This is a genomic window from Brachyspira pilosicoli (assembly GCF_036997485.1).
Taxonomy (GTDB): domain Bacteria; phylum Spirochaetota; class Brachyspiria; order Brachyspirales; family Brachyspiraceae; genus Brachyspira; species Brachyspira pilosicoli_C.
In genome coordinates this window covers 519,044-576,714 of sequence record NZ_JAWLPU010000002.1, presented here as the reverse complement: position 1 = coordinate 576,714, position 57,671 = coordinate 519,044, and the positions used below count along the sequence as shown (strand labels likewise).

Sequence of the window (57,671 nt, the reverse complement as noted above, 5' to 3'; positions counted from 1 at the left end):
ATGTATTTTTTATTTTTAATACAATAGTTATAAAAATTATAATAATAGTAGGATAAATAAAGCTTATTTTCCTACTATTATTTATTATTAATCAACGTTGTCTGCAACAGAGTCTATACAATTTTCAAGATTTGTTGTTTCATCTTTACTAAATTCTTTTCCTTCTGATTTTTCTTTTATTAGTAAAGCTGAAAGTATGTATACAAAACAAGCACATAAACCAGCATATATAGGGGCCTCTACCCAACCAACATTTAATTTTAATATAAATATTGTACTTGTAATTAAACCTGTAAGCATAGAAAGTAAGCAAGCAGTAATATTAGCCTGTATGAAAGGCTTCATCATAATAGGACCAACAAACATAGCAATAAGTCCGCCTGTTCCAATATAAGCTATTTGGTTAAGCATTCCTTGAGGAGCGATATAAGTTAATACAAGTCCCCAAACACCAGTAAATATTACGCCTATTCTGTTTATTATAGTGCTGCTTTTTTCTGCTTTATCAGTAAATGCTACAAATAAATCATGTGAAAGTGAAGAAGCTAATGCTTGCAATACAGAACTTATTGTAGAGAGCATAGCAAACAATATGAATAATATAATCATTCCTCCAATGGCAGGCGGAAGATATGAAGTTAAAAATACTGGCATAGCACTGTCAGGATTAGGAAGATTAGGATTTTTATAAAACATATAAAGTCCAACTATTGGCACTAAACTTAGTATTATACCCATAGGTGCCATTATTAAAGCCATAGCTGGAATATTAATTTTATCTTTGAATGATAAAAATCTCACAGACATATAAGGCAATGTTGTAGTAAATAAAAATGCATAAATGAATACTAAAAATACTTTATATTTGCCTTCACCATAAGGATTGGATGTTGTAGGGTTAATAAACTCAGGCTTAATAGCTCCTACAGTATTAATAAGTTCTGTCATAGAAACATCTTTTATTATTGTGAGATAAACTATTATAGAAGCTACAAGCATACCAATACACATTATAGTATCAGTGATAGCAACAGCGAGTAAGCCTCCCTGAACAGTAAATATTATAATAACAACCATAAGTATTATAGAAGCTAAATGTTCAGATACTCCAAGCCACTGTGAAGCAACTAGCCCTATAGCTCTTATTTGTCCTATTATATATACAGATAAAAATACAAAAGTAGCAATTCCTCCAAGACCATGAACTATTCTCTTTTGATTTTTATCTCCATTATGAGTTTTAGCAATATATTCTGGTACAGTAAAACCGCCAGCTTCCTGAGCTTTTTTCTTCATAAATCCAGCAAAAAATAATGTACCAAAAGTAATAGCAGGAGCAAAGAAAAAGTTAGCAAATATCTCTATAGCACCATAAGCATAAGTAGTGCCAGGCGAACCAATAAAACCCCAACCGCTATAGCCAGTAGCCATCAATGTACCAGCTCCAACGAAAGCCCCTATTGATTTTGCTCCGAGTAAGAAACCTTCAGAGTTTCCTTTTTTTATTTTTAATTGAGTCCAAAAACCAATTGAAATCAAAATTAAAGATGCTAATATTAATATAATCCAATTTCCAAGTATCATTTTTTATCTCCTTTGCTATTATTTTTCTCATTTACAGTTTTATATAAGAATGCTGCTAATGGCACTATAATCAAAACCACACAGCCGTACAAAAAATAGTCTATAACCCATGAACCTGTCATAGTATACTCCTTTAAAAAATTTAAAATACTAATAATATTTGATTAATAGAGTGTTGGATATATAGTACTATTAACGCCTGAATTTTATAGATTTTTTTGATTTTGTAGATTTATGATTTGGAGAAAAGAGGTAAAGCATTTGGGAATGCTTAATTTTATTGAATGATGCATAAAGCATAAATAATAGTCTCCAAAAATTCTATGTTTCATATGTTAATATATAATGATATTTTTGTCAAGTATTTTTTTTGATTTTTTTACTTTTTTATATATAGTAATAACTTTATTAAAAAGTGTTTTAGAATATTAATTAAATTCAAATATAAATTATATTTTTAATTATAAATTTCTTTTAATTTTGTTTCATCATAAAAAGAAAGTCTATATGAATATAGTTTTATAGTTTTATCTAAACTATTTAAATCAGGTTTTACATATAATGATACGCTTGATAAATCTGAATACCACCATATAGTGTATTCTTCAAATGGCTTGTTATAGTATGAATAATATTTTATATCTGTGGAAGATGAATTACCGTATTTGAATGTTATTTTTTCTTTTATGTTTTCTATATCAGTTGCCTGAGAAGGGTAGTAGAAGTCATTATCGTTATAGCTGTATCCTATATGATTGCATACTTCTATTCTGTAAAGATAATCATTATAAAAATACAAATAATATGCTAACTTGTCATCAGAGTTTTTATATATGTTTAAAACTGTTTTTTCATTTAATTGAGTTTCTTGATGAAAGTTAGCATATAGCTCTGTATTATAATTTGTAATTTTGTTATTAACTTCTTCCATATTCATGCCAAATTTAAGGGTTTTATATCCGTCCAAATTAAAAAACTCTGGAATCCCTTTTAATTGTGCAAATAGAAAATTGCTGAAAATAAAAATAATTACAAAAACTTTATACATAATTTTATTTATTTTTTATTATAAAAATTATTAATTATACTAAGCACTTCTTTAGGGTCATCAGTATGATGCATAAGATTTAAATCATCTTTGTCTATATACTTTTCATTAATCATATCTTTTTCTATCCAATTCATAAGCCCCGTATAAAATTTTTTGTCAACTACTATTATTGGTATTTTGTTTAATACTTTAGTTTGTACTAATGTAAGTGTTTCAAACATTTCATCCATAGTGCCAAATCCGCCAGGAAATACTACTAAAGCCTTAGCATATTTTACAAACATAACTTTCCTAGCAAAGAAATATCTAAACTTAATTTCTTCTTTTACATAGGGATTAGTTTTTTGTTCAAAAGGTAATTCTATGCATAAACCAATAGAGTTTCCATTAGCATCAAAAGCCCCTTTGTTGCCTGCTTCCATTATTCCAGGACCGCCTCCTGTGATGATATCATATTTATTTTCTGCTAATAATTTTGCAGTCTCATAAGCTAATTTATAATGCGGATGGTCAGGCTTTGTTCTTGCACTTCCAAACATTGTAACGGCATTGTTGTATATAGACATAGTTTCAAAGCCATCAACAAACTCTCCCATTATTCTAAATATACGCCATGCCTCTTCATTCATATCTAAATCTTCAAATTCTGTGCTTTGTCTTCTCATTTAAAATCCTTTTTTTTTATTTTTTTAATTAAGTTTTTATTTTAATATAATAGCTGTGCCGTAAGCAACAACCTCTGTAGTGCCTTGCAATACTGAAGAAGTGCTGTAATTTACTCCTATTATTGCATTAGCTCCAAGTTTTTTAGCTTCTTCTATCATTCTGTTTGTAGCTATGTCTCTTGCTTCGTTTATCATTTCTGTGTAGCTTGTTACTTCGCCGCCAACTAATGTATTTAGAGAAGCTAATATATCTTTTCCTATATGTTTTGATTGTACTATATTGCCTTTTACTAAACCTAAGAGTTCATAATTGTTTGTAGGTAAATAGTCTACGCTAAAAATTTGCATATTTGTTTTATCCTTTTTTATGTTTTTTATATTTCTATATTGTATTATGTTAATTAGTCGGAAATTGATTGCTTAACTTGATTATTTTTAAGTTTGTATAATTTGAATTTAATTAAAAATATTATTATAATAAATAAAAAAATAATATTAGGTGTTTTATTATGAAAGCTAATACTATAAAAAATGTCTTTACAATGGCTAGCTTATATTTTTTAAAGAATCTTTTAAATATTTCTTGCAAACTTTTACCTATGCTTATAATAGCATTAAGTTTATTAAACTTGAGTAAGACTATTACTTTTAATTGGAGAGATATTGTACTGTTATTAATTTTGGAAGTAATTTTAATTGTTGGTACTACCATTTTTTATTCATTATTTTTTAAGAAAGAAAAAAATGATAATACAGAGAATAAAGAAAATACTGAAATCCCTTCCGAAGATAATTCAAAAACAAATGAAGTAAGCGTACAAACAAAAAATAAATTACCTATTCTAAATATATCAGTTGCTTTTTTAACGTTTTTAACTTTTATATTTATAATACTAAAGCTTTTTAATGCTGTTACATGGAGTTGGGTTTGGGTATTATTTCCATTATGGTTTTCTACGGCTTTAATAATAGCAATACTTATAATATTTATAATTTATTTAATAATATCTCTTATAGCTAAAAAAAATAATAAGAATGAAAAAACTAATAATATAGAATCTGATAATAATACAGAAAATAATAATGATTCAGAATTAAACAATTAAAGGATATTTTGATATATGACAAATATTTTATTATATATAGTTTTTACAGTTGCGGGTATACTTCTTTTATATCTTGGCGGTACATATATAGTTGATGGGAGTGTAATGATTGCGAATAAATTAAAAATTCCTCCTATAGTGATAGGGCTTACTGTTGTTGCAATGGGCACATCTATGCCTGAGCTTTTTGTTAGTTTATTTGGTGCTGTGAGGGGAGAGAGTGCTATTGCGGTTGGTAATGTTATTGGGAGCAATATATTTAATATAGTATTTGTGCTTGGGGTATCTGCTTTGTTTATGGATATGGCTGCAGGAAAAAAATCTTATCATGTATCTATGCTTTCTATGTTTATAATGTATGCTGTATTACTTATTACTTTATTTAATTTTAATACTAAGAGTTTAATTGGTGATAAGATATCTGTTGTAGAGGGCGTGATACTTTTAGTTTTGCTATGTGTATATGTTTATTATTTGTATACTGTTGTCTCTAAAGACAAAGATGAGCTTGCTATATTTGAAAAAGAGGTATCATCATCTACAAAGACATATAGTATTTCTAGGGCTATATTTAAAATTGTGTTGTCAATATTTGCTCTTGCTGTGGGTTCTGATATATTTTTGAAAGGTGTTACTGGTATATTTAGAAATTTTATAAGCGAGCATATTATTGGTTTTATAGTTGTTGCTGTTGGTACAAGCATACCTGAACTCGTTACAAGTGTGATAGCCGCTTCAAAGAAAGAGGCTGATATATCTATAGGAAACATTGTTGGAAGCAATATTTTTAATGTTGGTGCTGTGCTTGGCATATCTTCTATAGCTTCATTTAAGTTTGGAGGAATAGTTTTACCTGCTGCACAAAATTATTTAATAGACTATTCTATTATGGTTTTAAGCGGTTTAATATTGTTATTATTTACTTTAAGAGGAAGAAGTTTAAACAAGGTAAAGGGGATTATATTTTTAGTAGTTTATATATTTTATGTATTATACTTATTAAAAACTACTTCTGTGTAAGCATAGCTTTAATATATACTAAAAAATTTTAAGTTTGTAAAAATATTTTTTATTTATGGTGGCTTTGCCCTGCCCCCACTTCTTTTACGACTGAAAGGAGTCCTTCAGGGCGACCGTAGGAAGTGCCTTCGGTATTGGTATAAAAGAGGTAAAAGAACTGCATTTTTTTAACTAAGAATATTATATTCCTTTATATTTATATATTCCTTAGATATAAAGCTAAAATATTTGCACTTTCGCGAAGCGTACCCGTAGGGTAAAAACTTTGACGAAGTCCGCACAGCGAAGGCGGGAAAAAGTTGAATAAAAAACTTATTATATATTTGAAAACTTTTAAGTTCATCAATTTTTGTTTTTATATTTTGGGGACTAGTCCCCAACCCCCTGCTTCTTTTTGCGACCGAAGGAAGTACCTTTAGGTATGCCCCAAAGAAGCAAAAGGGCTGCATTTTTTAGCTTGAAATTTTGGTATTATCTTATTATATATTCCTAATATATTAGCTATAATACTTGCACTTTCGCGAAGCGTGCCCGAAGAGCGAAAACTTTGGCGAAGCCCGCAAAGCGACCGAAGGAAGTGCCTGCGACTGTAGGGAGTACCTTTAGGTATTGGTGCGAAGGCGGGAAAAAGTTGATAACACATTTTTAAAAATACAATTTTTGACAAAGTTAAAAAATTTCAGTATAATTAAATCATCAATTAAATTACTTTTAATTTTTTGGAGTTTTCTTTTGAGATTAGAATTAATGTTAGGTGTGAGATACCTAAAAGCTAAAAAGAAGTTTTCATTTGTTTCTATAATTACAGTGATATGTATACTCGGCATACTTGTGGGCGATATGGTTATGATTACTGTATTATCTGTTATGAATGGCTTTCAAGATGATATAAGAGATAAAATACTTGGAATGAGGGCTCATATAAATATTAGTGCTTATGGGGATCAGCCTCTTCTAAACTATGAGTATGTTGTAGATAATATTAAAGACAATAAAGAGATAACAAGTATTTACCCTTATATAGTTCTTCCTTCAATAATGCGTACATATACTTTTACAACACTTATTACAGTTCGTTCTTTTGAAGATGATATATTTACAAAAGATAGGGATTTTATTAAGTATTTTAAGTTTATTGAAGGGGACAATAAAAATTTAGGAACTAATGATGCTTTGATAGGCTCTGAGATGGCGGACGATTATGCTTTATCTGTGGGAGACACTATAGATATAGTTTCTGCTTCTGGAAGTTTTGAAAAAGGCTTTAGACCTCAAAAGACAACTTTTACAATAAAGGGTATATATAAAACAGGCTACTATGAATATGACAGTAAAATGGTGATAGTACCTCTAAAAACAGGGCAGGCAATGCTTGGATATGAAGGCGGGGTTACAGGTGTAGCTGTAAAAATAAAAAATTTCTTTGATGCTGATAAGGTTGCTAAAAATATAGATTTATCATTAAAGCAGTTTTATAATGTTATGCCTTGGATGCTTTTTGACAGAAACTTTTTTCAAGCACTTCATACAGAAAAACTTATGCTTGGTTTAATATTATCTTTTATTATATTGATAGCCGCTTTAAACATAGCATCAAGTCAGATAATATTCGTTAAAGACAAAAGAAGAGATATTGCTATAATAAAGACCCTTGGATTAAGACCTTCGAATGTAGCTAAAGTATTCTTTTTGGAAGGAGCTATAATAGGAGGCGTTGGCACTATATTAGGAGTGATATTTGGAATACTTCTTGCAAGTTATGTAAATGAAACTTTAGAGTTTATAAGGGCATTTTTACAGTCTATAGTAAGCATTATATGGTTTATACCAGCACATATAAGCCCTTCTATAACTGTGCCTATAGTGCCTGATTTCTTCCCTCCTGATATTTATTATGTAAGCAATGGGCTTCCTTCAATAATACGTTTTTCACAAGTTTTTATGGTTGCTTCTATATCGTTTTTACTTTCTGTTTTATTTGCCATAATACCTGCATATATAGCAAGCAAATATAAACCTGCCGAGGTGTTGAGATATGAATAATAATATGAATAGTAATGTTACTAATAGAGAAGTTTTAATAAGTATAGATAAATTAGTAAAAACTTATGTTGGACCTCCAAAGGTTGAAGTATTAAAATCTATAAGTTTAGATATTTATAAAAATGAGATATTAGCTATTACTGGGGAGTCTGGAAGCGGCAAGACCACACTTTTAAACCTTATAGGTGGTATAGATGATATTACATCTGGAAGCATCAATATAAACGGCAATAATATAGGCAAGATGAATGAGGGGCAGTTAGCTAAGTTTAGAAATAAATCTTTGGGTTATGTGTTTCAATTTCATAATTTGCTTGGGGAGTTTAGTGCTATAGAAAATGTGATGATACCTGCTTTAATGTTAAAATATGATAAAAAAAATGCCCGTTTAAAGGCAGAAGAATTACTTGAGACTGTGGGGCTTAAAGATAGAATGCATCATAGGATAGGGGAACTTTCTGGAGGAGAGGCACAGAGAGTTGCCATTGCGAGAGCTTTAATTAATAGTCCTATGGTTGTGTTGGCTGATGAGCCTACAGGAAATTTAGACAAAAAAAATGCTGAGATTATTAGAGAAATTTTATGGGATATGACTAAAAAAACTTCATCTACTTTAATAATTGTAACACATTCATTGTCTATTGCGAGCATGGCTGATAGGAAATTAAGATTAGAATATGGAGAAAAAATAGTAGAATACTGATATTTTAATATAGGCATAATTAATTTTTAGATTTTACTTCCGATAATAGAGTGTATATTTTATAAGGTTCAAATGATTATGCAATTTAATATAAGGCTCAGAGCAGAAATTTTTTATAGTATAGTAGTACTCGGTTTAATGTTGATGATTTTTTTATTTGTATTTAGTTCTAAAGGGTTTGTTAATATAGATAAGCAAAAACAGGCTGTAGAAAAAAAGAAAGCAAGAATAGAGGAACTTGATAGAAAAAAGAAAAAAATATTGAATAATATAGATAGACTTACAAATGACAGAGAATATATACTTTCGTATGCTAAAACATTCGGTTATTTAGATAGCTCTAAAAATGAAAAAATAGTGAAAATATTACGTGATAATGATAAAGACTCTTATAGTGTTTATAGTTCTGAAGAATATATAGAAAATGACAGTGAAATGGCAGTTATTAATTCTAAAGGCGTTATTATTTTAGCTATATTTTTAGCAATTAGCTTTGTTATTTATGTGTTATTTGTTAATAGGCATATTTTTATTAAGAAACATAGCAGCAGTAATGTAGTTAATTATAAGAGTAGTTAAATGTAAACATTATTCCAGCATCTTTTTGAAATGGTTCATAATACGGTACAAAATTAAAGCTTAATCCATCTTTTTTCTTACCATATATTCTTTGATAACTATCATAAGCAACTGTAGCTCCAAATATAACCGCAGCTGTAATTTCAAATATTGTAGCTGATATCCATAGGGATCTATATCTTGACCTTCCGCTTGTTGATGGCTGAACAAATGAGTTTTCTATAGCATCTAATCCAAATACTATAAGCGAAGCGTAACTATATGACAAAAAACCAGCAAGTATAAAAGTTACTTCTGTATATCTAAAAGGGTGACTTCTATATGGTTCTTCTGGTATTACAGATGAACTTATAACCCCATTTTGATTTATAATATTTGTTCCTTTCATTTCAAATATAGATTTAACACTATTAGTATCTATGCTGTATTCAGAACTTAGTATTTCATTCTTTTCTATGATAGGTGTATTATTTTGTATACTGTTAGTACTTGGTATATTTGTAGAAGGCGCAAAATAAAAAGCTCCAAAAGATATTTTAGCAAACAATAAAAATAGTATTATATTTTTAAAAAAGTCCATATACTCCTACCATAAACTCTAATCCTGTAAGATTAACTGTTTGTATTTCTTCAGGCATACTAAAGCTATTATCTTCATAATATGTTCCAGCATTAATCGGCTTTGTATAAAATCTATATCCAGCAGATACGTTTATACCTAATGTATCAGTTATATTATACTGTATATTTGCTAAAAATCCAATACCTAACATAATGTCTGTTGATTTTATTTTAGTTCCGTTTGGTATTAGTAGGTTTCCATTTTGATAATCTCCGCCATATACTTCGCCTATATCAGTAAAAGTTACGCCAAGTCCTACATAAGGAGTTAATACAAACCTTACTATTTCCTGATATATTTTTATGTTTATATCAAAATTAAACCTTGTATCAATTCCATAGCTAGTTTTAAAGAAATCACCGAATAATAACCCCATGCTCATATTAGGAGAAAATAGCTGAAAGTCATATCCGAATTTAAGATGCATCCCTAAAGCATAGTCATTTTTGTTTAGATTTACTTTTAATTTGCCTGCCGAATTTGTGCCTTGAAACTCTTTTATTAAGGGATTAATTTTGTATGAAGCATAGTTTATATTAAACCCAAAAATAAAATTTCCTATATATGTTTCTCTTACAATATCTCCCACTTGTATATTTCTTCCTCTTGATATTGTTGCTACAGAATATTCACTTCCCATATCTTTTATTCTTAAAGTACCTTTTTCTTTATATGTTCCTTCTATGACGTTTCCGGACGGTAAAACTATATCTTCAGATTTTGAATATACTTTAAATCTTGTATTTTTATTAAGCCCCTGATCATATCCTGCTAAAAGTATGATATTTCCATCTGTAATATCAGATATTTTTAAAGTTATTTTAAAAATGTTTCTCATTTTGTTGGCTACTTTATAAACTAAATCATTACAAGCCTCATCAATGGCAGCATCTCTAAAAGCTTGTGAAGGATATCTATCTATAGAATAAAAGCTAGAGCCGCTTATTTTTGAAGAGTATAATATTTTTGTTGTAGAAACATCAACTATCTGCAAAACTAAATCTACATTAGCATATATTGTTCCCGTTCCATCATAGCTGTCATAATCGTATGTAGTACTTGAATGGGTTATTTTACCTGTAATTGCCTTACTATATCCATATATTTTTCCCATTTCTATAACTTGCTTATCTGTGATGCCTGTTAATTGAAGTTCCATTTCTTTTAAGTATTTATCTAAATTTTTTCTATCTACTATATTAAATCTTTTCATTCTAGTGAGGGCATTTTCTATTAATGTTGTAACTTTATTTCCTAAATCTTTGCTATAGCCTGTAGACACATCTTGTATTTCAAATACAGCTATATTTTCTTTTATATACTTTTCGGTTATTTCATTTTTTGTAATTTGCGAAAATAGATTTGTGCAAGATAATGTTATAAAAATAAAATAAAATAATCTTCTAATCATATATTTATTTAATAATTAAAATTTTTTATTATGTTATAATATTAAATAAAAAAGTCAAATATATTTTACTTTTTCTATTTGCTTACTTTATAATAATAAAATAATTTTTTCTACTTTATTATATTTACATTATATGTTATTATTAAGTTTAAATAAAGAATATTTTTAGTTGTTTATTTGTTTATAATGTTTAAGCAATCTTGATTTAATAAAGGAGATTTACCTATAATGGGAGCGATGGATTTAGTATTTAAATTAATATTTGGCTCTAAAGAACAAAATGACGCCAAAATATTAAAACCTATAGCAGAGAAGACATTAACATTTGAAGAAGAAATAAAGAAATTAACTAATGAAGAGTTAACTAATAAAACAAAAGAGTTCAGACAAAGAGTAGAGGATTATATAGGCTGTAAGACAGAGGAATTAGATTTATCAAAAGAAGAGAATAAAAAGAAACTTCAAGATATATTAGATGAATTACTTCCAGAGGCATTTGCTGTTGTACGCGAAGCAAGTTTAAGAACTACAGGTATGAGGCATTTTGATGTGCAGATAATGGGAGGAGCTGTGCTTCATCAAGGAAGAATTGCGGAGATGAAAACGGGTGAAGGTAAAACGCTTGTTGCTACTTTGGCAGTTTATCTTAATGCTTTAACAGGGCTTGGTGTGCATGTAGTTACAGTAAACGATTATCTTGCTAAAAGGGACGCTGAATGGATGATGCCTATATACTCTATGCTTGGAATTAGCGTTGGTATACTTGATAATACTAAGCCGCATTCACCAGAGAGAAGAGCTGTTTATAATTGCGATGTTGTTTATGGTACTAATAACGAGTTTGGTTTCGACTATTTAAGAGATAATATGGTTGTGAGAAAAGAGGATAAAGTGCAGAGAAAGTTTTATCATGCCATAGTAGACGAGGTTGACAGTATATTGATAGACGAAGCTAGAACGCCTCTTATAATATCAGGGCCTGCAGAAAAAAATATTAAAATGTATTATGAGATAGACAGAATTATACCTATGCTTAAGCAGGCAGAAACTGATGAGAGAATGAGAGAGGTGGCAGGCACTGGTGATTATGTATTGATAGAAAAAGATAAAAACGTATACCTTACAGAAGAGGGTGTAAAGAAAGTAGAAAAACTTCTTAATATAGAAAACCTTTATGGAGCTCAAAGCAGTACAATAGTTCACCATGTTAATCAGGCATTAAAGGCTCATAAAGTATTTAAAAGAGATGTTGATTATATGGTTACAGACGGAGAGGTTTTGATTGTAGATGAGTTTACAGGACGTGTTCTTGAAGGAAGACGATATAGTGATGGGCTTCACCAAGCAATAGAGGCTAAAGAAAAAGTTGCTATACAAAATGAATCTCAAACTTATGCAACAATTACTTTCCAAAACTATTTTAGAATGTACCCAAAACTTTCCGGTATGACAGGTACTGCAGAAACAGAGGCAGAAGAGTTTTATAAAATATATAAGCTTGATGTTGCAGTTATTCCTACAAATAAGCCTATAGCAAGACAGGATTTATCAGATAGAATATATAGAACAAGAAAGGCAAAATTTGAGGCATTAGCAAAATATATTAAAGAGCTTCAAGATGCAGGAAAACCTGTGTTAGTTGGTACAGTGTCTGTTGAGATGAACGAAGAATTATCTAAAGTGTTTAAAAGACATAAAATTACTCACGAAGTACTTAATGCTAAAAACCACTCAAGAGAAGCTCAGATAATCGCACAAGCAGGAGAGCCGGGTGCAGTTACACTTGCTACAAACATGGCAGGTCGTGGTACGGATATTGTGCTTGGAGGTAACCCTATTGCTAAGGGTGTTTCTGAGATAGAGCAAATACTTACAATAATGAGAGATAGGGCATTTAAAGAGAGAGACCCTTACAAAAAAGAAGAGTTAAATCAAAAAATAAAATCTATAGACCTTTATAAAGAGGCTTTTGTAAGGTTTGTTATTGCAGGTAAGCTTGATGAGGCTAGAGAGTTGGCTGAAAAAAACAATGCTTTAGAGATGCTTGAAAAGTTAGATAGAATCACACAAATAAATGAAAAGTCTAAAATAGATAAAGAAAAAGTACTTGCTGCTGGCGGTTTGCATGTTATAGGAAGTGAAAGGCATGAGGCTAGACGTATTGACAATCAGCTTCGCGGTAGGAGCGGAAGACAGGGAGACCCTGGTTTAAGTGTATTTTTCTTATCGCTTGAAGATGACTTGATGAGGCTCTTTGGCGGTGAGAGAGTTTCCAGCATGATGCTTGCTATGGGTATGGGTGAGGAAGAAGAGCTTGGACACAAGTGGCTTAATAAATCTATTGAAAATGCTCAGAGAAAAGTTGAAGGCAGAAACTTTGATATAAGAAAACATTTGCTTGAGTATGATGATGTTATGAATCAGCAGCGTATGGCAGTTTATGCTGAGAGGGATTATATACTTTATTCTGATGATATTTCTCCAAGAATAGAAGAGATTATTTCTGATGTAACTGATTCTACTGTGAGAGAGATAGCAGACGGTAAAAAAACTGTTGATCCTATGGAGATAACAAAATGGCTTAATAGTTATTTGATTGGTATAGATGAAGATGCAGCAAACAAAACTGTTGAAGGCGGAGTTGAAAATGCAATAAAAAATCTCACAAAAATATTATTAGAAGCATATAGAAAAAAGTCTTTAGAGGTAGATGAAAAGATATTTAGAGAAGTAGAGAAAAACATATTCCTTTCAATTATAGATAATAGATGGAAAGACCATTTATTTGCTATGGACAGTTTAAGAGAGGGTATTGGTTTAAGGGGATATGCAGAGAAAAACCCCCTTACAGAATATAAACTCGAAGGCTATAAAATGTTTGTAGCTACAATGGACGTTATTCACAATGAGCTTATTAATCTTTTAATGAGAGTAAGAATAATGCCTAATGCTTTTAATAACACTGAAAGAGAAAGTGCTTTTGATGGCGGTATTGAAGAGAAGAGCAATGCTAGTGCAATGGATAGTAACAATCAAAATGCTAAGCCAAAAATAGCACAGGCTCAAGTAAAAATGACAAACAAAATAGGCAGAAATGACCCTTGCCCTTGCGGAAGCGGTAAGAAATATAAGCATTGTCATGGTAAAGACAGTAAAGATAATTAATTTAATTAAAGAAAATTAAGAATAAAAGCGTATAAAAGAAATAATCTTTTATACGCTTTATATTTATATTATTGTTTTTTTATTTTGAACAGAATGTTATTCTTTGATTTAAATATTTTTTATTCTGTATTTCATCAACAAAAGCTATAGCATAATCAGCATAACTAATACAGCTTTCACCTTTAGAATTAACTAATAATTCATCATGACCTATATTGTATTCTCCTGTTTTATCTCCCTCCGCTTGGAAATCTGCAGAAGGTGATATATAAGTCCATAAAACATCTTTTTTGCTTTTTAATATATCAAATGCTTTAATAGAACTCACAGCCACCCCCATAAAAATATCTGGGAAATTAGGAGTATCTTTTAATATCATAGTATGTTCTTTATTAACATATAAACTTGCTGCTCCTCCTATCACCATTAATCTAATATTTGTATTTGCAAGTATTTTGCATAGATGTTCCATAACTAATGAATGTTTATCAAGTTCTTTTTCGTCCCATATTCCAAATGCACTTACTACAGTGTCAAATTCTTTTAAATCATCTTTTGTTAAATTAAATAAATCTTTTTCTATAACTTTTACTTTTGAATTATTGATTTTTGTTTTATCTCTCACTATAGCTGTAACATCTAATCCTCTTTTTAATGCCTCATTCATAATTAATTTTCCGGCTCTTCCATTTGCTGCTATTATTGCAATTTTCATTTTTTATTCTCCTTTTTTATATAAAATATTTTTCTTTAATTAAAGAGTTGTAATAATTATTATTACAATGATAATAACATATTTTAGTTGTAATGTCAAGTGTTACAACTAAAATTATTTGTTTTTTATATATTTTAATACTTTAGATATATCATCATCTATGCATATAGAACGTTCTTGTAAATCAGGTATAGATAAAACATTTTTTAAATTAATAGAGGCGTAAATTGAGTTTTGATTTTTTAAAGCCATTGTCCAAAAAGAATATTTTATTATAGCAGGAGTATTAAATCCTACACCTAATTCCAAAAACAAAATATTTTTATCTTTAGATTCATTCAAGAAAGATTGATATTTATCTTTAGCTTTATACCAATTTTTATCTTGAACAAATGTATCATCGCTTCTGAGATTCATTGACATATTAGCTCCACAGTAGGGACATTTTGGAATAAGTTCAGAAGGTATTTTTAAATCTTTTCTGTGTTTTATCATTTCTCTTATATATTTTTCATTGTAGAAAGTTTCCTGTTTGCATGGAACAGAGCATTGAAAAAGAGAGAAATCTCCCTGAACTTTAAATAGCCTATCTTTATCAAAATTAGCTGCTTCAAATCTTCCATCAACATTTGTTGTAATTACAAAATAATTTTTATTTTTTACTATATCTAAAAGATTTAAATGTGTTTCATCTGCCGGAATATCGTATCTGTTAATATAAACAAAAAGAGAAAAATATCCCCAAAAATCTTCTAAAGTAGGGTAGTTGTAAAAGCCTGCATTATACATGTCTGTTAAGCCGTATTTATCTTTGTATTCCATAAAGTTATCATCAAATCTTTTTCCAGAGTATAAAAAACCTGCAGAGGCAGAAAGTCCTGCACCTGCTCCTATTAATATATAATCTGATTTTTCTATAGATAATTTTAATTTTTTTGTTAATTTAATATCATTTAATTGTTCATTCATATTTTTTGCCTTCTAATTATTTAAAATATTGTTATAAAGTTTATAATCTAAATCTTTAAATACATTGAATACTATTTTTATATTGTACTTAGTATTCTCTAAAAAATCTCTCACCGCTTTAACTGCTATAGAGCTAGCAAGTTCATTTGGAAATCTAAACTCTCCTGTGGATATTGAGCAAAATGCTATACTTTTTATATTATTATTTTTAGCCGTTTCTAAACATGATTTATAGCACTTATATAAAAGCTCTTCATCATTTTTTGAAACTTCATCTTTTATTATAGGGCCTACTGTATGCAAAATATATTTACTAGGAAGATTAAATGCAGGTGTTATGATGCAGCCGCCTGTTTTTTCAAGGTTTCCTTTCATAATATCATTGCAATATAGCCTTAATCTAGTTCCTGAAGCACTATGTATTGCATTATCTATGCATTTGTGAAGCGGTACAAAACAGCCAAGCATAGCAGAGTTAGCGGCATTTACTATTGCTTCTATTTTTAGAGTTGTTATATCTCCTTGCCATATATACAAATTATCATTTATGGGTTTTATATCATCTATACTTGTTATTCTTTTATTTTTAAGTCTATCTTGCAAATATTCATCTTCTATTTTTAAGTATTCTTCGCTTATATTATCAGGGCTTCTTATATTCATTAAACATCTAAAATAGTTATATAATTTTTCTTCATCATTTTCTTTTATAGCTTTATTTAACTCTTCATCATATTTATAATTTTTTTCTTTTATAAGAAAGTCTATTAAAAATAATAATTTATTCATGAATGCCCCTTTATTGTAATATTTATTATTACAATGATATATTTTTTTATTGTAATGTCAAGTATTACAATAAATTTCTTGCATTAATAAAATAAATATATTATAATTTTGTTTAAGGATATTCTTATGAAGATTAGTTCAAGGTTTACAATAGCAATACATACTCTCATTTGTATTGTGTATTTTAAAGATGAGAAAATGACTTCCAATTTTATTTCATGCAGTGTTAATGTTAATCCTGTTATAATAAGAAATATTTTAATACAGTTGCAAAAAGCAGATATTATCACAGTAAAAAGGGGTACTGGAGGAGTTTCATTAAATAGAAAAATAGAAAATATTACATTGCTTGATATATTTAATGCTGTAGAAAGTTTAGACGATGATAATCTATTTAGTTTTCATGAAAATCCAAATAAAAAATGCCCTGTTGGAAAAAAAATTACGTCAGCATTGCAGCCAAAGCTTGAAATTGTTCAAAAGGCTATGGAAGATAAATTAAAAAAAATTACATTAAAAGATATATTTAATGATATAAGAGATTAATTTATATGATTAATGAAGATATAATAAAATTAAAAAAAGAGTTATTTGAGGGAGAATATTCTGATATATTAAAAGCAATATCTTCTTCAAATACTTTTTTGGCTAAATCAACCATAGAATCTTATTTAAGAGAGTTTAGCGCGTATAATAATAAAAGAGAGCTAAATGCTATAGAGATATTTGTATCAGAATATTCAAAACTTCATTATTATGATGATGGAAGTGTGATAAAAGTTATAGATGAATTATTCAAATACAAAACTATTAACTCTATTAAAAATATTTCTTTTGATACAAATATAAATAATGCTTTACTATACGGTGATTTTGTGAGGTTTATTTTTGCTTTATATTTTGGCAAGTATCAAGATGAATTAAATATAATAATAAAATATATTTATGAATCTATATCTGTAATATCACATAATTTAGTTTCAAATTTTGATAAAGATAAAATTAATATAATAAAATCTTCTTCGGTGTATAGAAATATATTTGATGTACTTGCTTTGTTTTCAGAGATGGCAGGAGATGCGAGAAGTAGGGCAGAGGTTATGCATTATAAAAGTTATATTACTGCTAATGTTATGCAAGACTATAGAGCGTTGATTGGACCTGATATGATAAAAACAGCAATTTGCTTTGAAGAGATTGAGGATAATGAAAGGGCAATAAATATATATAAGTCAATAACAAGTGATTTTGAATGCGTACTTTCATCTATTGTGTATGGTAATTATAAAGAAGAAGACAGAGATGAAGATTATATATCATTAGTATCATTATGGCAGGCTTATGACGGCATTCAAAGAATAGAAAATACTAATGAATATGAAGAGAAAATGGATATAATAGAAAAATCAATACATAAAATTATTTCGTAATTATTTTTTTATTATTATTAGCAAGAGATGAATATATAATTCCAATTAATATTAAAGCTCCTCCTATTATTTGTGCTATATATGGTTTTTCATGAAGCAAAATAATAGCACCAACTGTAGAGAAAAAAGGCACAGAATCATATATTATACTTGCTTTCATAGCTCCTATTTTTGACACTGCTATATTCCAAAATATAAATCCCAAAGCTGAAGGAAATATACCAATATATATAAGCACCATAGCAGAATTAAAGTTTAGAATATGTGCTTGATTGTTAATATATTTTGGGATCATTAATATTGCTAATGGGATAAGACCTATTGCTACCATGAGATAGAAAAAAGTTGTTTGAGGGAAGTCTTTAGGTTTTATTCTTAATGTTAAAGTATATACTGCAAATAATATTACAGCGAAAATCATATATAAATCGCCTATAGAAAATTTTAATTTGCTAATAACTTCTATGCTTCCTTTAGTGAGTAATATAATAACACCTAAAATAATTATGAATAGTCCATATTTTTGAGCTTTGCTTAAATGTTTTTTCCATAGAACTCTGCTTATTAATGCTATTATAATAGGGGATAATGTAGCTATCAAAGACATATTAGTTGCATTAGAAGTATGAGCTGCTAAATATACAAAGGTATTAAAAATAGTAATCCCCAACACTGAAATTATTATAATTTTTATCCATAACCCCTTTAAAAGATGAATATTTTTTATTAAACTTACTATACAAAAAGGAGTTAATACTAAGAAAGTAACAAGCCATCTATAAAATGATATTTCTATTGGGGATAATCCTATGAGGTATCTTGCAGCTACAAAATTTGTACTCCATATTATGACTGCTAATATAGCAAATATATAGCCATTGTTAAACTTATTTTCATTCATTATTTAAATCCTGATTAGGTTCATTATTATTATTATTATTATTATCTTTTCTTTTAAATACGTAAATATCGCCGAATTTTATATCTTGTTTTAATAGAATTTCTTTTTCCTTAACAAGCTCAAGCATAGCAAGAAAAAATGTAACAAGCTGCCTTTTTGTAACTCCATCTTTAAATAAAACTATAAATGGAAATACATCTTCTTCAGATAATTTTATTCTTATCATATCAATAGCATTATCTATATGGAAATTAGACATACCAGAAAGCACAGCCAAATCGGTTTCAGGTACAAATTGTACCTTTGTAAAAGCATATACCAAATCATAAAGAGTAACATCTTTCCAAGCAATTTCATTATCTTCATTGCTGCTATTGTTTTGAAAAAACTTAACTCTTTCTGTATCTTTTCTTTCGAATATAGAATCTGAATATTCTTGAAGCCTGTCAAGCTCTTCAGAAACCATTTTATATCTTTGAAATTCAAGCATCTGCTCTACTATTTCAAATTTAAGCCTATCTGTAAACTTATCATCATCCATATCATGAGGAAGCAGCATTTTCGATTTGTATAAATGAAAATCTGAAGCCACTACTAAAAACTCACCTGTAGAATCTAAATTTAATGCAGCTTGCTCTTTTAAATATTCTATAAACTGGTCAATTATTTCTAATATTGAAACTTCGTATATATTTTTCTCACTTCTTTTAAGCATGTCAAATAGTATTGAAAGAGGACCTTCATAATCTATGCTTGATAGAGAAACTTTAAACTCATTATTAGGTAATGATGCTGAATTAGAATCATCATTAGAGTTTTGTTCCTGAGGCTGAACATTTATATTTTCATTTATATTATTTTCCATATTTGATATAATATAATAAAAAGACAAAAATTCAAGCTTATTATTTATTATTATTTTATTACTCTACAGCTCCATATTGCTTTAAATATTCTATTAGAGCCTCTCCTTTTTTGTAGTTAGCTCTTATATATGCTATTATAGATTCTCCATTTTTATCTTTAGCATTGACATCTATTCCATTTTTACATAATATTTCAATAGTAGGCATCATCTCTTCCCTTGTAGCAGCCGACATAAAAACCATCATCAAAGCATTATCACCATCGTTATTTACAGCATTAATATCTATTTCAGCATCAATTAAAGTTTGAACAACATTGCTATAGAGTTTGTATGAAGCAACATGCAAAGCATTTTCTCCATAGCTGTTTTTGGCATTAATATTTATTTTTGCCTTTATGAGCATTTTAGCAATATCGTTTCTTCCCTCTGAAGCAGCAAATATCAATGCATTATATCCAACATTATCCACTATATTAACATCAGCATTATGACGTATTAGAAGTTTTACTATATTAGGGTATCCCTTATGCGAAGCAAGCATTAAACCAGTGAGTCCGTCTTCTGTTGTAACATTTACATTTACCTTTCTATCTAACATAGTTATAACAGTTTCATATTTTCCATTCTCGCATGCTTTTAAAAATTTTACTTCATCATCTGTTAAAGAATAAAGCCTACAAGAGAATATAAGCAATAAAACACAAAAAATATTTTTCATATACCTCCAAAAAAATATAAAATATATAAATTAAAATACGATAATAAAAACACGATATAATAGAAGTGGTTTTTTATGCTTCCGTATTTAAAGCTCCACCAGTTACCTTTGATGCCACATTTATTGTTGTAGTTTGTTCTGTAAGGTTGGTTGTAACTGTAACTTCTATACCGCCTATGCTTTGCACATATTTATTTGTATTACTGGTTGATGATATACCTGTAATCATTATTTATCCCCCCAAAAATTAAATTTATAATATATTCTATTACAAATTGACAATAAAAACAACACTAAAAAAATTATAGTATGTAGGTTTAATAATGTGTTTAATTGTTGCTTAAGTTTTTAATCCAAACACCGCACGCTAAATTAAACAAAATATATATAAATTAATTATAAATACAATTTTTAATTATATTTATAGTTCTGTTAAACGTGCGTAGAATAAATTTATAATCTAATAACAACTTGTGTTGGGGCATACTTTTTTGTTTTATATTAGTGGAATATAGAATCAATAGTTATATAAATAATGCATAAAGCTTATTAGGTGGGGATAAAAGATTATAAAATATATAATATTTATAGTTGTAATTTATGTTATGCATTTTGTATATTGACAATTTTTGTTATATACTCTAATATTACTATATATAATAAAGTTTTTGGAGAAAAAAATGGAAATATCACAAAGAATTCAAAGGCTCAAAACTTCGCCTGTAAGAAAGTTAAACCCCTATGCCGAAGAAGCTGTAAAAAAAGGCATAAAAATCTATCATCTTAACATAGGTCAGCCTGATATTGAAACACCTAAAGTATTTTTGGAAGCTATTAGTAAATATAACGGCAAAACCCTCAAATATGAACATTCAAGAGGTATGAAACCGCTTATAAATAAAATACAAGAATACTATGAGAAAAAAATAGGCGTCCATTATGAAGAAGATGAAATTAACATCACTAATGGCGGCAGTGAGGGATTATTATTTACTTTATTAGCTATTTTTGATGAAGGTGATGAAATATTAGTGGCAGAACCTTATTATGCTAATTATAACAGTTTTTATGATGTATTAGATATAAAAAGAAATGCCGTTCGCACTTATGCAGAACAAGGATTCCATCTTCCAAATCGTGATGAGATAGAAAAGCATATTACTCCAAAAACCAAAGCATATATGTTTTCAAATCCTTCAAACCCTACTGGGGTTGTATCTACAAAAGAGGAACTTGATGATATTGCTTATCTTGCTAAAAAGCATAATATGTTTATTATAAGTGATGAAGTTTATAGAGAGTTTGTTTACGGCGACAGAAAGGCTATAAGTTTTGGTACTTATAAAGACTTGTCTGATAATGTTGTTATAGTTGACTCTATATCAAAAAGATTCTCTGCTTGCGGTGCTAGGATTGGATGTGTAATAAGTAAAAATAAGGCATTTAGCACTGCTGTATTTAGAGAATGTCAGGCAAGATTATCTGCTCCTACACTTGAGATGGTTGGGGCTGCTGCTTTATATGATTTGCCTGATAACTATTTTGAAGATGCTAGAAAAGAATATGATAACAGAAGAAAAATCATGTTTGAAGAGCTTACAAAGATGGACGGCGTTGTAATGAAAGAGCCTGAGGGAGCTTTCTATGTACTTGCTAAACTTCCTGTAAAAAATGCTGAAGATTTTGCTATTTGGTTGCTTAAAGACTTTAATCTTGATAATGAAACTGTTATGTTTGCTCCTGGTGAAGGTTTTTATGCAACTCCAGGCTTAGGTAAAGACGAGATTAGAATGTGCTATGCATTAGAGGCAAGAGACATAAAAAGAGCTATGGAGATTTTGAAACAGGGCTTAATTAAATACAAAAAAGAAGTAGAAAAATAATTTTTGAGATTATAAAGGGGCTGTGATAAACAGTCCCTTTTATTTTTATTGATTATCTCCTATATGAGAATATTTATTTATAACTCCAAAGAAATTATTTATTGTTTCTTCTTCAAATTCTAATTTAAGAATATTATTTTTGAATATACTAGCCTCTCTGCTATTTTTATTTTCTATCATAGATTTAAATTTTTTTTTGTCATTATCAGAGAATAAATTTTCTATAACAGTAAATGAAGAATCTATATCTGAAAGTTTCGTAATATTTAATGATGTGCCACTCGCTAAATTTTCAAATTCTTCTGCCATATTATCACCATCAATCAATAGCATAGGTCTTTTATCTATTTCGCATAAAATATCAATAATATCTTGTTTATATTCCGTATCCTGCTTTTTTCCAAGACCGCCAATAGGAATAAAGGCTATATTTACTGGTTTACCTTCTTTATATTCTTTTAAAAGCTTAAAAGCTGTAAGATAAGCATAATCAATTATTCCCTCTACAAATATAATTTTATGGTTTCTTGTTATATCTCGATGATTAACTCCGAAGCTATTTATTATTTCCTGAAGTTTATCAGGATTCCTCTTGTATATTGCTGAGAAGTTATTTTCTATTTTTACTCCTTCTGAATTTTCTATAGGTTTTATTATTCTTACTTCATCTAAATAGTTTATATTTATAAAGTAAGGATTTTGTGTGGACATTATTATATGAATAGAATTCTCTTTAGCAAATGTTTTTAAAAAGTCCCTCAATTCCTTTATTAAAGGCACAGATAAATGGAGTTCTGGCTCATCAATAATAATGATATCTCCTTTCTTTAATTCATTAGGATTTATTGTATTGAAAAATAAAGAGAAAAACCATTGAAAACCGTCTGATTCATTATCAAGATTTGTAAGTCCGTTTTTACTTTTAAAATATATTTTTATATAGTCAGTTTCTAATCTTATCTTAAAAACATATTCGTTATTTGACTTGTATAATTCATTAAATTTTGTAGATATGGTCTCCTTTAATAAATTATTAATTTCATTTTCTTTTTGAGTTAAATATGAAGTATCTGAGGATATTCTATCATAATTATTAATAAGCTCATTATAAATATCTTTATTTCCTGTAGATTTAAATAATGATTTTAAAAATAATGACTCTTTTATATTATTTTTATGTATATTAAGCTCATCAGATTTTATATAATTATGATTATGAATATAAACTTTGCTGTTTATAATATCATTAATATTATCTTGATTAAGCTTATATTTTTCAATATCATATTGAGTAAGCATTCTAACTATATCTATATCTATATCTATATCTATATCTATTGTTTGTATATCTGTATTTTCATTATATATTTTTTCTATATATTCAATTAATTCTTTTTCGGTATGGTTTCTTTGTAAGTAATTATATATATTCTGTATATTATAATTATTATTATAATTATTATTATAATTATTATTATAATTATTATTATAATTATTATTATAATTATTATTATAATAAGTTAATCTAAGTTCATAAAAATACAATTTTAAAAGCATTGTTAGTATATGAATACTTGCCTCGTTTTTTAAGTAATTGAATATAATCTTTAACTCTTGTTCATAATATCCATATTCTAATCTTAAATATTTCAAAAACCAACCTATAAATCCATTATCAAAATTTTTATTATTATCATATCCTGTTATTGTATTGTTTTGATTTAATTTATATTTGTTTCCGCTATCAACTTCTATTATTAATTCCAACTCTGGTAAACAATTAGCATATTCATCCATTCTTGGTTTATTATCATATTGATAATTATTTGAAGTAAAGAAATCATTTACAGCATCTAAAATATTACTTTTTCCAATACCATTTTGACCTATATTAATTATTAAATCTCCGTTTTCCATAGAACCTAAATAGTATCTGCCATATTTTTCTTCATCATAGATGTTTCTATTATCCTTATTTATTATAACGGGATTAATATTTCTATAGTTCTTCATTATTAAGTATCTTTTCATAAATACTCCCTTATAATTTTTTATTTGCTTTTATCTTTATTTATAAGTTTCATAACATAATTAAATTTAATATTTTATTTTATATTTGATATATTCATAGTATAGCATATTTATAAAAATCTCAATATTTTTATATTAATGATTTATTTTAAATACAAATTTAAAGAAAGTGATTTATATACAAATAAAAAAGAGGCTGTAATAAAAACAGTCTCCTTTATTTTGTTTAGTGAAAAATTACTTTTATTTTAAAGCAGCATTCAATTCTGTATATCCGACGTCTTTAAGATAGTTCACATTTTTAAATCCATTGTCAAGCATATATTGAACTGTTTTGCCTGAACGTCCTCCACTTTTACAATAAAACATATATCTTTTATTTTTATCTAATGACAATATTTTTTTAGCATAGCCTTTAGCCCTATAATCAATATTAATAGCACCTTTGATAGTTCCTGTTTGTTTTATCTCTTCTGGTGTTCTAACATCAATTAATACGATGTTTGGATCAGACTTCCATAAAGATATAAAATCTTTGACAGCCAAGCCATTTTTATTGACAACTTTCACATTGTCAAGCTCGTACACAATCTCATTAGTTTTTGCTGTTTGGGCATTAGATATAATTGTTGTTATTAATAATGCCAAGATAATAAAAATATTTCTTTTCATAGGTATACCCCTTAGTAGTATTTTATATTATTGTTAGACGAATATATATGATTAAAAGTTCCCAGAATATAGAAAATATTTTTTATATATAACTTGTTGTTATTATAATTATTTCATCTTTGCTTTCTAATAAAAAGTCTTGAGGAGGATTTAAAAGTATATCATCATATCTTTTTATTCCTATTATGATAATTCCTCTATCAAGCAAATCAAAATAAGCATCTTTAAAAGTTTTGTTTTCATTAAAATATTTGGAATATGATGATATTATTATATCTTTTCCATTTTTACTTAAAAGTCCGTAAAATAAATATAATATATTATAATCAATAGAAGCCTGAGCCATAAGCATACCTATTAATTTACCGCTTACTATAAAATCTCTAACATCATCAGAATATATTAAATTTCTTTTCTGTATAGAATCTAATAAAGATAATATAGATAATTGTATATTTTCTTTTTTTATTATTTGTCTTATGATAAGAAGTATATTTATGCTTTTGGCATCTGTTATGCTGTCTTCTGATATTAAAACTATTTTTGTTATGTTAGAGCTTTTTATTTTTTCTAATAGAAATTGATATTTATTTTTATGCATTTTTATAGCATCATAACTTAAAGATTCTAAGTTTGCATTTTCTATATACTCTTTTATCTCTCTTACAACATCATTATTATTTTTCTCTTCAGATATTAACAAAATATTATGAACTATGTTATTATTATACTTATCATTTTTATTTGCAGTTATGATATCGTTTTTATCATTATTTTTATAAAGAGTAACCAATTTATCATTTTTCTTTATTGTATATTTACTGTCAGGTACTTTTAAAAACTCCATATCATTTTCTATTATACCTACAAGTATGATTCCTTTATTCATATATTTTAAAGCAGCTTCTTCAAATATATCATTTTCAAAATTATGATTGCTTTCTATTTTAAAATCATTGCCATCATTAGAAAATAAATCCTCATACACACTGCTAAGACCTGTATATATAATGCTTTGAGAAATAAGTTTATACAATAACTCATATTTATAAAGTATATGCACGGTAAAATTTTCGTCTTCCATAGATTTTATTATCTCTATAGTATCCTCATTATGAACCAAAAGGCATATATTAATCTTTTCATCATTAGCATCTCTTTCTTCACTTAGAATCTTTTTCAATGCAAGTAAAATATTTAATGACTCAGTATCATCATTATTAATAATAGATATACTAGAGCATTTTTTTATATTAAGAAGTTTTATGTTTTCTATTCTGCTAGTAGAGCCTTCTCTTATAATAATATTAGATTTTCTATAACCCTTAATAAAGGAAACCCTTTTTCTAATAATATCAACATTATGTTCAGAAAGTAAAACTATATTTTTAATTTTTGCAATTAAGAACTCTTCTATAATAGTAAGTGCCTCTTCGCCATATCCAAGTATTATAGAATGCCCCTTTTCCATAATGAAAGCATTACCCTTACTCAAATTATTTATTCTATCTTGTAATGCTTTGTTAATCATAGCAATGAGAGAGCCCCAGCCGCATACCCCTATAAAAGTAACCATTAAGAAAGTAATAACAAGCCCAAAACTTCCATCTACAGATGATATATTTCCTGTATCTATAAATTGCATCAAGCTATCCCAAAAAGCATCTTTTATAGGATAATTAAAAACAAGTATTATAAAAGCAGAGACTATTAAGAGAATAATTATTATAACACAAACTAAAAGCATTAATTGATAGAATAACCCTTTATTAAGCATTCTATCAATTCTATATTTTAAATATTTAAATATTTCTTTAATCATGTTTTTTATTTATAAGTTCTAAAATAATCTAAAATATCTTTATATTTTTTTACATTGCCGCTTCCAGATAAGATAACAAATTTATCAAAATTATCATAAACTTTTTTACCATATTCTACTTCTTTAGCAGCATCATTTTTTTTAACAGCATTATCATATTTATTTTTATATATAAGAGCAAGAGAATAATAAGAATTAGGATCACTTCTCAACTCTAAAGCCTTATTATACATTTCTATGATTTTTTCTTCTTTGTACTCTTTTTGCAAATATGTAGCTCCATACATATAAACATCACCTAAAGTTGAATATGCTGGATGTTCTTTTAATTCCTTTTTATTTCTAGAATCTAATATACTGATGCAATATTTTAATTGAGCATACGCTTTTGTGCTTCCATCAAATTTACTTAAAGAACTTCCATATTTTGCTACTATATCTAATTGCTGATCCTTACTTGGAGTCATAGGAACAGAGAAATCTTCTTGAGCTAATAAAATAGCAGTAAAAATAGTAAATACTAATATAATATATTTTTTCACATTTACCCCTAAAAATAATAATATGCAATAATTATCGTAATAAATATAAAAATAATATAAAAATAAAAAAGTAAAAAAGTTATTGACAATATAGTTATTTATCCTATAATTTACATAACGATTATTACATATTTAAAAAATCCTACACCTATGGAGAATTATTTATGGCCACAACCAAAAAAACTACTACCACTAAAAAAGAAACCGCTGTAAAAAAAGCAGCTGTAAAAAAAGATGTAGCCGCCGCTCCTAAAAAAACAACAGTAAAAAAATCTGTGTCAAAAGAAGAATCTGCCCCTAAAAAAACGACCGCAAAAAAAGAATTAGTAAAAAAAGAAACAACATCTGCTTCTGCTGCAAAAAAAACTGCATCTAAAAAGGCTGTTCCTGTAAAAGAATCAGCTACTGTAAAAAAAGCAGCATCTGTAAAGAAAACAGCAGCAAAAAAAGAAACAGCTACTAAAAAAACTGCTGCTGTTAAAAAAACAACAGCAAAAAAAACTGCCAAAAAAACTAAAGAAGAAGAGATAATTATTGAAGTAAAAGTTGAAGAAGAAGAAAAACCACAATATATACCTGATGATGTTGATATTGTTAGAGAATTGCCTGATAGATATAATGAAACTAAATTAACTTTGATGATGAGAGACCCTGAATGGTGCTTTTTTTATTGGGATATATCCGATAACGATGTTTCTTATCATTCTTTAAAAAACCGCAGAATATCTGTAAGGATATTTCATGTGTTTGGTTATGATATTACAAATGGCGAAATACATAGAGAAGTTGATGTTAATGCAATTTATGGAGATAGATATATTAATTTAGCTATGCCTCATGCTTATTTTATTGCTGAATTAGGCTATTATGATGAAAATAATAGATTTATTGTATTAGCAAGAAGCAATATGATATATGCGCCAAGAGATTCAATTAGCAGTAATTATGATGAAGAGTGGATGGTAAATGAAGAGATTATTAAATTACTTAAAACGCCTAAAGCTTTGAGAGAAAGTTTATCTTCTGCTACTATATTTGAACTTATAGATTTAAGAGCAAATCACTTGCAATCATCATCTTCTTCACTTTTTAGAAGAAAGGAATAATCATTAGCGGTATTAAATTTTTTTGTAAATTAAAGTTTTACTTAAAATTAAATTAATGCCGCTAAAAATAATATATATAATGTAGAATCTATCAATATAGAAAATAAATGCCTGCTTGTTATAATCTTTTTTTTCATTACTATAAACGATATTATACTGCTATATAAAACTGGTATAAAATATTTTATACTATTAAAATCTGAGAAAAATATATTTGCAATAATTACTCCTATTAATAGTATTATTGGTATAATAGCTGTTATAATTGCCAATTTATCCGAATCTATATAAGTAGTTAAAGTAACAGCTCCTGCTATTTTATCACTTTGTGAAAATTTTATTTCTATTAAAGCTTGTCTTATAAACATAAATATAAAAACTATGCTTACAGAAAATAAATAAGATAATGTATTATCTTTTAATATGTTTCTATTAAGAAGTAATATGGAACCATTTAAAAGAGTAGTAACTGCAATAGATATTATTATAGCCTTAAATGGAACTAATCTTTTAAAAAGCCTAAAGAAAAAAGAATTATTAAATCTATCATTTTTTTCAAAGCTAATGTTATATGCTGTACCTAAAAGTGTGGATAGTATGGTGAGCATTAATATTCCTGTATCTATATTATAAGCATTATAAAACATAATAAATGCACTTACTATAATTATGGTTAAAAATGCAGGTTTATATTTTTGGTAGAAGAGATAACGTCTTTTGTCGCTAATTTTAATGGTATAATTGCTGTATCCATTACCCAAACTCATAAATAAATAATATAAAGCCACTATCACCCCTATTCTATATTGAAAGGGTTTATTTAAAATATCATAAATAGCATAAGACATTAAGAAAGCACCAAAGGAAAAGAATATATAACCATAATTAAGAAAATCAAATACTTTATTAATACTTCTATAAAAACTGCTTGAATAATTATCTTTTATAGTTTGAGCAATATCTTCTATTAACCAATCAGGAGTTGATGCACCTGCCATTATACCTACGTTTTTGTAGGGAGTAAGGTCTATTTTTTCCAAATCTTCTTTAAACTCTACATAAAATGAAGGCTTTATACTGGAAGCTATTTTGTATAAGTTTCTGGTATTGCTGCTCTCACTTCCGCCTATAACAAGGACTACATCATTTCTTTTAGCTATATCCAATATTTCATTTTGTCTTTGTTCGGTAGCTTCGCATATTGTATTTTTTATTATTAATTCAGAGTTTTTGTATTTATCTTGTATTTGAGAAACGAATTTGTTAAATGTTTCTTTTTGAAGGGTTGTTTGAGCTACTATTAGAGTTTTTTTATCATCTTCTGGAAGCTTGTCTATATCTTCGTCTTTATAAACAACATAAACATCTTTTGCAAAACCGCATACCCCAATAATTTCAGGGTGATTGGGATTTCCTATAACAATAACTCTGTATCCTAATGAACTGTGTTTTTTTACCAAAGCCTGTATTTTTGCGACATATTTGCAAGTAAGATTAACTATTTTTTTTGCATGATTAGATAGAGCTTCTCTTCTTTCTGGAGATATGCCATGTGCTCTTATAATTACAGTTTTATCATCAAGCACAGACATATCATCAGTATCTTCGTAGGTTTTAACTCCTGTTTTTTCAAGCATATCTAATGTTTGAGGATTATGTATGAGATGACCATCTACATAGATCTCTTCGTTGCTTTTAGAAGCTTGCGAAAAAGTTTTTTCAACTGCATATTTAACACCGTCACAAAAACCTGCGAATTTTCCAATTTCTACTTTCATTATTTAGCTTTTACTACTTTATTTCCTTTAATACATTTAGTGCAAACTAAAGCTTTTTTAGTAGAACCATTAAGTTCAATTTTTATATTTTGCAAGTTAGCATTGAATGAGCGTTTAGTTTTAATATTTGAGTGGCTAACGCTATGTCCATTCTGTTTACCTTTGCCACATATTTCACATACTCTTGCCATCATTTCCTCCAAAAAAGTTAACAATAATTTTGAAATTAGTATATAATAAAAGCACAATATAGTCAATACTACAGTATAAAAAAATCTGTTTAGTATTTGGATAAATATTAGGAAATAGTTATTATAGTATTTTTTGCTGTATTTTAATACTATGCTCTTTTTTATTAGTTTTATGTATTATTTAAAATTATGACTTTTATATTTCATAATGCAAACTAAAAAAGCACATAGGCTTTGATTAGTATATAAGCATATTTTCCGCACGTTAAATAAACTTGTCAATATAAGTTTAAATTGTATTTTTAGTTGATTTATATATTTTTGTTTAGTTTAGCGTGCGTTGGCGGAGACTATAAATTTTATAAAAGATAGGGAAGTTAGAGTTTATAATTGAGCAACATAAGGAAAATAAATTTATATTTTTAAAGTTGCATGAGGGAGAATAAAAATATGGGTAGAATCTTTGTATTTAATTATAAATAAATTTTTATAATTAAATGGTGATATTTTTTTTATAATGTATAATTTTATATAATAAATATTTTAAGGTATTTTTAATGAGATTTAATTTTTATAATAATGAATATAATTCTACTCGAAATGTTGTATTTGGGAGTAAGGGGATGGTTGCAAGCAGTAATGTATTAGCAACAGAGGCTGGTATTGAAATATTAAAAAAAGGCGGAAATGCAATAGACAGTGCCATTGCAGCAGCGGCTGCTTTGACAGTTGTAGAGCCTACTTCTAATGGTCTTGGAGGAGATGCTTTTGCTATAGTTTATTTTGATAATAAATTGCATGCTATAAATGGAAGCGGATTTTCACCAAAAAATTTAGATGTTGATAAAATATTGTCGCTTAATTTAGATAGTGTTCCTCATTATGGACTAATACCTATCACTGTTGGAGGCATTCCTGCTACATGGGCTTCTTTAAGTAAAAAATTTGGTAAGTTAAAATTGTTAGAAGTTTTAGAGCCTGCTATCAGATATGCAGAAGATGGATATGCATTACAGCCGCAAGTAGCTTTCGATTGGAATATTGCTTTTAATAATTATTTGAAAGTTTCTGATAACAATAAAAGAGAAGAGTTTAAATATTGGTTTGATACTTTCAGTTTTAACGGCAAAGCTCCAGAAGTTGGAAGTATTGTAAAGCTTCCTCATCATGCTAAGACTTTATTTGAAATAGGAAGCACTTATGCAGAGAGTTTTTATAGGGGCGAGATTGCTGAGAAAATAGATAGATTTATGAAAAGATATGGAGGCTATTTATCTAAAGAAGATTTAAATGATTATTATCCGAGTTGGGTAGAGCCTATAACTACAAACTATAGAGGTTATGATGTTTATGAGATACCTCCCAATGGACATGGAATAACAGTGCTCATGGCATTAAATATACTTAGTAATTTTGATGAGTTAAATACGCATTATGATATAGAAGCATTAAAACTTGCATTCACAGATACAAAAAAATATATAGCAGATGAAAAACACATGAAAGTAAGAATTGAGGAAATGCTTTCAAAAGAATATGCCAAAGAAAGAGCAAAACTTATAACAAAAAATAAAGCATTAGAACCTTCGAATTATATATTTAATAGTGGGGATACAGTTTATTTAGCTGCGGCAGATTCTTATGGAAATATGGTTTCTTTTATAGAGAGTAATTACATGGGCTTTGGTTCGGGTATAGTAATACCAGAAACGGGGATTGCATTGCATAATAGGGGGGCTAATTTCTCTTTAGATAAATCATCAGCGAATTTTATAGCACCAAGAAAAAAGCCTTATCACACTATAATACCTGGTTTTTTATGCAAAGACAATAAACCTATTGGTGCATTTGGAGTGATGGGGGCTTTTATGCAGCCTCAGGGACATTTACAGGTTTTAAGAAATATGATAGATGATAACCTTAATCCGCAGAGTGCATTAGATAAGCCAAGATGGCAATGGGTTGGCGAAAAAAATATAGAGTTAGAACATAATTTTGATAATAATTTAGCATCAGAGCTTCAAAGCAAGGGGCATAATGTAGTTAAAAAAGATAAATTAAATGGCTTTGGATATTTTGGAAGAGGGCAGATAGTATTTAGAAATGAGAATGATGTATTATATGGCGGGTGTGATTATAGAACTGATTCTGCTATTATTGGATATTAGAAAATATTTATTTTTTGTATTTATAAATAAAAATATATAAAATTATGGAAAAAAGTTATGAAAAAGTTATAATAATATATATATTATTATTATATTATAAAATTGGTGGTGAAATTTATGAAAAAATTTATATTTTCTATTTTTGCTTTTATTTTTATAACGGCTACAAGCTTTGCAAATAGCGGTTTTGAATTTATTTTAAATGTTCCTATTGGTATGAGTTTTGGGGTTTATGATTATGACTTTACTGATTTGGCTCAATATTATGATAATATCAATAATGGAGTTATGAGAAATGCTGTTGCTAAAAATAATGGTATAGGGTTTGATGCTGGAGTGTCTGCTCAAATTGGATATATGTTTGCTATTAATACTAATATGGGAGTAAGTGTTCTTGGAGAATTGGGTTATAGTCATGATAGTTATTCTTATATAAGTAAGCTTAACAAAAATATTTCTGATACTTATACTTTTGAAAGTCTTCAAGTTGGACTACTTCCAAAGTTTAATATTTATAATTTTGCTATAGGAATTGGCGGAGGAGTGAAGATACCTTTAGCTGGAAAACTTTATTCAAAAAATGGTGATATTAAATCTAATACAAAAATAACTTACAATGATATTTCAAACGGTTTTGATAATAAAGTTATACCTTATATAAAATTAACTTTTGATTATTCTATATTTTTTATGGAAAATTTAGCTATTAATGTGGGATTATATTTAGGATATGATTTTGGTTTAGAGCCTACTGTTTATTCTGTTAATAATGATTTACTTAATAATAATAATTTCCCTAATTTTGGCAGATATTTGATAGTTGAAGATATTGCTTATTCTAGTTTTGATATAGGTTTGCAGGTAGGATTTAAGTTTGGTCCCAGCACAAAATAATTTAAAATAATTATATAGGCTTTTATTTTGTTTTTATAAAAAATGATTGTAATATTAATTATATATGTTATAGTTATTTAAAATAAAAAATAAAATAAAGTTATGATTTTTAAACATTTTCAAATAAAAAGAATTCTGCGAGTTAAGCAGTTTTATAATAATCTTAGAAAAAGATTGGAAATTGACTTTCGGTTGATTTCCAATCTTTTTTTTATTTTAAGCAAAAATCTAAAAAAAATTTAGAATTATAGGAAGGTAAAATTTGAAACGTTATTTAATACTTGAAGACGGAAGTCATTATGAAGGACTTGGTTTTGGTGCTGATAATTTCAAAATAGGTGAATTAGTTTTTAATACATCTATGACAGGTTATCAGGAAGTGTTATCCGATTTATCATACTGCGGGCAAATAACTGTTATGACTTATCCTTTAATCGGAAACTATGGTATAAACAGAGATGATTTTGAAAGCCTTAATCCTGCAATATTTGGTATTATAGTAAAAGAGGCTTGTAAAAGTCCTAATAATTTTAGGAGTGCAGAAAGTATAGATGAGTTTTTGAAACTAAAAAATATTCCTGCTATAGAAAATATTGATACCAGAGCTATAACAAGAAAGATTAGAAAATTAGGAACATTAAAAGCTATAATGAGCGACACTATAGAAAATAAAGATGATATAGTAAAAATGCTTAAAGATACACCATATATGAATGACCATGTGAAAAGAGTTTCCACAAAAAATGCATTTCCTATACCAAATAGAGGTAAAAAAGTTGTGCTAATAGATTTCGGGGCAAAACTTGGAATAATAAGAGAGTTAAGTAAAAGAGATTGCGATTTGATAGTAGTGCCTTATGATACAGATTCTAAAACCATAATGAGTTTAAATCCAGACGGAGTAATGCTTTCAAACGGACCAGGCGACCCAAAAGATGTAAATGAATCAATCAATACAATAAAAGAGCTTATAGGAAAAGTGCCAATATTTGGAATATGTTTGGGGCATCAGCTTATAAGTTTGGCATGCGGTGCTAATACTATAAAATTAAAGTTCGGGCACAGAGGAGGAAATCACCCTGTTAAAGATTTGGAGACTAATAAAGTGAGCATCACAAGTCAAAATCATAGTTATGCCGTTGAAAAAGAGAGTTTAGTAAATACAGACTTAATTTTAACTCATATATCTCTAAATGATGAAAGCTGCGAGGGAGTAAAACATAAAAAATTCCCAGTATTCTCTGTTCAATATCACCCAGAATCTAATCCAGGACCAGAGGACAGCAAATATTTATTTGATAAATTTATTGATATGATGAATAACAATTATGGAGAGAAAAATGCCTAAAAGAACAGATATAAAAAAAATATTAGTAATAGGTTCAGGACCAATCATTATAGGACAGGCTGCAGAGTTTGATTATGCAGGTACACAAGCTTGTCAGTCTTTGAAAGAGGAAGGATACGAAGTTGTGCTTATAAATTCAAATCCTGCTACAATAATGACTGATGCCGCTATAGCAGATAAAGTATATATTGAGCCTATTAATTTGGATTTTGCTAAGAGAATAATTTATAAAGAGAGACCAGATGCAATATTAGGTTCTCTTGGAGGACAAACAGGTCTTAATTTAGTAGTTGAGCTTGCTGAAAGCGGTATATTAGACGAATACAATGTTGAAGTATTAGGAACGGACTTGAATGCTATAAACACTGCAGAAGACAGAGAGCTTTTTAAACAGCTTATGAATGATATAAACGAGCCAGTGCCAGAAAGTGTGATTGTGCATAGTGTTGAAGAGGCAATAGAGTTTGCAAACAAAATAGGATATCACTTGGTTGTGCGTCCTGCATATACACTTGGGGGAACTGGAGGCGGGTTTGCACGCAATGAAAAAGAATTAATTGAGATATGCGAGACTGGATTAAAAATAAGCCCTGTTCATGAATGTTTGGTTGAAAAGAGCATTGCGGGATACAAAGAAATAGAATATGAGGTTATGCGTGATAATAATGACAATGCAATAGTGGTATGTAATATGGAAAATGTTGACCCTGTTGGAATACATACGGGAGATAGCATAGTTGTTGCTCCTTGTCAGACACTAAGCGACAGAGAAAATCAAATGCTTAGAAATGTGAGCCTTAAAATAATAAGAGCTTTAAAAATATGCGGGGGCTGTAATGTGCAGCTTGCATTAGACCCTAATAGCTTTAAGTATTATATAATAGAGGTTAATCCTAGGGTATCTCGTTCAAGTGCTTTGGCTAGTAAAGCTACAGGCTACCCTATTGCTAAAATAAGTGCAAAAATAGCGGTGGGTATGACTTTAGATGAAATACTTAACCCTATCACTAAAAAAAGTTTTGCTTGTTTTGAGCCTTCTATTGATTATATAGTTACAAAATTCCCAAGACTTCCATTTGATAAATTCCCTAACGCAGACAGACAATTAGGCACACAGATGAAAGCTACAGGCGAAGTGATGAGCATAGGGCGTAATTTTGAAGAATCATTTCTAAAAGCTGTTCGCTCTCTTGAAATAAAATGCGACCATATAATTCATAAAGATGTTTCTGAATATACCACAAAAAAATTATGGGAGCGTATAGAATTAAGAGATGATTTAAGAATATTTATTATAGCCGAACTTATAAGACGAAAAGAAGATATAAAAGACATAATAGATATTACTCATATTGATAAATTCTTTTTAGATAAAATAAAAAATATAATAGAGTTAGAAAATAAATTATCTAAAAATAAAATGGATATAGATATTTTAAGAGAATCTAAAGAGAGAGGTTTTTCTGATAGTTATATAGCCAAAGTTTGGGGAGTGGAAGAAATTGATATATACAAATTAAGACATGAAAATGGTATTGTTCCAGTATATAAAATGGTTGATACTTGTGCGGGAGAGTTTGAAAGTGAGACTCCTTATTTCTACTCTACTTATGAACAAGAAAATGAATCTATAAAAAGCGATAAAGAAAGCATTATTGTTTTAGGTTCTGGACCTATAAGGATTGGACAGGGAGTTGAGTTTGATTATTCTACAGTTCACTCTGTTATGACTATAAGAGAAGCAGGTTATGAGGCTATAGTAATAAACAATAACCCTGAAACAGTATCAACAGATTTTTCAATATCTGACAAACTTTATTTTGAACCTCTCACTATAGAAGATGTTATGCATATAGTGGAGCTTGAAAAACCTAAAGGGGTTATTGTTCAATTTGGAGGTCAGACTGCCATTAACTTAGCTGAAAAACTTGTAATGCATGGGGTTAATATACTTGGCACTTCTTTAGAAAATATTAACAGAGCTGAAGACAGACATGAGTTTGAAGAGATGCTAAAATCTCTTAATATACCTCAGCCTAAAGGGGAAACTGCTATAACTGTTGATGAAGCTTTAGTAATAGCAAACAAAATAGGATATCCTGTTTTGGTGCGTCCTAGTTATGTATTAGGCGGGCGTGCTATGGAGATAGTTTATAATGATGCTGCTTTAAAAATATATATGGAGACTGCTGTAAAAGAAGTTAGCAATAAAGCTCCTATATTAATTGATAAATATATTGTAGGAAAAGAAATAGAAACTGATGCTATTTCTGACAATGAGCATAATGTATTTATACCAGGCATAATGGAGCATATAGAGAGAGCGGGTATTCACTCTGGAGATTCTATAAGCGTATACCCTCCTCAAACTATTTCTAAAAAAGTAAAAGACAGTATTATTGATTATACAAAAAGAATAGGAGAAGGATTTAATTTTATAGGGCTTTACAATATACAATTTATAGTTGATAGAGATGATAATGTATATGTTCTTGAAGTTAATCCTAGAAGCAGTAGAACAGTACCTTTCTTAAGCAAGATAACTAATGTACCTATGGCTAATATTGCTACAATGTGCATACTTGGAAAATCATTAAAAGAACAAGGGTATAACGATTTATATAAAAAAGAATCTAACAAAGTATTTGTTAAAGCTCCTGTATTTTCTTTTGCCAAATTAAGAAAAGTAGACACTGTGCTTGGTCCAGAGATGAAAAGTACAGGTGAGGCATTGGGTTTTGATATTAACTTTGAAAAAGCACTTTATAAAGCACTAATTGCAAGCGGAATAAAAATACCTCTTCAAGGAAATGTTCTTTTTACAATAGCAGATGATGATAAGCCTGAAATTGTAGATATGGCAAAGCGATTTTCTAATATAGGATACGGAATATATGCTACAAAAGGAACTGCTAATTTCCTTAGAAAAGAGGGTCTTTATATAAAAGAAGTTTCAAAGATTTATGAAAGCGGATTTGAAGATATAATAGATACTATAAGATTAGGAAAAGTTGATTATGTTATTAATACAATAGCAACCGACAGCAAAACTCATTCTGATAGTTTAGAATTGAGACGTGCTTCTGCTGAAAATAATATATCATGTATTACTTCATTAGATACAGCTTATGCTTTGCTTAGAGTAATAGAATCAATGAACTTTAGTATAATGCCTATTGCTTAATTTAAGCATAAATATCAACATTGCTCCCCTTATCTTTTGGGGCGGATATTGCTGATTTTGTTACGCCTCCAGAAACATAAACTCTTTTACATTCTGGGCATATAGATGTGTTTAATGTAACATTTTGAAATAATACTTCACCTCCAGACTTTTGAGCATTTCTTTCATTGTTTGCAACATGCTCTTGTTCGTGTGAGGCTACAGCTGATGGGGCATTTGAAGGGCTTATATGTGTTGGTGTTTTGAAAGATACTCCTATATCATTAGAGCCGTCTTGATATGTTCTATTAGCGCAAGTCTTACATACACCTACTTCACTTATTGGGGTTTTTTTATTTGCTGAAACAGCTGAAATATTTGTAATGTTATTTATAGTATTGTTTCTATAAGCACCTATTTCCATATAAACCGCCTTTTTTAATTACTCTAATATATTATAAACCCATAAAAATAAATATCAATAAATTTAATTATATAAATATATTTCTAAATTTTTTTGAATGTAGTTATAATTTATTAATATTAATTTTTGACAATTAATATTTTTTTAGTATAATTTAGATGTTTTTAAATATAAATTTATTAGGTATAAATAACATGAATAAAAATATAAAAATAGAAATATGCGTGGACAGTGTAGAGTCTTGCATTAATGCTGAAAAAGGGGGAGCTGACAGAGTTGAGCTTTGCGGCAATATGTTTGAGGGCGGTACAACTCCAAGTTATGGAGTTTTGGAATTAGCAAGAGAAAAGGTAAATAAACCAATATATGCAATGGTACGTCCTAGGGGAGGAGATTTTTGTTATAATGATATTGAGTTTGAAATAATGAAAAGAGAAATAAAACTCATGAAAGAATTAAAAATTGACGGCATAGTGTTTGGAATACTTACAAAAGAGGGAAAAGTTGATAAAGAGAGATGTTCTAAATTGTTAGATTTATGGGGAAGCAGCAAGGCAACATTTCATAGGGCAATAGATGTAAGTTCTGATTTAAATAAAGCATGCGAGGATATTATATCGCTTGGGTTTGAGAGGATACTTACTTCAGGCGGTGAAGCTAATGTTATGAGCGGTATAATAAAATTAAAAGAATTAGTTGAAAAATATAATGATAAAATAATAATAATGCCAGGAAGCGGAATAAATGAAAGAAACATTGAATATATAAAAGATACTGTTAAAGCAAATGAATATCATATGACAGCAAACAAAACAGTTGAAAGTGTTATGCAATATAGAAATGAAAATGTGTTTATGGGGGCCACTTTAAGACCTCCTGAGTTTAGCGTTAAATATACTGATGAAAACAAAGTAAAAAATATAAAATCAAAAATATAATATTGACATAAATTTATATTTAATTATGATATCTATTCAATAATTTAACAAATAATTAAAAAACATAAAAATATGAATAAAGAAGAATTAGTTTCTACATTAAAATATGCTCTTCCAAAGACTATACCAGTTCTTATAGGGTATTTATTTTTGGGTATGGCTTATGGCATATTGATGAAGGCAAAGGGTTTTAGCACTTTTCTTGCTATATTTATGAGTATGGCGGCATATTGCGGAAGTATGCAGTATGTAGCTATAAATTATTTGTTTTTAGCTCCTTTTAACCCTATATATGCTTTTATATTAACATTAACAGTAAATTCAAGAATGTCTTTTTATGGTATATCAATGGTAAGCAAATATAAAGGAACTGGTTTATTAAAGCCTTTTTTAATATTTTCTTTGAGCGATGAAACTTTTTCTATACTTTGCAGCGGCAATGTGCCTAAAAATATAAATAGAAAAGCGTTTTTATTTTTTGTTTCTTTTTTTGATTATATTTATTGGGCTTTGGGTACTTTGATTGGCTGTTTGATAGGAAATGTAGTTAAATTTAATACTAAGGGACTTGATTTTGTTTTAACTGCTCTATTTGTGGTGATATTTGTAGAGCAGTGGCTTGATAGTGATAATAATCATAAGGGGGCTATTATAGGGCTTGTATGTTCTATACCTATTTTGATATTTAAAACTAATATATTTATAGTGCTTTCTATGATTTTAATATTTATAGTGATAAGTGTTAGTTATAATTTTGATAAGCATAAAGAAGGTAAAATAAATGTTAATGACTAATAAAGAACTTTTTATAACGGCATTAATAATTGTTTTTGCAACGGCTATTTTAAGATTTTTGCCTTTTATAATAATAAGAAAGTCTATTGCTGAGAGAAGATATATTAAATATTTGGGTGATATAATGCCTTATGCTATGATAGCTCTTCTTGTAATATATTGCATAAAAGATATAAATATAATAAAATTCCCTTATGGTTTGCCTGAAATAATATCTATAATTATAGTAGCTGTTTTTCAAATTGTTAAAAGAAATGTACTTATTAGTATAGGTTTAGGCACGATTATATATATGTTTTTAGTGCAAGTTATTTTTGTTTAGGATGATACTATGGATAGAATAAAAATAAAATCTCAAAATGTGGTTAATCTTCTTATTGAAAAGAAATTAAAGATTACTTCTGCCGAGTCTTGCACGGGCGGACTTTTTTCTTCTTATATAACGTCTGTAAGTGGTTCATCAGAATGCTTTGAAGGCTCTTTTGTAACATATTCTAATGAAGTAAAGCATAAAATGATAGGTGTAAGAGAAGAAACTTTGTCAAAATATGGTGCAGTTAGTGAAGAGTGCGTATTAGAAATGGCAGAAAACAGCAGAAAAATAATGAATAGTGATATATCAATAGCGATAAGCGGAATAGCAGGTCCAAATGGAGGTACTGAAGATAAGCCTGTTGGGTTGGTATTTGTATGCATAGCTGCAGAAAATTATATAAAAGCTTATAAAAATATATTCTATGGCGACAGAGATAATATTAGAAGCTTAAGCGTATTATTTTCTTTAGATTTGGTTGAAAATTATATACAAAATCTTTAATTTGTGAAAATTATAAAAAATGATAGTAAAACCTTTAAAAAGTGAAAAAAGTAATATAAAGGGTCAAAAATATTATGTTTACTTATTGACAAAAATAATTATGTAAACTAATATATAAAAGATATAAAAAATTTGGAAATAAACATAATTTTTTTATAAAGTAAACATAACTATAACCGATACAATATAAAGAGAACTTTTTAAGGTGGTATTCTAATGGATTTTGTGAATAAATTAATTGGGCAAGTAAAAAATATTTTCGCAAAAACTACAAAAGTACAAAAGGCAATACTTATAGGGGTATTAGTAGTTGCTTTGGGGGCAATAGTAGCTACAGTATTTTTTACTTCGAGAAGAGCAGGCACATTATTATTTCAAAATGCACTAACACAAGAAGATGCAAGAAACGTTATAGCTGTTTTGGATGCAAATAATATAAAATATCAATATAGAAATGGATTTATTACATTAAACAATGAAGCTGATAAAGCTAAAGCCGAATTAGAATTGGTAAAAGAAGGCAGAATGCCGATGGGAGTAGACGGATGGGAATTATTTGATGCTCCTCGCATTGGTATTACAGATGCAGAATTAGATATTAACAAAAGAAGGTCATTAACAAAGGCAATAACACAGCTTTTAACTAAATTAGATTTTGTACAAGAAGCTACAGTTGATTTAGCATTTCCTAAGAAAGAATATTTAACAGATGTAGATTCACCAGTTACAGCATCAGTAGTAATCAAAGCACAGCCTTTTAAAGAAGAAGTTTTAAGAGACCCAAAAACAGTTAGAGGCTTACAGCAATTAATAGCTATGGGTGTTGATAAATTAAAGCCAGAGTTTGTAACAATTACAGACAGTACAGGCTATGTATTAACCGATTTTACAGATGAAGCTGCCAACTTAAAATTAAAAGTAGCTCAGGAAGAATTGAAAATAGTTGATAGAGAGAGAAAAAAGATAGAAAATAAAATAAGACAAACATTAGGAAGAATATATACAAACAGAGTAGAAACTACAATAGCATTAGAGCTTATATGGGACGATATTAGTATAACAAATAATTTGGTACTTCCTATAATACTTAAAGAAGATGACCCAACAACACCTTATGATGACAGTCAATTTACAAATAAAGTTCAAGTATCAACTCGTACAGTAACAGAAGATTGGAAAGGTCAGCAATTTATACCTCAGGGAGCAGCTGGTGCAGAGGAGAATGTTCCTCCTGGATATAAAGATAAAACAGACAGATGGCAAACATACACAAAAACAGATAGCCAAGATAACTATGAATTAAGCAAAAGATATGAGGCTATAAAGAAAGGAAGCTACCAGATAGGTAAAATATCTGCTGCTGTTGCTTTAGACGGAAGATGGACAAAGGTTTATGATGCTAATGGTAATGCTATAATAACTAATGGTTCTAGTTATTTAAGAGAATATCATCCAGTAACTGCTGATGAGATAAAAAATGTTACAGCATTAGTGCAAGCTGCTATAGGATATGACTTAAAAAGAGGAGACCAAGTTAGTGTAACACATATTCAATTTGACCATTGGGATAGATTTAATGCAGAAGATGCTAGATTATTAAGAAACAATTTTATAAAGAGAGTTCTTATAATTTCTATGATAGGATTATTAGCATTGTTTATATTAGTGCTTATAATCAGATCTATACAGAAAGAGCTTGCTAGAAGACGCAGACTTAGAGAAGAAGAGCTTGAACGTAAGCAAATGGAAATGCGTAGACAAGCTATGATGAATGCTAATGAAGAGCCTATGACTGAAATTAATTTAGAGGATGCAGCTCGTAAGAAATTAATGGAAGAGGTTATAAGAGTAAGTCATGAGAGACCAGAGGATGTTGCTCAGTTGCTACGTACTTGGATGGCAGATGATAAATAAATAAGTTAAATAAAAAATATTGAGTTATAAATTTTAATAGGAGTTTAAGTATGGCTACGGCTAATAATGAAAAAGAAAAAAAACAACGCGTATTAAGCGGACGTCAGAAAGTTGCTATATTTTTAGTTTCTTTAGGAATGGAAGCTTCTAGTGAGATATTCAAGCATTTACGCGAAGAGGAAATAGAGCAAATCACTTTTGATATTGCGAGACTTGAGAATATTGAATCTGCCGATAAAGATGCTGTATTTAGAGAATTCCAAGAGATGATGATAGCTCAAGACTTTATAACTCAAGGCGGTATAGATTATGCTAGAGACTTGCTTGAAAGATCTGTAGGAAGCCAGAAGGCAAGCGATATAATCAATAGACTTACTTCTTCATTACAAGTAAGACCGTTTGATTTTATACGCCGTACAGACCCAGCTCACTTGCTTAACTTTATACAAGGTGAGCACCCTCAAACTATAGCACTTATTTTAGCATATTTGGAAGCTCCAAAGGCAGCAAGCATATTAGGAGCATTGCCTTCAGAAATACAGCCTGATGTTGCTAAGAGAATTGCTACAATGGACAGAACTTCTCCAGAGGTTTTAAGAGAGGTTGAAAGGGTACTTGAGAGAAAACTTTCTACACTTGCTAGTGAAGACTTTACTTCTGCGGGCGGTATAGATTCTATAGTTGAAATTATTAACAGTGTTGATAGATCTACAGAGAAAAGTATTATTGAGAGTTTGGAGGAAGACGACCCAGAACTTGCAGAAGAAATCAAGAAACGTATGTTTGTATTCGAAGATATTGTTTTACTTGATGACAGAGCTATACAGAAAGTTTTGCGTGAAGTTGACTCTAGTGATTTGGCTAAGGCACTTAAGAGTGTTGATTCTGATGCTCAAGATAAAGTATATAGAAATATGTCTAAACGTGCTGCTGCATTGCTTAAAGAGGATATGGACTTTATGGGACCTGTTCGTCTTAAAGATGTTGAAGAAGCTCAGCAGAAAATTGTTAATATCATTCGTAAGCTTGAAGAGCAGGGAGACATTGTTGTGGCTCGTGCTGGTGAAGATGAAATGGTTGTTTGATGTGTATTTATTTTGATTATTAATTAGGAGTTTAAATTATGCCAGAAAAGGTTTTTAAGGCTAAAAGTATTGTTGAACTTACTCAAAAGGTTAATATAGCTGTACCGCATCATAAGCTTCAGGAAGAGATAGATTTTGAAGAGCAGGAAGAGTATCATGGTCCTTCTATAGAGGAGATTGAGGCAGAGATTGCTGGACTTAGAGCTCAGTGGGAAGAAGATTTAAAAGACATGAGAAGAAAGGCTGCTGATGAGGCACAGAGAATTATAGAAGATGCCAAAAATCAGGCTTTTGAAATTTTTAAAGCTAAGCAAAATGAAGTGCATATTATGTCTGAACAGGCTAAAGTTGATGCTTCAAGAATCATACAAGATGCTAATGCTGAAAAAGAGAGAATACAAAGCGAGTCTGAATCTATAAAAGATGCTGCATACAAAGAAGGATATGCTAAAGGCTATGATGAGGGCTTTGAGAAATCTTTTGCTGACGGCAATAATGATTTAACTAAACTTAATGAAAAATTAAAAAAGATATTAGCTGAAACTATTAATAAAAGAAATGAAATAATAGATACAGCAGAAGCTCAGCTTATAGAGGTTGCTATACTCATTGCTAAGAGAGTAGTAAAAATGCTCACAGAAAAAGACAAAGGTATAGTAATAAGAAATATTCAAGAGGCATTAAGAAGAATTAAAGGAAGAACTAAAATCACTATAAGAGTAAATATTGATGATTTAGAGATTTCTGCAAGGCATAAAGATGAGTTTTATCAGATGCTTGACAAGATTGAAGGTGTTACAGTATTAGAAGACCCTAATGTTGATGTGGGCGGTTGTATGATAGAAACAGACTTCGGTGACATTGACGCTAGAATTAATACTCAATTAAATGAAATAGAAACTGCTATAAAAGAAGTAGAGCCTATAAAAGGATTTTAATTATAATAAAAAACTACTATATATAAAAAGGTTTATTTATGTTTGAAGGCGGCAGATTAGAAAGCGATAGAGAGCATTCTTTTAGAGAGATACATGACTCTTTTGACAAATATAGAAAGGTTGTTGATGATGTTGCAATGCTCAAGTTTTGCGGTAAGGTAAAAGAGGTTATAGGTTCTCTTGTTATAAGTGAAGGACCTTTTGCAAAGCTTGGAGATATTTGCCGTATATATAAAAATGATGATACATTTATAGATGCTGAAGTTATAGGTTTTAGAAATCAAGATGTTTTACTTTCTACTTATGGCAGTGTAAATGGTATTACTTTTGGAAATATGGTTTATTCTTCTGATAAGCCTTTATCTATAATTTGTTCTAATAAAATTTTAGGCACTGTATTAAATGGTATGGGTAAGCCTTTAAGCGGCGGCGGACACAAGTTTTATGAAACCCCTATACCTATAAATCATACTTCTGTAAATCCATTAAATAGACCAAGAATTAAAAAGAATATACAAACAGGTGTGCGTGCTATAGATGGGCTTCTTACTGTTGGTAAGGGGCAGCGTATGGCTATAATGAGCGGTACGGGTGTTGGTAAGTCTACTCTTTTATCTATGATAGCAAGAAACACTAATGCTGATGTTAATGTTATTGCATTAATTGGTGAGAGAAGAAGAGAGGTATTAGATTTTATAGAAAGAGACCTTGGAGAAGAGGGCTTAAAAAGAAGTGTAGTTGTTGTTGCTACAAGTGACGATGCTCCGCTTTTGAGAGTGCGTGCTGCATATACTGCTACCACAATAGCTGAATATTTTAGAGACCAAGGCAAAGATGTTATGTTTATGGTTGATTCTGTAACTCGTTTTGCTTTAGCTCAAAGAGAGATAGGGCTTTCAAGAGGTGAGCCTCCTACTACAAGAGGATATACTCCGAGTGTTTTTTCAGAATTAGCACAATTATTAGAGAGAACTGGTACTTCTTCAAAAGGAACAATTACAGCTTTCTACAATGTATTGGTTGAAGGTGATGATTTGGACGAGCCTATTACTGATGCTGTGAGAGGTATATTAGATGGGCACATTGTTTTATCGAGAGATTTAGCTAATAGAGGGCATTTCCCTGCTATTGACATAAATAAAAGCATATCGAGGATTATGAATGAAGTAGTTTCTAATATGCATAAAAAGGCTGCAAGAGAGTTTCTAAAGATGAGTGCTGATTATAATGAAGTTAAAGAACTTATTATGATTGGCGGTTATGCTAAGGGGAGCATGCCTGAGGTTGATAGGGCTATAGAGTATAAACCTTTGATGGACAGATACTTACAGCAGGATATGTATGAACTTTCTACTTTTGCAGACAGTAAAGAAAATTTGCTTTCTATGTTTTATTCTAAAAATGAAATAGAAGAGGATTTGCTTAATAACGGCGATGTAAAAAGTGCAAATGACTATACAGGAATTTCCGATAATGTTAAACAGGAAGAGGGTGTTGTAATATTATAATTTAAGTGTTAGAAGATTATGAAAAGATTTGATTTTAAACTTGAGCCTTTATATAAACTTAGAAAAAACATAGAGAAAAAAAAACAAGCTGAAGTTGCGGAGGTTTCTGCTTTATATAATAAAGAAAAAGAGGGTAAAGATAATTGCATTTTAAAAATAAATGACGGCATAAAAATAGTAGATTCTATTGATGATAGCAGTGAGATGATTAATATGAGTATTTATTTGGGAGAATATATGCTTGCTCTAAACTCTCAAATAGCGATACATGATAGAAAAATGTCTGAAATAGGAATTGAGCTTAGAAAGAGGCAGGACATTTTGCAAGAGGCTACTAGACAAAGAAGGGCTGTTGAAATATTAAAAGAGAAAAAATTGTTAGAATATAAAAAGTTAATGAACAAAGAAGAGCAGTCTAAATTAGATGAATGGAAAAATGACTATTATGTCAATTAAAATAATTTAAGGATTTTTTTATGATAGAGTCAGTACAAAGAATACATGTTAGAATAGGGGAGATTCAAGAGAGATTTAATCAATTAGGTTTTGCTCCGCTTAATACAACTCCTCCTACAAAATCTTTTTCTGAACATTTAAATGAAGCTATGGCTGAAAGCTCTGCAAAAATAGATAATAATGGTCAATTAGATAAACTAAATAAAACTGATGCTGCAACAGTGGAAGCAAGCAATAAAAAAATTAATAATAGTGAAGCATTTAATGGTAAAATTTCTTTTGGTGTGTATGATGATGCCAGCAATAATTTTGCTAAAGCTCTAAATGCATATAAAAAAGTATCTTTCCCATCAACTTATGATGATATAATTAAAGAAGCTGCTAATAAATATTCTGTACCTGAAGATTTGATTAAAGCAGTTATAAAGCAAGAATCAAACTACATGCCTAATGCTGTTAGCCACAAGGGAGCTATTGGTTTAATGCAGATAATGCCTTCTACAGGAGTTGGGCTTGGTGTAACCGATAAAGAGATGCTTAAAGACCCTTACACTAATATAATGGCTGGTACTAAATATTTATCGCAAATGCTAAATAAATATGACGGCAGATTAGATTTATCTTTATCTGCTTATAATGCGGGTCCTTCTTTGGTAGATAAATTACAAAGAATACCTAATATAGATGAAACTAAAAATTATGTTAAAAATATTATAGGCTATATAAAGTAAACATATTATTTTTTGCTTGACTTTTTTAGTCTGTAATTTTATAATAAAAATGAAAAAGTGCCCACTTAGCTCAGCAGGTAGAGCATCACCATGGTAAGGTGAGGGTCATCGGTTCAATCCCGATAGTGGGCTTTGTTATCATTATTATTATATTTGTTTTTTGTAATTATTTTTAATTTAATAAAACCATAAAATAAAAACTAAAAAAGAGGATTTATGAGAGTAAAACTTCTAGCGTTTATGGTTATTTTTTTTGTAACTGTATCGCTTTCATACCCCCTAGACAAAACCCCATATTATGTAAACACAGATAGCTATGACTCCTACAGAGAGCTCATTAGAGGTGTGCACTATTATAATCAAGAACGTTATGACGCGGCAATAGCGAGCTTTAGAACCTCTCTTAATACAAATCCAATGGATAAGTTTATTAGATATTGGTATAGCAGAGCTTTATATAAAGCAGGATATATGAATCTCGCTATCAACGAATGGATGAATATTACTAGAATGGGATACCAAGACCCTATAATACTCTCTAAAATTAATAAATATTATACAGCAAATGTTTCTGAAGATACTAAGGATACTTTAAGCAATTTTATTTACCTTAAAAACTTCTCTACAAATGCTAATTTCTTAAAAAATATTAATCAGCCTATACAAATAGAAATGCTCGAAGATGGTACTTTGTATGTGTTAGATTATAGTGATTCTTCATTAAAGCAATTTGATGTAAATGGAAACTTAATAAGAAAAATATCAAATGGTAAAAGGTTAGAAGAGCAGCAAAATAGTTGGTGGAGAAAGGCTATACAGTTTGTAACAAGAGTTTATCCTTATGAGAAATTAGAAAATCCAAGAGGCTTTACAATTGATAATGATGGATATATATATATAGCAAACACTAAAAGAGATAAAATATTTAAATATGATAATAACGGAAATTATATTACAAATATAGGAAACACTGGTATAAGCAATGGTCAGCTGCTTGGTCCTTCATCTTTATATGCTGATAATGGAGGAAGGCTATATGTATCTGATACTGGAAATAATAGAATTGTAGTATTTGACGTTAATGGAAATTATTTAGATAGTTTTGGTAAGATGGGTGAAAATGATGGAGAGTTCTTTTCCCCTGCTGGAATAGTTGTTGATAATAATTATATTTATGTTGCTGATATGGGAAATAAAAGAGTTCAGAAATTTGATTTAAACGGAAATTATGTTTCTACTATTAAGCATGAATTATTTAATGAGCCTAGGGGATTATCTTTTGCTTCCGATGGAAATTTATTTATAGCTGATGGAAGTAAAGTTTATTATTATGACATAAATAATGATATTTTTACTTTGTTTAACAATTCTGAGAGATATACTGCTACTCCTACTTCTGTAACAGAAGATGCTAATAAGACAATTTATCTTACAGATTTTTTATCTGGAAAAATAGATGTTTATACAAGAAAAGAAGAGTATTATGCTAATTTAGACGTATTTGTTGATAGACAATATTTAAATAAATATCCTGTTGTTGTAACTTCTGTGACTGTACGTGATAGACTTACTAACCCTATTATTGGACTTACTGCTGAAAATTTTGAGGTTATAGAAAATGACAATTTATATAAGAAAGTTGGAATGTATGATGCCCCTGAGCTTCATGAGTATAGATTTATATTTTTGATTGAAGACAGTGCTGCTGCTAAGCCTTATGAAAACAGAATAAAAGAAGAGATTAGCAATTTTACTTTGAGTTTAACTAATAATGATGAAGTAATGGTTATACATTATAATGATGAGGTTTATAAATCTGATGGATATTCTGCTGCTAATTTAAGAATATTAGAAAATGCTAATAATTTTAGATTTGTAGGAGGAATATCAGCTTTAGATAATGCTTATTATGAGGCTATAAGACTTTCTGCAAATAGTTTTAAGAAGACTGCTATTATTAACTTCTCAGTAAGCGATCCTGATGACACAGTATTTTCTATGATGGATTTTACAGACCTTTATAATTATGCAAAAAATAATGCTGTTTCATTGAATCAGGTTTATATTGGAGCTAATAAAACAAACTACTTCTATGATTTAATGACTAAGTCTACTTATGGTTATACTATAAATGCTGATAATTCTATTAATTATGCTAATGAGCTTATGAATATAAAAAATATTAATTTTGGAAGATATTTTATTTATTTCAATAGTTTTAAGAATAATTTAGAAAAAGGTCAGTATAGATCATTAAAAATTAGAGTTAATTATAGAGATATGTCTGGAGAAGAGGAATCTGGATTTATATTGCCTTAAAATTTAGAAATATAAAAAAAATATAATTTTTAACTTTGTCAACTTGCACTTTTTGTTTTTTATTATTTGCAGGGCTTTGCCCCGCACCCCACTTCTTTTGTTGCCACAAAGGAGCAAAAAGGCTGCATTTTTATGAAGTATAGCTAAAAATATATGGTATTATTCATATATATTTTAAATACTTGCACTTTCGCGAAATGTATACGAATAAGCGAAATAATTTGTACTTTTTGCTACGGGAAAAAGTTGAATAAAATAAAAACTTATATGACAATTTTTTTTAAGTTTGTAATTTGTGGTGGCTTTGCCCCTGCGAAGCGTGCCCTTAGGTTATGCACCCCAGTTCTTTTACCGAGTAGATACCTTTCGGTATTGGTATAAAAGAACCTCATATCCTTCGGATACGCTTCGCGAAGAACTGTATTTTTATGAAGTATAGCCAAAAACATATAGTATTATTTTATTAATCATCTTTTAACTTTTATGGGAAGAAGCCTTTCTAATTCTGTTTTAGAGATTTGAGTATTTCCTGTTATAAGGCTTAATGTTTTTATATTGTTTTCGTCATTTAAAGCATTATAGATATATTCTAAAGAGTAGTTTTTATTATAATTTTTTAACTGATATATAACATTAACATGATTCTCGCATACAAACTCTTTTTCTTTTACTATTGCTGATTTTATATTAATGCTTTTATTAGAACCCGTTATTCTATTAACTGCTATTACCTCTTCTCTTATTATTAAATCCTCTGAAATATTTTTTATATATTGTAATTCTCTTTTATTTGGTATAATAATTTTTCCATCCACTATATTAGAAGAATATATTAAAGGTATAGCATTATTTTTATCATTAGTTAATTTATCTTTGTTGAAATTCCATGCTATGCTTCCTGTTTTTACACAGTATCCTATTTCTCTTAAACTAATGGTATCTTTGTATGCTTTATTTAAAAATAATTTATTTTCTGTAAATATTGTAATGCCGTTTTTTTCAAATATATATTTTTTGTTTTTTTGTGTATTCGTTTTTTTTAATATTAAAAGCATTACTTTCTGATTTGCCATATAAAACTTATCAGAGCCTTCTATTATGTGTAAATATTCTATGCTGCTATTACTTATTATATATTCTCTCAATTTAGAAAAGAATGCTCCATTATTCATTGAAGGAGGTATAACATAAGCTAAATATCCTTCCTCATTAAGAAGTTCTAATCCTATTTTGATAAATAATGAAAATATATTAACTCTTCCATTTATGATATCTTTAAATCTTGTTTTTTGTTCTTTATCTAATTTAAACTCAAAATATGGGGGATTCCCTATAACATAGTCATATTTAATAGAGTTATCAATGTTTAATTTTAGAGTATCTATACATTTTATATCAGCATTTTTTATAAGTTTTTTAGATATATTAATTAACTCATCATCAATGTCAAATCCATAGAGTTTTGGATTATTAAAGTATTCGTTGCAAGATAAAAGAAACTCTCCGCTTCCGCAGGCTGGGTCTAATATTTTTACATTATCTTTTTTTGATGATATATCTGTTAATTTTTTTAAAAGCAAATCCCTTATAGTTTTAGGTGTGAAATATTGACCTAATTTTTTTCTTTTTTCTATATTAGTATTTTTTAAATAATCTATGCTTTCTTTTGTGTACTCTTTTTGCATTATACTTTTTATCTCTCTTATAAACTCTCACAAAATCCTATAACATTTTCTTCACATTTTATTCTATCTATATGAGAAAAATAATCTACATTAGCATCTTTATTTATGTTTTTATTTTGTTCATAAGCTGTTCTAATATAAACATCAAATCCTCTATCAAATTTATAATTTATATTATCTAATTTATTTCTCATTTCTTTTCTAAATTCTTCTTCTAATCTTTTAGCATTATTTTCAAAAAAACCTATAAGCTCTATTCTCTCTTCCATGCTAAGCACATCTCTTCCTAAGAAAAATGTAACGTCAGAAAGTCCATAAGAACCAAATATGTAAATAGCATTAGCTTTAGGTAAATTACTATTCCACATAGGTTTTGAAGATTTTCCGCTGCTATATTTTATTTCTATAGATATAATTTTTTTATTTGCAAATATTAGAAAATCTGGGAATTCCTGACTTCCATAAGGCTGGCATACAAAACAGTTTTCCATGCTTTTATCTTTAACTGCATAAGTATTATCGAGCAATAAATCACTTTTCTTATCTATAATATTTTTTTTAATAGAAGAGAGTATGTCGTTAATATCTTCTTTTACTCTTCTATTAAAGCCATAACGTTTTAGTGAAGCTTCAAATCGGTCTTCAAATTCATTACCTTTTTTACTTTTAAGCCACTCTTTTTTATTATTTTTTATATCTATAAATATATCTTTAAGCATTGCAATAATATATTTTAAAACAATAATATTGTCAATAGAGTTGTTTCAAAGCTATTTAATAAGATTATCTATATTATTATATTTTTTTATGATTTTGTATTATTAACTATAAATAAATATTTGTATTGTTTTAATCTTAATTTAATAATTTATATACATATAAAATATAATTAGTATTATTTTCTTAATTTGCACTTTTTGGTTCTTTGACGAAATCCACAGCGTGTAGCTGCGGGAAAAAGAACAATAGAATTTTTATGTTTTTTATTTGTGGTGACTTTTCTCCTGAGAAGCCTGCCCTGATGGCAAAAACTTTTTGTTACGGAAAAAGTTGAATAAAAAAATCATATAACAAAATATAGTTATTTTAGAATATATTGATTTTAGTTTGTCAGAAAATATTTTTTAGGTTTTTTTGTTTGTGGTGGCTTTGCCCCCACACCCCCACTTCTTTTGGTGACCCAAAGAAGCAAAAGGACTGCATTTTTATAGAATATAACTACAAACATATATCATTATTTAATATATATTTATAATCAATAAAATTAAAACAATAAAAATATTTATTAATTTTGCTATAAGTAGTTTTATTTTCCTTTACTAAAGAATGAACGTATCATAAGGAAAGCCCCTATAGCAGCCAGTACTATATTAGGAAACCACATAGCAACAAAACCAGGTACAGTCCTATTTCCTGCTATAATTTCTGCTACAGTGATAAGAATATAATATATTACTACAACTATTACAGAAAGACCAAATCCAAATCCCCTTCCGCTTCTTTTACCCACTATTCCCAAAGGTGCCCCAATAAATACCATAAATAAACATGCTGCTGGTATTGATATAAACTTATGAAACTCTACATAATAAAAATACGGTACGGCTTCTTTTTTGGTTGTTTCTATTAATTTATCTAATTCTACAGAGTTTGTTGTAACATAAGTGTTTGAAAACGATGAAAAAGATATATTAGCATTTGTTAGTATTATATTTGTTGTGCCATCTATATTGGTTATAAATGAATTAGAATAGGCGGTAACTATCATATTACTTATTTGATTGGTTACTGTTTGAAGCGAGTTGGACATTGAATCATTGATTTTTTTTCTTATCTTCCAAGCAGGAATTTCTCTGAGCCCTCTTTCATGGTCATTTAATTTACTTACATTTCTAACTATATTAATATCCATGGCATCAAATGCTGTAAAATCATTAGTTACAAAACCATATACAGGCATCTCTTGAACTATTCCATCATATAAAGTTAAAGTAATAACTTTAGAATTGGCCTCATTGTTTTTCCATTTTCCAGTTTTAGCAGTAATTATCCTTCTAGCCTGAGAATTTCCATCGTATATAACAACATTAGACATGCCGCTATTATCACTATAATATGCTCCAATAGATAAATTAATGTCAGATATATAGGCAAACTCTAATTTTCCAACCGCAATAGAAGGTCTTATATTGATTATATAAGAAAATAAAGCTCTATATCTATAATTTGCTTCTGTCATAACAACATTGTTAAAAAATAAAGAAAATAAAAATGTAAAAAAACCAAGTATTATAATAGGGGCATATATTCTCATGTGAGAGAAACCTAAAGCACGCATTACAATTATCTCATTGTCAGAAGAAAGTCTTCCATACCCCATAATTCCTGCCATTAGTATAGACATTGGTATAGTAATTGCCACGTTGAATGGAAGCATATAAACAAATATTTCTAAAGAAGTAGATATTGGAGCACCATTATTTAATATAAGCTTAAATAATTCTGGTAAAAGTTGTATTACAAATATGAAAGTAAAAAATAATACACCTGCTATAAAAGGACCTATAGCTTCTAATATAATATATTTCTTTATTTTTTTCATAACAATAAATTATAAACTATTTATAAAAACTCCAAATATTAATATAATTAAAGATATATATGTTAAATAATCTATTATAATAGGAGAAAGTAAAACCATAAAAGCTTTTGAACTGCTATTTATATTAAAAGATGTTTTTATATTATGGTATGATAGAAAAAAATAGTATATTTGAAATATTATAAAGCTAATGGCTTGTATAAAAAATAAGGCACTGTTTTTTATAAAAATTAAGCTTATTGGTAAAATAAAAATAAATATGCCGTATATTGCAAAATAATTTTTAATAAATTTTTTAATATAGTTTGTATTATATACATTTAATAGGGTAGTAGCTAAATTAATAATAGCTATTTTTATTATATTAGAAATTGCAATATATGCTGATATTCCAAAAGTAAATATTAAAAGTTTAAATATAGAACCTTTGTTTCCAATGGTTATTAAAGCAGATATCGATATACTGATTGATGCCATTAAAAATATTACTAAAGCATATTCAAATTTTAATTCTTTTTTTATAGCCTCTTTAGGAGATAACATATAATAATATATAGCTTCATATATTTTCATTTCACTCTCCAATATAATTAGGAATATATATATACATAGGCACACCTATATATTTAGTATTTATTAATTCCTCATAAGGTATTAAAGCTTGAGGTTTATAAATAAAAGGCATACTTGATAATATTAGATTTATAAAGTTTTTATTTTCTGGTTTTTGTATAATATAAGGTTCTTCATCTTTTATATCAGCCATTTGAGCTGCATCTTTTATAGCATCTTGAAGTGTGCCAATATTGTCTATTAAACCTACTTCTAAAGCTTTTTTCCCGCTAAATACTCTTCCATCAAATAAATCTTCTCTGTTTCCTTTTATTTTATCACCTCTTGAAGTTTCTACCACATTAGTAAATTGAGCAACAAACTCATAAGTCATATCCTGCCAGTAAGCAAGTTCATCTTCTCTTGGCTCTCTAAACGGAGATAATGAATCTTTATTTCTTCCGCTTTTTATTGTATACATTTTTATTCCATATTTATCCATTAAATTAGATACATTAACAAACTGAGATATTACACCTATACTTCCAGTAAGTGTTGATTCATTAGCATATATTTTATCAGCTATCATGGAAATATAATATCCTCCGCTTGCTGCCATACTTCTAAATGAAGCTACTATTGGCTTTGGATATTTTTTCTTTAATTCCTGCAAATATTTTAATGCCTCTTCACAAGAAGTTAAAGCTCCTCCTGGGCTGTCTACTTGTAATACTATAGCTTTTACATTATCATCTTTCATGTAATATTCAAAATCATCAATTAATTTTTCTGTAACAGATTTTTCTTCTATTCCAAGTGAGTTTTTTCTTGCTACATGCGATATTACACCAACTAAATCTATAATTGCAATGCCTTCTTTATTTTGTATAGAATTAATATTTGTTGTTGTTCCTTTTATAATAACAGAAGAAATTGTGTTTTTTGGTTTAGTAAATATAGAAACAATACCTATCACTATAGAAACAATTATTAATAGAGAAAATATTATAAATCTTTTGTTTTCTTTATTTTCTTTAATTTCATTTTTTTTGATGGTATTTGTATATTCCTTATTTTCTTCTTGTGTACTGTTTTCTTGTTCTTGGTTGTTTTGCTCGTACATATTTCCTCCATATTTGTCTTATTTTCCTCTAACTCTATATAAACATTATCTATATAAAGTGATACAAATATAACAGGCTCTCTTCCTATTATTTGTATAAACTTTTTTCTTAACGCCTCGCGCACTTCATATTTTATGGTAGATGGTGTTCTTTTATTTCTATTTAATAATTTTCTAACAGCTTCTGTGGCAGCATTTTTGCCTTCTTTAATAAGCTCTTCATTTTTACTTATTATAGAAGATTTTTCTGCTCCATTATATGTAAAACCTTTGCTTTCTATGTCTATATTTATATCATAGTTGCCAGTTTTATTTTTTTTAGCCACCACATTAGCAACTACAACTCCATTTAATGATAATTGTTCTCTGTCGAAGAATATGCTATCTTCCAAATCACCAACACCTTTACCATCAACATAAATGTTTCTTATCTCTATAGGTTCAGCGATTTTTGCTTCTAAAGAGCTATCTATTTCAAGTACATTACCATTATATAGTAAAAATCCTTTAGAATTAAGCCCATTAAGTTCTTCTACCAATTTTATATGGCTGATTAAATGTCTTTTCTCTCCATGTATAGGTATAAAATATTTGGGCTTTACTAATCTATACATGAGTTTCAAATCTTCACTTGAAGCATGTCCAGATACATGAAGAAGCTTTTTGTCTTCCCCAACCATTTTAGCCCCAAGATCATAGAGATTATTAATCATCCTTGTAACAGACATCTCATTTCCAGGTATAACACTTGAAGAAAATATAATCATATCCCCATCTTCTACTTTTATATGCTTATGAGCCTCAGCAGCTATCAATGAAAGAGAAGAATAAGGCTCTCCTTGTGTGCCTGTGGTTATGCATACAATCTTTTCTCTTGGGTATCTGTTTAATTTGTCTATAGGTATTACTATATCATATAAATTTAAATATCCCATCTCTTGTGCTATTTTTGTATATTTGAGTAAACTTCTTCCAGAAAAAGCTACATATTTATTGTTAATCTTCGCAGCAGTTACCAAATCTTGTATCCTTTCTATACTGCTTGCAAAAACAGCAACAATTATCATACCATCTTCATAAGCAAATAGGGGAGTCATAGTATTTTGTACTAAGCTTTCACTCATAGAAAACCCATTCTTATGACAGTTAGTAGAATCTGCCAAAAGAAGCAATACTCCATTTTCACCATATTCTGCAAACTTATAAAGGTCTATAAATTTATCAGTAGTAGGATTTAAATCAACTTTGAAATCTCCCGTATGTATTATAACACCAAGCGGAGTAGTGATGGCAACACCAACACCATCTGGTATACTATGATTAACTCTTATAAACTCTATATCAAAATTGATTCCTATTTTTATTTTATTTCTTGGCTCTAATTCATAAATATCAACATCTTTATATTCATTCTTATAATCATTGAGTTTTGCCCTTAAAAAAGCTGCTGTTAATCTTGAACCATAAATTTGTATATTTGGAAATTTTCTTAAGAAATGAGGTATAGCTCCTATATGGTCCTCATGTCCATGAGTTAGCACTAATCCAACTATGTTTTTATCTTCCAAATATGAAGTGTCTGGTATAACATAATCTATGCCAAGCATATGATATTTAGGAAACATAAATCCGCAATCAATGATTAATACTTCATTTCCATATTCTATAACAGTCATATTCATACCTATTTCTTGTACACCGCCTAAAGGTATGATTCTTATCTTATCGTTATTGTTCATCTATTTACTACTTTTAGTATATTATTTTTAATTTTTTTATTTTAACTGTAAAGAAATATTAAGTCAAGATATTAAAAATTATTATTTATTTAGTAAAAAAATATGTAT

General features: G+C 28.6%; 52 protein-coding genes and 1 tRNA gene. 26 read left to right on the top strand and 27 right to left on the bottom strand.

What is annotated here, in order from left to right; genetic code table 11:
* Window positions 1-87: 87 nt before the first annotated feature.
* From R4I97_RS07890 to R4I97_RS07870, 5 genes are all read right to left on the bottom strand, one after another.
* A complete protein-coding gene (locus R4I97_RS07890) occupies window positions 88-1,584 on the bottom strand; it encodes a sodium:solute symporter family protein (RefSeq protein ID WP_335784519.1) in 1,497 nt (498 codons plus the stop codon).
* Entirely contained in the window at window positions 1,581-1,706 is a 126-nt protein-coding gene (locus R4I97_RS07885) for a hypothetical protein (RefSeq protein ID WP_335784518.1), read from the bottom strand. Before R4I97_RS07885 ends, R4I97_RS07890 begins: the two co-directional genes overlap by 4 nt.
* Window positions 1,707-2,041: 335 nt before the next feature.
* Window positions 2,042-2,515, bottom strand: coding sequence for a hypothetical protein (locus R4I97_RS07880; RefSeq protein WP_335784517.1), 474 nt, complete (start codon window positions 2,513-2,515; stop codon window positions 2,042-2,044).
* Between the two features lie 125 nt (window positions 2,516-2,640).
* Complete coding sequence (locus R4I97_RS07875) at window positions 2,641-3,300, bottom strand: TIGR00730 family Rossman fold protein (protein ID WP_335784516.1); 660 nt, start codon at window positions 3,298-3,300, stop codon at window positions 2,641-2,643.
* A gap of 36 nt (window positions 3,301-3,336) precedes the next feature.
* Window positions 3,337-3,648 carry a YbjQ family protein gene (locus tag R4I97_RS07870; RefSeq protein WP_013243201.1) on the bottom strand — a complete coding sequence of 104 codons (312 nt, stop codon included), beginning with the start codon at window positions 3,646-3,648 and terminating at the stop codon, window positions 3,337-3,339.
* Window positions 3,649-3,809: 161 nt separating this feature from the next.
* On the opposite strand from R4I97_RS07870, the gene R4I97_RS07865 reads away from it, so the two are divergent.
* From R4I97_RS07865 to R4I97_RS07845, 5 genes are all read left to right on the top strand, one after another.
* Window positions 3,810-4,406: a hypothetical protein gene (locus R4I97_RS07865; protein ID WP_335784515.1), complete on the top strand. Its 597-nt coding sequence runs from the start codon at window positions 3,810-3,812 to the stop codon at window positions 4,404-4,406.
* Window positions 4,407-4,421: 15 nt separating this feature from the next.
* Complete coding sequence (locus R4I97_RS07860; RefSeq protein WP_335784514.1) at window positions 4,422-5,426, top strand: calcium/sodium antiporter; 1,005 nt, start codon at window positions 4,422-4,424, stop codon at window positions 5,424-5,426.
* Between the two features lie 747 nt (window positions 5,427-6,173).
* Window positions 6,174-7,469, top strand: coding sequence for an ABC transporter permease (locus tag R4I97_RS07855; protein ID WP_335784542.1), 1,296 nt, complete (start codon window positions 6,174-6,176; stop codon window positions 7,467-7,469).
* Window positions 7,462-8,172, top strand: coding sequence for an ABC transporter ATP-binding protein (locus tag R4I97_RS07850; RefSeq protein ID WP_335784513.1), 711 nt, complete (start codon window positions 7,462-7,464; stop codon window positions 8,170-8,172). Before R4I97_RS07855 ends, R4I97_RS07850 begins: the two co-directional genes overlap by 8 nt.
* A 138-nt stretch (window positions 8,173-8,310) precedes the next feature.
* On the top strand, window positions 8,311-8,751 hold the full coding sequence (locus R4I97_RS07845) for a septum formation initiator family protein (protein WP_335784512.1): 441 nt from the start codon (window positions 8,311-8,313) through the stop codon (window positions 8,749-8,751).
* Here the strand turns inward: R4I97_RS07845 and R4I97_RS07840 are convergent.
* The gene (locus R4I97_RS07840) at window positions 8,732-9,331 is read right to left on the bottom strand and encodes a hypothetical protein (protein ID WP_335784511.1); all 600 of its coding nucleotides are present in this window, start codon (window positions 9,329-9,331) and stop codon (window positions 8,732-8,734) included. The genes R4I97_RS07845 and R4I97_RS07840 overlap by 20 nt on opposite strands.
* A complete protein-coding gene (locus R4I97_RS07835; RefSeq protein WP_335784510.1) occupies window positions 9,318-10,784 on the bottom strand; it encodes a CsgG/HfaB family protein in 1,467 nt (488 codons plus the stop codon). Before R4I97_RS07835 ends, R4I97_RS07840 begins: the two co-directional genes overlap by 14 nt.
* Before the next feature lie 228 nt (window positions 10,785-11,012).
* Here R4I97_RS07835 and secA point away from each other — a divergent pair, with 228 nt between their 5' ends.
* Window positions 11,013-13,949, top strand: a complete 2,937-nt coding sequence (gene secA, locus R4I97_RS07830) for a preprotein translocase subunit SecA (RefSeq protein WP_335784509.1) — start codon at window positions 11,013-11,015, stop codon at window positions 13,947-13,949.
* A gap of 79 nt (window positions 13,950-14,028) precedes the next feature.
* Here the strand turns inward: secA and R4I97_RS07825 are convergent, their stop codons facing one another.
* The 3 genes from R4I97_RS07825 to R4I97_RS07815 all read right to left on the bottom strand — a co-directional run bounded on the left by R4I97_RS07825 (window position 14,029) and on the right by R4I97_RS07815 (window position 16,422).
* Complete coding sequence (locus R4I97_RS07825; RefSeq protein ID WP_335784508.1) at window positions 14,029-14,664, bottom strand: NAD(P)-dependent oxidoreductase; 636 nt, start codon at window positions 14,662-14,664, stop codon at window positions 14,029-14,031.
* A 114-nt stretch (window positions 14,665-14,778) separates the two neighbouring features.
* Complete coding sequence (locus R4I97_RS07820; protein ID WP_335784507.1) at window positions 14,779-15,633, bottom strand: Sir2 silent information regulator family NAD-dependent deacetylase; 855 nt, start codon at window positions 15,631-15,633, stop codon at window positions 14,779-14,781.
* Between the two features lie 12 nt (window positions 15,634-15,645).
* On the bottom strand, window positions 15,646-16,422 hold the full coding sequence (locus R4I97_RS07815; protein WP_335784506.1) for a protein-ADP-ribose hydrolase: 777 nt from the start codon (window positions 16,420-16,422) through the stop codon (window positions 15,646-15,648).
* 126 nt (window positions 16,423-16,548) lie between these two features.
* On the opposite strand from R4I97_RS07815, the gene R4I97_RS07810 reads away from it, so the two are divergent.
* Window positions 16,549-16,968 (top strand): Rrf2 family transcriptional regulator, encoded by a 420-nt coding sequence (locus R4I97_RS07810; RefSeq protein ID WP_157145553.1) that lies wholly within the window; start codon window positions 16,549-16,551, stop codon window positions 16,966-16,968.
* 5 nt (window positions 16,969-16,973) lie between these two features.
* Entirely contained in the window at window positions 16,974-17,852 is an 879-nt protein-coding gene (locus R4I97_RS07805) for a hypothetical protein (protein WP_335784505.1), read from the top strand.
* Here the strand turns inward: R4I97_RS07805 and R4I97_RS07800 are convergent.
* The 4 genes from R4I97_RS07800 to R4I97_RS07785 all read right to left on the bottom strand — a co-directional run bounded on the left by R4I97_RS07800 (window position 17,842) and on the right by R4I97_RS07785 (window position 20,568).
* Window positions 17,842-18,753 carry a DMT family transporter gene (locus R4I97_RS07800; protein WP_335784504.1) on the bottom strand — a complete coding sequence of 304 codons (912 nt, stop codon included), beginning with the start codon at window positions 18,751-18,753 and terminating at the stop codon, window positions 17,842-17,844. The two genes, R4I97_RS07805 and R4I97_RS07800, sit on opposite strands and share 11 nt — an antisense overlap.
* A complete protein-coding gene (locus tag R4I97_RS07795) occupies window positions 18,746-19,618 on the bottom strand; it encodes a segregation and condensation protein A (protein WP_335784503.1) in 873 nt (290 codons plus the stop codon). The genes R4I97_RS07800 and R4I97_RS07795 overlap by 8 nt, the downstream gene beginning before the upstream one ends.
* Before the next feature lie 58 nt (window positions 19,619-19,676).
* Window positions 19,677-20,339 (bottom strand): ankyrin repeat domain-containing protein, encoded by a 663-nt coding sequence (locus R4I97_RS07790; RefSeq protein ID WP_335784502.1) that lies wholly within the window; start codon window positions 20,337-20,339, stop codon window positions 19,677-19,679.
* A 73-nt stretch (window positions 20,340-20,412) separates the two neighbouring features.
* Window positions 20,413-20,568, bottom strand: coding sequence for a hypothetical protein (locus R4I97_RS07785; RefSeq protein WP_335784501.1), 156 nt, complete (start codon window positions 20,566-20,568; stop codon window positions 20,413-20,415).
* 451 nt (window positions 20,569-21,019) lie between these two features.
* On the opposite strand from R4I97_RS07785, the gene R4I97_RS07780 reads away from it, so the two are divergent.
* On the top strand, window positions 21,020-22,222 hold the full coding sequence (locus R4I97_RS07780; protein WP_335784500.1) for a pyridoxal phosphate-dependent aminotransferase: 1,203 nt from the start codon (window positions 21,020-21,022) through the stop codon (window positions 22,220-22,222).
* Between the two features lie 45 nt (window positions 22,223-22,267).
* Here the strand turns inward: R4I97_RS07780 and R4I97_RS07775 are convergent, their stop codons facing one another.
* The 4 genes from R4I97_RS07775 to R4I97_RS07760 all read right to left on the bottom strand — a co-directional run bounded on the left by R4I97_RS07775 (window position 22,268) and on the right by R4I97_RS07760 (window position 27,289).
* Window positions 22,268-24,253 carry an AAA family ATPase gene (locus R4I97_RS07775; protein WP_335784499.1) on the bottom strand — a complete coding sequence of 662 codons (1,986 nt, stop codon included), beginning with the start codon at window positions 24,251-24,253 and terminating at the stop codon, window positions 22,268-22,270.
* 243 nt (window positions 24,254-24,496) lie between these two features.
* Complete coding sequence (locus R4I97_RS07770; protein WP_335784498.1) at window positions 24,497-24,925, bottom strand: rhodanese-like domain-containing protein; 429 nt, start codon at window positions 24,923-24,925, stop codon at window positions 24,497-24,499.
* An 82-nt stretch (window positions 24,926-25,007) separates the two neighbouring features.
* A complete protein-coding gene (locus R4I97_RS07765) occupies window positions 25,008-26,747 on the bottom strand; it encodes a CASTOR/POLLUX-related putative ion channel (RefSeq protein ID WP_335784497.1) in 1,740 nt (579 codons plus the stop codon).
* A gap of 5 nt (window positions 26,748-26,752) precedes the next feature.
* On the bottom strand, window positions 26,753-27,289 hold the full coding sequence (locus R4I97_RS07760; RefSeq protein WP_335784496.1) for a hypothetical protein: 537 nt from the start codon (window positions 27,287-27,289) through the stop codon (window positions 26,753-26,755).
* Between the two features lie 164 nt (window positions 27,290-27,453).
* Between R4I97_RS07760 and R4I97_RS07755 the strand changes: the two genes are divergently transcribed.
* Complete coding sequence (locus R4I97_RS07755) at window positions 27,454-28,395, top strand: DUF4912 domain-containing protein (protein ID WP_335784495.1); 942 nt, start codon at window positions 27,454-27,456, stop codon at window positions 28,393-28,395.
* Window positions 28,396-28,442: 47 nt separating this feature from the next.
* Here the strand turns inward: R4I97_RS07755 and ispH are convergent, their stop codons facing one another.
* On the bottom strand, window positions 28,443-30,173 hold the full coding sequence (gene ispH / locus R4I97_RS07750) for a 4-hydroxy-3-methylbut-2-enyl diphosphate reductase (protein ID WP_335784494.1): 1,731 nt from the start codon (window positions 30,171-30,173) through the stop codon (window positions 28,443-28,445).
* Window positions 30,173-30,364, bottom strand: coding sequence for a 50S ribosomal protein L28 (gene rpmB / locus R4I97_RS07745; protein ID WP_014932896.1), 192 nt, complete (start codon window positions 30,362-30,364; stop codon window positions 30,173-30,175). Before rpmB ends, ispH begins: the two co-directional genes overlap by 1 nt.
* A gap of 557 nt (window positions 30,365-30,921) precedes the next feature.
* Here rpmB and R4I97_RS07740 point away from each other — a divergent pair.
* The 4 genes from R4I97_RS07740 to carB all read left to right on the top strand — a co-directional run bounded on the left by R4I97_RS07740 (window position 30,922) and on the right by carB (window position 37,958).
* The gene (locus tag R4I97_RS07740) at window positions 30,922-32,532 is read left to right on the top strand and encodes a gamma-glutamyltransferase family protein (RefSeq protein WP_335784493.1); all 1,611 of its coding nucleotides are present in this window, start codon (window positions 30,922-30,924) and stop codon (window positions 32,530-32,532) included.
* A 117-nt stretch (window positions 32,533-32,649) separates the two neighbouring features.
* Window positions 32,650-33,426, top strand: a complete 777-nt coding sequence (locus R4I97_RS07735) for a hypothetical protein (RefSeq protein ID WP_335784492.1) — start codon at window positions 32,650-32,652, stop codon at window positions 33,424-33,426.
* A 262-nt stretch (window positions 33,427-33,688) separates the two neighbouring features.
* Window positions 33,689-34,774 carry a carbamoyl phosphate synthase small subunit gene (locus R4I97_RS07730; protein ID WP_335784491.1) on the top strand — a complete coding sequence of 362 codons (1,086 nt, stop codon included), beginning with the start codon at window positions 33,689-33,691 and terminating at the stop codon, window positions 34,772-34,774.
* Window positions 34,767-37,958: a carbamoyl-phosphate synthase large subunit gene (carB, locus tag R4I97_RS07725; RefSeq protein WP_335784490.1), complete on the top strand. Its 3,192-nt coding sequence runs from the start codon at window positions 34,767-34,769 to the stop codon at window positions 37,956-37,958. The genes R4I97_RS07730 and carB overlap by 8 nt, the downstream gene beginning before the upstream one ends.
* A 1-nt stretch (window position 37,959) precedes the next feature.
* Here the strand turns inward: carB and R4I97_RS07720 are convergent, their stop codons facing one another.
* Window positions 37,960-38,361: a hypothetical protein gene (locus R4I97_RS07720; RefSeq protein WP_335784489.1), complete on the bottom strand. Its 402-nt coding sequence runs from the start codon at window positions 38,359-38,361 to the stop codon at window positions 37,960-37,962.
* A 194-nt stretch (window positions 38,362-38,555) separates the two neighbouring features.
* Here R4I97_RS07720 and R4I97_RS07715 point away from each other — a divergent pair, with 194 nt between their 5' ends.
* The 12 genes from R4I97_RS07715 to R4I97_RS07660 all read left to right on the top strand — a co-directional run bounded on the left by R4I97_RS07715 (window position 38,556) and on the right by R4I97_RS07660 (window position 49,862).
* Entirely contained in the window at window positions 38,556-39,299 is a 744-nt protein-coding gene (locus R4I97_RS07715) for a copper homeostasis protein CutC (protein WP_335784488.1), read from the top strand.
* 72 nt (window positions 39,300-39,371) lie between these two features.
* A complete protein-coding gene (locus tag R4I97_RS07710) occupies window positions 39,372-40,094 on the top strand; it encodes an AzlC family ABC transporter permease (RefSeq protein WP_335784487.1) in 723 nt (240 codons plus the stop codon).
* Window positions 40,087-40,416, top strand: a complete 330-nt coding sequence (locus R4I97_RS07705) for a branched-chain amino acid transporter permease (RefSeq protein ID WP_335784486.1) — start codon at window positions 40,087-40,089, stop codon at window positions 40,414-40,416. Before R4I97_RS07710 ends, R4I97_RS07705 begins: the two co-directional genes overlap by 8 nt.
* 9 nt (window positions 40,417-40,425) lie before the next feature.
* On the top strand, window positions 40,426-40,911 hold the full coding sequence (locus R4I97_RS07700; protein ID WP_335784485.1) for a CinA family protein: 486 nt from the start codon (window positions 40,426-40,428) through the stop codon (window positions 40,909-40,911).
* 216 nt (window positions 40,912-41,127) lie between these two features.
* A complete protein-coding gene (fliF, locus tag R4I97_RS07695; RefSeq protein ID WP_335784484.1) occupies window positions 41,128-42,825 on the top strand; it encodes a flagellar basal-body MS-ring/collar protein FliF in 1,698 nt (565 codons plus the stop codon).
* A 50-nt stretch (window positions 42,826-42,875) separates the two neighbouring features.
* Window positions 42,876-43,910 (top strand): flagellar motor switch protein FliG, encoded by a 1,035-nt coding sequence (gene fliG, locus R4I97_RS07690; RefSeq protein ID WP_013245001.1) that lies wholly within the window; start codon window positions 42,876-42,878, stop codon window positions 43,908-43,910.
* A gap of 38 nt (window positions 43,911-43,948) precedes the next feature.
* Window positions 43,949-44,848, top strand: a complete 900-nt coding sequence (gene fliH, locus R4I97_RS07685) for a flagellar assembly protein FliH (protein WP_219708501.1) — start codon at window positions 43,949-43,951, stop codon at window positions 44,846-44,848.
* Between the two features lie 38 nt (window positions 44,849-44,886).
* Complete coding sequence (locus R4I97_RS07680; protein WP_335784483.1) at window positions 44,887-46,356, top strand: FliI/YscN family ATPase; 1,470 nt, start codon at window positions 44,887-44,889, stop codon at window positions 46,354-46,356.
* Window positions 46,357-46,374: 18 nt separating this feature from the next.
* Complete coding sequence (locus R4I97_RS07675) at window positions 46,375-46,812, top strand: flagellar FliJ family protein (protein ID WP_335784482.1); 438 nt, start codon at window positions 46,375-46,377, stop codon at window positions 46,810-46,812.
* Between the two features lie 20 nt (window positions 46,813-46,832).
* Entirely contained in the window at window positions 46,833-47,543 is a 711-nt protein-coding gene (locus R4I97_RS07670; protein ID WP_335784481.1) for a lytic transglycosylase domain-containing protein, read from the top strand.
* 59 nt (window positions 47,544-47,602) lie between these two features.
* Window positions 47,603-47,675, top strand: a tRNA-Thr gene (locus R4I97_RS07665).
* 84 nt (window positions 47,676-47,759) lie between these two features.
* A complete protein-coding gene (locus tag R4I97_RS07660) occupies window positions 47,760-49,862 on the top strand; it encodes a 6-bladed beta-propeller (RefSeq protein ID WP_335784480.1) in 2,103 nt (700 codons plus the stop codon).
* Between the two features lie 467 nt (window positions 49,863-50,329).
* Here R4I97_RS07660 and R4I97_RS07655 read toward each other — a convergent pair whose 3' ends face one another.
* The 6 genes from R4I97_RS07655 to R4I97_RS07630 form a co-directional block, all read right to left on the bottom strand.
* The gene (locus tag R4I97_RS07655; RefSeq protein ID WP_335784479.1) at window positions 50,330-51,547 is read right to left on the bottom strand and encodes an HsdM family class I SAM-dependent methyltransferase; all 1,218 of its coding nucleotides are present in this window, start codon (window positions 51,545-51,547) and stop codon (window positions 50,330-50,332) included.
* A 17-nt stretch (window positions 51,548-51,564) separates the two neighbouring features.
* Entirely contained in the window at window positions 51,565-52,266 is a 702-nt protein-coding gene (locus R4I97_RS07650; RefSeq protein WP_335784478.1) for a type II restriction endonuclease, read from the bottom strand.
* Between the two features lie 587 nt (window positions 52,267-52,853).
* Window positions 52,854-54,149 (bottom strand): LptF/LptG family permease, encoded by a 1,296-nt coding sequence (locus R4I97_RS07645; protein WP_335784477.1) that lies wholly within the window; start codon window positions 54,147-54,149, stop codon window positions 52,854-52,856.
* Window positions 54,150-54,158: 9 nt separating this feature from the next.
* The gene (locus R4I97_RS07640) at window positions 54,159-54,722 is read right to left on the bottom strand and encodes a hypothetical protein (protein ID WP_335784476.1); all 564 of its coding nucleotides are present in this window, start codon (window positions 54,720-54,722) and stop codon (window positions 54,159-54,161) included.
* Window position 54,723: 1 nt separating this feature from the next.
* Entirely contained in the window at window positions 54,724-55,824 is a 1,101-nt protein-coding gene (gene sppA, locus R4I97_RS07635; protein ID WP_335784475.1) for a signal peptide peptidase SppA, read from the bottom strand.
* The gene (locus R4I97_RS07630; protein WP_335784474.1) at window positions 55,707-57,563 is read right to left on the bottom strand and encodes a ribonuclease J; all 1,857 of its coding nucleotides are present in this window, start codon (window positions 57,561-57,563) and stop codon (window positions 55,707-55,709) included. Before R4I97_RS07630 ends, sppA begins: the two co-directional genes overlap by 118 nt.
* Between the last annotated feature and the right edge of the window lie 108 nt (window positions 57,564-57,671).

Coding starts and splice junctions, on each gene's coding strand:
- R4I97_RS07890 (WP_335784519.1), bottom strand. CDS start 1,584: ATGATACTTGGAAATTGGATTATATTAATATTAGCATCTTTAATTTTG.
- R4I97_RS07885 (WP_335784518.1), bottom strand. CDS start 1,706: ATGACAGGTTCATGGGTTATAGACTATTTTTTGTACGGCTGTGTGGTT.
- R4I97_RS07880 (WP_335784517.1), bottom strand. CDS start 2,515: ATGGAAGAAGTTAATAACAAAATTACAAATTATAATACAGAGCTATAT.
- R4I97_RS07875 (WP_335784516.1), bottom strand. CDS start 3,300: ATGAGAAGACAAAGCACAGAATTTGAAGATTTAGATATGAATGAAGAG.
- R4I97_RS07870 (WP_013243201.1), bottom strand. CDS start 3,648: ATGCAAATTTTTAGCGTAGACTATTTACCTACAAACAATTATGAACTC.
- R4I97_RS07865 (WP_335784515.1), top strand. CDS start 3,810: ATGAAAGCTAATACTATAAAAAATGTCTTTACAATGGCTAGCTTATAT.
- R4I97_RS07860 (WP_335784514.1), top strand. CDS start 4,422: ATGACAAATATTTTATTATATATAGTTTTTACAGTTGCGGGTATACTT.
- R4I97_RS07855 (WP_335784542.1), top strand. CDS start 6,174: ATGTTAGGTGTGAGATACCTAAAAGCTAAAAAGAAGTTTTCATTTGTT.
- R4I97_RS07850 (WP_335784513.1), top strand. CDS start 7,462: ATGAATAATAATATGAATAGTAATGTTACTAATAGAGAAGTTTTAATA.
- R4I97_RS07845 (WP_335784512.1), top strand. CDS start 8,311: ATGTTGATGATTTTTTTATTTGTATTTAGTTCTAAAGGGTTTGTTAAT.
- R4I97_RS07840 (WP_335784511.1), bottom strand. CDS start 9,331: ATGGACTTTTTTAAAAATATAATACTATTTTTATTGTTTGCTAAAATA.
- R4I97_RS07835 (WP_335784510.1), bottom strand. CDS start 10,784: ATGATTAGAAGATTATTTTATTTTATTTTTATAACATTATCTTGCACA.
- secA (WP_335784509.1), top strand. CDS start 11,013: ATGGGAGCGATGGATTTAGTATTTAAATTAATATTTGGCTCTAAAGAA.
- R4I97_RS07825 (WP_335784508.1), bottom strand. CDS start 14,664: ATGAAAATTGCAATAATAGCAGCAAATGGAAGAGCCGGAAAATTAATT.
- R4I97_RS07820 (WP_335784507.1), bottom strand. CDS start 15,633: ATGAATGAACAATTAAATGATATTAAATTAACAAAAAAATTAAAATTA.
- R4I97_RS07815 (WP_335784506.1), bottom strand. CDS start 16,422: ATGAATAAATTATTATTTTTAATAGACTTTCTTATAAAAGAAAAAAAT.
- R4I97_RS07810 (WP_157145553.1), top strand. CDS start 16,549: ATGAAGATTAGTTCAAGGTTTACAATAGCAATACATACTCTCATTTGT.
- R4I97_RS07805 (WP_335784505.1), top strand. CDS start 16,974: ATGATTAATGAAGATATAATAAAATTAAAAAAAGAGTTATTTGAGGGA.
- R4I97_RS07800 (WP_335784504.1), bottom strand. CDS start 18,753: ATGAATGAAAATAAGTTTAACAATGGCTATATATTTGCTATATTAGCA.
- R4I97_RS07795 (WP_335784503.1), bottom strand. CDS start 19,618: ATGGAAAATAATATAAATGAAAATATAAATGTTCAGCCTCAGGAACAA.
- R4I97_RS07790 (WP_335784502.1), bottom strand. CDS start 20,339: ATGAAAAATATTTTTTGTGTTTTATTGCTTATATTCTCTTGTAGGCTT.
- R4I97_RS07785 (WP_335784501.1), bottom strand. CDS start 20,568: ATGATTACAGGTATATCATCAACCAGTAATACAAATAAATATGTGCAA.
- R4I97_RS07780 (WP_335784500.1), top strand. CDS start 21,020: ATGGAAATATCACAAAGAATTCAAAGGCTCAAAACTTCGCCTGTAAGA.
- R4I97_RS07775 (WP_335784499.1), bottom strand. CDS start 24,253: ATGAAAAGATACTTAATAATGAAGAACTATAGAAATATTAATCCCGTT.
- R4I97_RS07770 (WP_335784498.1), bottom strand. CDS start 24,925: ATGAAAAGAAATATTTTTATTATCTTGGCATTATTAATAACAACAATT.
- R4I97_RS07765 (WP_335784497.1), bottom strand. CDS start 26,747: ATGATTAAAGAAATATTTAAATATTTAAAATATAGAATTGATAGAATG.
- R4I97_RS07755 (WP_335784495.1), top strand. CDS start 27,454: ATGGCCACAACCAAAAAAACTACTACCACTAAAAAAGAAACCGCTGTA.
- ispH (WP_335784494.1), bottom strand. CDS start 30,173: ATGAAAGTAGAAATTGGAAAATTCGCAGGTTTTTGTGACGGTGTTAAA.
- rpmB (WP_014932896.1), bottom strand. CDS start 30,364: ATGGCAAGAGTATGTGAAATATGTGGCAAAGGTAAACAGAATGGACAT.
- R4I97_RS07740 (WP_335784493.1), top strand. CDS start 30,922: ATGAGATTTAATTTTTATAATAATGAATATAATTCTACTCGAAATGTT.
- R4I97_RS07735 (WP_335784492.1), top strand. CDS start 32,650: ATGAAAAAATTTATATTTTCTATTTTTGCTTTTATTTTTATAACGGCT.
- carB (WP_335784490.1), top strand. CDS start 34,767: ATGCCTAAAAGAACAGATATAAAAAAAATATTAGTAATAGGTTCAGGA.
- R4I97_RS07720 (WP_335784489.1), bottom strand. CDS start 38,361: ATGGAAATAGGTGCTTATAGAAACAATACTATAAATAACATTACAAAT.
- R4I97_RS07715 (WP_335784488.1), top strand. CDS start 38,556: ATGAATAAAAATATAAAAATAGAAATATGCGTGGACAGTGTAGAGTCT.
- R4I97_RS07710 (WP_335784487.1), top strand. CDS start 39,372: ATGAATAAAGAAGAATTAGTTTCTACATTAAAATATGCTCTTCCAAAG.
- R4I97_RS07705 (WP_335784486.1), top strand. CDS start 40,087: ATGACTAATAAAGAACTTTTTATAACGGCATTAATAATTGTTTTTGCA.
- R4I97_RS07700 (WP_335784485.1), top strand. CDS start 40,426: ATGGATAGAATAAAAATAAAATCTCAAAATGTGGTTAATCTTCTTATT.
- fliF (WP_335784484.1), top strand. CDS start 41,128: ATGGATTTTGTGAATAAATTAATTGGGCAAGTAAAAAATATTTTCGCA.
- fliG (WP_013245001.1), top strand. CDS start 42,876: ATGGCTACGGCTAATAATGAAAAAGAAAAAAAACAACGCGTATTAAGC.
- fliH (WP_219708501.1), top strand. CDS start 43,949: ATGCCAGAAAAGGTTTTTAAGGCTAAAAGTATTGTTGAACTTACTCAA.
- R4I97_RS07680 (WP_335784483.1), top strand. CDS start 44,887: ATGTTTGAAGGCGGCAGATTAGAAAGCGATAGAGAGCATTCTTTTAGA.
- R4I97_RS07675 (WP_335784482.1), top strand. CDS start 46,375: ATGAAAAGATTTGATTTTAAACTTGAGCCTTTATATAAACTTAGAAAA.
- R4I97_RS07670 (WP_335784481.1), top strand. CDS start 46,833: ATGATAGAGTCAGTACAAAGAATACATGTTAGAATAGGGGAGATTCAA.
- R4I97_RS07660 (WP_335784480.1), top strand. CDS start 47,760: ATGAGAGTAAAACTTCTAGCGTTTATGGTTATTTTTTTTGTAACTGTA.
- R4I97_RS07655 (WP_335784479.1), bottom strand. CDS start 51,547: ATGCAAAAAGAGTACACAAAAGAAAGCATAGATTATTTAAAAAATACT.
- R4I97_RS07650 (WP_335784478.1), bottom strand. CDS start 52,266: ATGCTTAAAGATATATTTATAGATATAAAAAATAATAAAAAAGAGTGG.
- R4I97_RS07645 (WP_335784477.1), bottom strand. CDS start 54,149: ATGAAAAAAATAAAGAAATATATTATATTAGAAGCTATAGGTCCTTTT.
- R4I97_RS07640 (WP_335784476.1), bottom strand. CDS start 54,722: ATGAAAATATATGAAGCTATATATTATTATATGTTATCTCCTAAAGAG.
- sppA (WP_335784475.1), bottom strand. CDS start 55,824: ATGTACGAGCAAAACAACCAAGAACAAGAAAACAGTACACAAGAAGAA.
- R4I97_RS07630 (WP_335784474.1), bottom strand. CDS start 57,563: ATGAACAATAACGATAAGATAAGAATCATACCTTTAGGCGGTGTACAA.